Consider the following 44,867-nt stretch of genomic DNA (forward strand, 5'->3'; position numbering starts at 1 on the left):
CGCGTGGATGAACGGATCGAAGCGGGGATGGGCGGGGTACAAGGTCGCGGACTCGGTGACGACGCACCAGGCGTTCGGTGTCGGTGTCTACGCCTTCAACCAGGCGGATCCGAGCATCGTGACGGACAACGCGTTCGAGGCACCGAACCGGTCGGGTGTGCGGTTCACGCACCTGGTCGCGGTGTCGCTGGGTGGTGTGGGCACGATCGCCAACGTCATCAACGGCACGGGCGGAGTCGCGAACGCCGCCAACCAGGTGCGGTACCTGGTGGCCTATCCGTGAGCGTGATCGGCGTGCTCTCCCGGGACGTCGTTCCCGGCGAGAGCACGCCCGCTCTGGCGGGCATCGCCGAAGAGGCGCACAGGACCGGCAGCGGGCTGGTCCTGTGCGCCGACCTGGGCTTCGCGGGCGTGGAACGCCTGGGCATGAGCGGCTGCGTGCTGCTGGACCGGGTGGTCGACGACCACGACCTGGCGTTCCTCGCCGACCACGCGATCCCGTTCGTGTCGATCGGCCGGCGGGAACGTCCCGGCGGGCTCGTCCCGTACGTGGACATCGACTACGCCGCGGGTGTGCGCGGACTCGTCGCGCGCACCGCGGCGCTCGGGCACAGGAACATCGTCTACATAGGACTTCCCTTCGGCGCTGCCTCCGTGGAGCGCCGGCGTGGTTTCCACACCGCGGTGACGACCCTGGGCTTGCACGGCGTCCACGTTCCGGCCGCGTGGCTGGACCAGCTGCTGCGCACCGGCGTGACAGCGGTGATCACGGAACACCCCGACGACGCGGTCGCACTCATCGGTGCGGCGCGACGCCGGGGTCTTTCCGTGCCGGAGCACCTTTCCGTGCTGACGCTCGACATGCCGGAGCACGACGGTCTGGAGATCACCGGTATGCGCGTGCCGAGGTGGGAGACGGGCTGCCGCGCCGTTCAGCTGCTCTCCAGCCCGCCGTGGGACGTGCCGCAGGAGCTGTTCGCGTGCGAGTTCGTCGCGGGAACGACCCTGGCACGCCCTTCCGGGCAGAGCTGAGACGACACCGGATCATCCGGTCAGGCGGTGGTTGCCGAGCTGGACGGTCATGCCGGGGTCGCGGTGGTCGAAGAACAGCGAGGCGCCGGTGTCCAGAGCGGCGATGCGGGCCATCTCGTCGGCGGTGAGGGCGAAGTCGAAGACGTCGATGTTCTCGGCCATCCGGTCGGCGCGCACGGACTTGGGGATCACGACCACGTCGCGCTGGACCAGCCAGCGCAGCACCACCTGCGCGACCGACTTGCCGTGCGCCCCGCCGATCCCGCTGAGCACCGGGTGGGTGAACAGGTCGTTGCGGCCCTCGGCGAACGGTCCCCACGACTCGATCTGGACGCCGCGTTCGCGCATGAGGTCCTGGTCGGCGGCGCGCTGGTAGAACGGGTGGGTCTCGATCTGGTTGACCGCGGGCGTGATCTCGTTGTGCTCGACCAGGTCGGCGAGCCGGTCGGGGTGGAAGTTGGACACGCCGATGGCCTTGGCGCGTCCTTCGCGGTGGATGTCCTGCATGGCGCGCCACTGACCGTGGACGTCGCGGTAGGGCTGGTGCATCAGGTACAGGTCGACGTGGTCCAGGCCGAGCTTGCGCAGCGAGGTGTCGAAGGCGCGCTTGGTGTTGGCCTCGGCGGGGTTGTCCTGGACCCACAGCTTGGTCGCGACGAACAGCTCCTCGCGCGGGATGCCGCTGCTCTTGATCGCGCGTCCGACGGCTTCCTCGTTGCCGTAGGCGGCGGCGGTGTCGAGCGAGCGGTACCCGGCGGCGAGGGCGTCGCTGACGGCTTTCTCCGTCTGCTCCGGCGGGATCTGGTAGACGCCGAAACCGAGGATCGGCATCTCGACGCCGTTGTTGAGGGTGACGTTGTGCATGGGGTGGTCCTTTCGTCGTGCGGCTGGGCTCGCGGGCGCGGTCACCGCTGTGGGGAGCAGGAGAGCCGGGTGATGTCAGCGCGAACGGCCGGGTCACCGGCGCCGTCGAGAGCTCCCGGCGCGTCGGGCCGCACCGCCGCGGTGTCGGTGAGCAGGCTGCGGACGAGGACTTCCGCGACCTGGTCGCGCCCGATGCCGGTGTCGCCCTGCGCTGGTCACTCCGACGACCGGGGCGTCCGGTTGTCACCGCGCGGTGTACTCCTCGTCGGTGACGTGGTCGCCCCACTCGGACTCCTGACCGGCCGCCGGGGCTTCCCACATGGCGAGGTGGGTCATGAAGTGGTCAGGGGCGGCGCCGTGCCAGTGCCATTCGCCCGGTGGGGTGTAGATGGTGTCGCCGGGGTGGATCTCGACGACCTCGCCGCCACGGGACTGGACCAGGCCGACGCCCTCGGTGACGTGCAGGGTCTGGCCGACGGCGTGGCAGTGCCAGGCGGTGCGGGCGCCGGGGGCGAACCGGACGGTGTTCACCCGCATGCGCGACGGTTCCTCGCCCTTGGCGATGACGTCGAACCACACGTCGCCGGTGAACATCTCGGCCGGGCCCTTGGCGCTGGGCTGCCGGGGCAGGATCTCCATGTCGCTTCCCATCGGTGTCAGCGGTCGATCATCCGCATCTGCTGCTCATTGTGGCGGTCGCCGGTGGGCGTGGTGAGGTCGTCCAGCGCGGTGGGTGGTGCGGATCGACTCGGCGTCGTCGCTGCCGGCCCCGGTGTAGCCGAAGGACATGCCCATCGCGCCCAGGCCGATGCGGGAGACCGCCAGGTCGCCCAGCTTGACGTGCTTTACCGTCGTGTCTTCCCGCTCAGAAGCGGATGAGGGTCTTGAGCGCCTCGCGGCGGTCCATGGCGCGGTACCCCTCGGGCGTCTGCTCCAGGTCGATGGTGAGGTCGAAGACCTTGCCGGGGTCGACGGTGCCGTCCAGGACGGCGGGGAGCAGCTCGTCGATGTAGGCGCGCACCGGCGCGGGACCACCCGTCAGGGTGATGTTGGGCCCGAACAGGCTGCCGAAGCCGACCGGCGCCTCCTCGTACTGCGGCACGCCCACCCGGCTGATCACACCACCGGGCCGGACGACGCCCACGGCCATCTCGTAGGCGCTCATGTGCCCGACCGCCTCCAGCACCGCGTGGGTGCCTTCGCCGCCGGTCAGCTCGCGGACCTTCTCGATGCCCTCCTTGCCGCGCTCGGCCACCACGTCGGTGGCACCGAACTCGCGGCCCAGGTCGGTGCGGTCCTGGTGCCGTCCCATGAGGACGATCCGCTCGGCGCCCAACTGCTTCGCGGACAACACCGCGAGCAGCCCCACCGCGCCGTCACCGATCACCGTCACCGTCGTGCGCGCGTTGACGCGTGCCTGCTTCGCGGCGTGGTAGCCGGTGCCATACACGTCGGCCAGCGTCAGCAGCGACGGCAGCAACGCCGAGTCCTCCTCGACGCCGGGCAGCTCGACCAGCGTGCCGGACGCCTGCGGCACCCGGATGGCCTCGGCCTGCGCACCGCCGACCTCGGGCGCACCCCAGAACCCGCCGTTGCGGCAGGACGTGTGCAGACCCTCGCGGCAGAACGCGCACGTGTTGTCAGAGTAGGCGAACGGCGACACGACCAGGTCACCGCGTTTGAGCCCGGTCACCTCCGAGCCGAGTTCCTCGACCACGCCGAGGAACTCGTGGCCCATCGGCGTGCCCTGCTCGGACGCGGGCATGGAGTGGTACGGGTGCAGGTCGCTACCGCACACGCACGACCGCACGACTCGCACGATCGCGTCGGTGGGCTGCCGCAGCACCGGGTCCGGCGCGTCCTCGACGCGCACGTCGCCCGCTCCGTACATGAACGTGGCTCGCATGAATTCCTTTCATAGCGGAGGTTTTCGTCGGGGCCGCCCAATCGATGTCGGTACCCCGGGCACCTCCGATGAAACTCCCCGTCGTGCGCGCCTGGAAGGGTCTCCCTTTACAGGTAATGACAGAACCCCTCAATCGGGTTTACGCGTCCGTGAGTGGGGCACGGTGACGAGGGCGTGCATCGCGTACCGCTGGTCCAGCTGTGCAGCGCTGCTGTCTCAGCGCGCAACGCCGATGTCGCCGCCTCCGACGAGCGGTCACGCTGACCGCATGAGCAGGTTGAGCCCCGAGCAGATCGCGCGACACGCCCGCGCCGCCGGATTCGACGGCCAGGGCCTCACGATCGCGGTCGCCGTCGCCCTCGCGGAGTCCGGCGGGGATCCCCGCGCGCACAACAGCAAGCCGCCGGACGACTCCTACGGTCTCTGGCAGATCAACATGCTGGGCGCCATGGGACCCGAGCGGCGCGGGCGGTACGGGCTCGACTCGAACCGCGAGCTGTTCGATCCCCGCGTCAACGCGAAGGTGGCGAACTCGCTGTCCGGTGACGGCAAGTCGTGGACGCCGTGGTCGACCTACACCAGTGGTGCGTACCGCAAGTACCTCGACGTCGCGCGCCGGGCGGCACGGGGCACGACCGGCAGCGCGCCACCGCGGCGGGGCGGTGAGTCCGGACGCGACGGGTTCGCGGTGAGCCCCGGTGCGCTGGACCGCTACGTCCGGCAGGGCAGGGACATCGCGGACGACCTCGCGTCGATCGGCAGCAGGCACGTGCGGCAGGTCCGGGAGATCGCCGACGACAGCTTCGGGCGGATCGGCAAGGAGACCGGGTTCGCCTCGGCGCTGGAGACGTTCGGGGCCGCGTTGCACCGGCAGGTCGACGGGGTCGGCCGCAACGCGGACCGGCTGGCGCGGTCGACCGAGCGCCTGGCACGGGCTTACCGCGCGCAGGACGACGCGATCGCCGACGACCTCGGGCGAGGATGACGTGGACACACGGGCGATGGCGCTCCAGTTCGCCAGGAGGATGGTCGGGCACCGCAACGCGTTGGCGGGCAAGGCCGACGACGCGATGCGCGCGCAGTTCGCGTTGCACCAGGCCGGCAGTGCGCTGGAGGACCAGCAGGACGCCGTGCGCCAGGCCGCCGCGAAGGCGCTCGGTCAGTGGGAGGGTGCGACGTCGGAGCAGTTCGAACGGCGCTCCGACCGGCTGGCCAAGCAGATCCGGGTGACGGCGTCCGTCAGCGCGGAGGCCGAGAAGGTGGTGGCGGGGGTGAGCAGTGCGCTGGTCACCGGTCACACGGCCGCGCAACGGCTGATCGACGAGTACGTCACCAAAGCCGCGGCATTGCTCGACGCCGGTGTCGCGAGTGGATCGCGGGCCGCGCTGATGAAGGCGGTGGCCGCCGCGGCCGATCTCGAGCCGCGGTACACCCAGGAGTCGGTGCGGAACGTGCGGCTGGTCAAGGCCGAGCTGGCCGAGGCGAAGCGGAAGCTCCGGTCGCTGGAAAGGGAGTTCGAGGACGACGGGATCGCCGACCCCCGCGTGGCGCGGAGCGGCGGTGGTGGCGTGACCAAGCCGTCCGGGGCGAAGGCGGGCAAGATCGTCTCCGCCGCCCGCGGTGAGATCGGCACGCGGGAGAGCCCGCCGGGCAGCAACCGGAACCCTTACGGGCCAACGACCTACTGGTGCTCGTCGTTCGCCACGGCGATGTGGCGCAAGGCCGGTGTGGACATCCCCGTTCTGCCGTTCACCGGTGACGTCTACCGCTGGGGACAGCGGCACGGCAAGGCCTACGGGAACGGCGATCTGAAGCAGAACGTGCGGCCCGGCGACGTGCTGCTGTTCGGCACCGGCCCGCAGAGCCCGGCGACCAGCAAGCACATCGGCATCGTCGAGAAGGTCGACGGCGACACGGTCACGCTGATCGAGGGCAACTCCGGCGACCAGGTGCGCCGCAACACCCACCAGCTCAGCAGAACGAAGTTCTACGGAGGAGTGCACCCGTGATCACCGGACACGCGCACCACACCACGGGCATCGCCGTCGAGGTCGGCGTGGGCGGCGGGATGCGCGCCATCACGCTGACCGAACGGTCGATGCGGCTCGGCCGCGCCGCGCTGGCGGACGAGATCCTCACCCTGGTGCGGATCGCGACCGCGCGGGCGAACGAGCGGGCCAGGCACGTCCTCGGCGACGAGCACCTGGAGGCGCTCGGCATCCGCGCCGACGCCGAGCTCACCGAGGAGATCGAGTCCACCACACCGGAAAGCTGGATGGTCCGATGACGCACGAGCCGCCGACCATCGACGAAATGCTGGCGGAGGACGAAGAACGCGGACCGCTCGAAGCGCGCGCGGCGCTGGACGCGATCACCCGCACCGCGCGTGAGGACGACGTGGTGGTGACGGTCGACCTGCACGGCAAGCTGATCGGGCTCGAGCTCGGCCAGCGCGCGATGGCGTCGCGGCCCGCCGCGCTGGCGGCCCGCCTGAGCCGGCTCACCGCCGTCGCCGCCGAGGCCGCGCTGGCCGCGGGCGCGGAGGTGCTGGCAGCGGTGCTGGACGAACCGGTCGCGGCGGGCATGACGACCGGTCCGGCGGCAAGTGTGACCCCGGTGCAGGGCCATGAGCCGATCGGACGGTCGGACAGGTGGCCTGCTCGGTGAAGATGGCGCGGTAGAGGGGCTCGTCGGCCGTCGAGATCCCGACGGTCACGAGCAGGTGCCGGGAACTCGTCGTCAGACCACCCGCCGATCGACGAGCGCGTCCACGTGCGGCTCGGCGGTCCCGCAGGCCGCGCATCGGTGCGGGCCACGCCCCGGGCCTGTCCTACCAGGCGTCGGCCACCATGTCGGCGATGCGCCGGGTGATCCAGGCCAGGTCGGCGGGGACCACCCGGACCCACTGCTCGTCGCGGACGTCCTCGGTCGTGATGACGTACCGGCCCGCCTCCGTGTCCGACCAGGTGAGCACCGGCGACCGCCCCCGGCTGCCGGTCACGGCCAGCTGTCCGGCGCCGAGCCGGCCCGCCTCCGCGATGGTGATCAGCGGGCGCATCGCGCTGCCGCGCACACCCGCGTCGGCCAGCGCTCGTTCCAGGGCGTCGTAGCCGTTCTCCGCGTATCCCCGCAGCGCGGCCGAATACGCCGGCCGCGGCAGCCGCACCTGCTCACCGGGTCCGGCAGGGCGATCACCGAGCACCTTCGCCACGGCTCGCACCAGGTCGTCGCCCGAGATGGGTTCGAGGGCCAGTTCCTCGTTGTTGAGCACCGCGAGCACGCCCCGGCTGCCCCGCACCGCGGCCAGCACCCGCCACGGCTGTTCGCCGAACACCAACGCGTCGAGCGACACCGTGTGGTGGTGGAGCATCCCGAGCAGTTCCTCCAGCTCGGGAACGACGTCGTCCTGGTCGTCGACCAGACCGGCGCTCGCCAGCGTCGCGGCCGCCTCGGCGCCCAGCCGGTCCCGGTCGGCCTCCGTGGCGCCGTGGGACGGCACGTCGAGCGCCGGGGGCGGGTCACCGAAGCCGAGGTCCTCCCACACCAGGTCGAACTCCAGGTGCGACAGGACTATCGCGCCGGTCGCGGGTGAACGCCGTGCCATCAGTACTCCCGTGGTTAATCTTGTCCGCGTGCGGCACGACGCGGAAGTAGCGAGCGGTGTGCTGGTCGTGCGTGCTTCCGGTGCGGCAGCGGCGAAGGCCGCCCTGACCGGCTCGCCGTCCGGACGGACACCCAGGTCCATCCAGCTGTTGATGCGGTGCCCGGTGCACCGCTCGCTGCCGGAGGACACCCACGTGTTCGGCGACTGCTCGCTGCACGTGCTGCCCGTCGGCGCCGTCCTGCTGACCGTGCCGGAATCCAGGCTGTCGACGGGGTTCAGCGAACTGCACCCGCTGATGTTCCAGCCCGTCGAGGTGAGCGCCGGCCTGCGCACCGCGTTCTCCGGTGCGGTGGGCCACGCCATCGCCGCGCGTGACGTGCTGGACCCCGTCGGCGTGGCCCACCACCTGGTCGGACTGGCGGAGCTCGTGCTGCGCAGCGCGTTGCGGGAGAAGCTGCGGCGTGCCGACATCGCCACCGAACACCGGCGCGCCGCGCTCGAGCACATCCGCGCGCACCTCGGCGAGCCGTCCCTGACGCCGGGCCAGGTGGCCAAGGCGCTGAACATCTCGCTCCGCCGCCTGTACCAGGTGTTCGAGGGAGAGCAGAACGTCGCCGAGCGCATCAGGACGTTGCGCATCGACCGCGCGAAAGCGCTGCTGGCGGACCCGGCGAAAGCCGCCCGCGGCGTCGCCGAGATCTCCCGCGACTGCGGGTTCGTCAGTGCGACGCACTTCTCCCGTGCCTTTCGCGCGCTGGTCGGGCAGCCGCCGTCCGAGTACCGCCGCCACGCCCTGCCGAGGTGAACTCCACGCCGTTGACGAACCGCCCGGCGATGCCCGCCAGCTCCAGCCATCCGCGCCCGGTGGGGGAGTGCAGGGTGAACACGGCGATCCTCGGGTGCGCGGGATCGGGCACGACGATCTGGAGCTGCGCCCCGACACCGTCCGCCGGTATGCGCTCGACGATCACCACGGGATAGCCGTTGCCGGTCCTGCCGCTGGTCATCTCCTTGATGCCGGGACCGCCGGCGTCGGCGAGGTGGAAGCACAGCTCCTCGGCGGCCTCCGGTGTCAGCGCGCGCTCCACCGCGACCAGACCGGCCACCAGGACCGCCGGGTCGGCGTCGGGGTGCTCGACGAGCGCCACGACACCGGCGTCGTGGCGCTGGGCCAGCTCGGCGGCCTGCGTCGCCGCGACCTCCAGCCCGGGATCGCGCGCCCTGTCCGGGCCGCGCATCTGCCGCAGCAACGACAACAGCTCGGCGGACGTCGTCTCGACCGAGCCCACGGAAACCGGGATGACGCCCCGTACCGGCGTGAGTCTCACCGCTCACCGAGTGCCGAGGCGAAGGCAGCCGCCCCACCGGCGGGGGCGCTGGAGGTACGTGGTGTGGAGAGCAGCGTCCCGGCCAGTGCGCTGCCCAACGCCGAGTAGTCGTTCAAGGCGCGGACGACGCCACCGAACATCTCCTCGCGGCTCGGCACCTGTCCGGCCGCTTCGACCCCACCGGTGACGAGCCGCCGCAACCGCTCCGCGACCCGCCGCGCGGCGCTGCGGTGGTCGGCTTCCAGCTCTCGCGCGCCTGCCAGCACGCCGTCGAGCTCGCGGCGCAGCTCGTCCAGCCGCGCCGAGGCCGCCACGTGCTCCGGCCCGCCCCGGAAGGACGCCAGGACCACGGCGTTGTCCGCGTCCTCGATCGCGCGCCGCAGTTCGCGCGCGCGTCCGTCGAGCTCTTCCGCCCTGCGCTGGTTCGCCAGCACCGTCCCCGCCCAGTCGTCCAACGTGTCCGCGGCCGCGCCCGTGGTGCGTCGCGCCGTCTCGAGCTCCTCGCGCATGTCCACCAGCCGCGCCGCGAACGCCTCCGCCGCGGCGCCTTCCCACCCGGCGGGCGGTCCCGGGACGTCCACCTGGTTGCGGCACCGCTCGCTCGCCGCGGCGACGGCGCGCGCGTCACCCGGCGCCGGGTCGAAACCGAGGCCCCGGTAGTCACTCATGGCGCAGCTCGTCGGCGTCGAGGTAGGCCGCACCGGCCGACCGGAGCTCGCCCGCGGCCTCCGCGAGATCGTCGCGCAGCGAGGTCATCCTGGCCGCCCACGACCGCATCAGCTCGTCGGCGGCCGCCGTGACACCCGGACCCAGATCCCCGCCCGGACCCTCGCCGAGCGCGGCGGCCACCGCGTCGACCTCACTCGCCGTGTCGTCCAGCCGCTCCGCCGTCACGCGCACGGCGGCGACGTCGACGACGTACCCGTCGCTCATCCGCCCAGCACGGGCGGCGCACCCGGTGGGATGTCGTCCAGGAGGTCCATCTTCTCCGCGTACCGGTTGGGGTGGTGCCGGTCCTCGTCCCTGCCGGCACCGGACGGCGGCGGCGTCATGCCGTAGCCCGGCGCACCGGGCACGCCTGCCGTGCCGCGACCGCTCAGGCCCGCCGCCGTGCCGCGCCCTGCCTGCTGGCCGAGCACCCCGGTGGCGCCACCCGGTATCCCCGGTCCGGTGCTGCCCGGCGTGCCCGACGAGACGCCGCCGGACATCCCCGGCGTGGCAGCGTGGACGCCGCCAGGTCCGCCGAAAGTCGTTGAGCCGTAAGAGGATCCCGCGCCGGCGGGACCGAAGGCGGCAACCGCGGTGGTGTCGGTGTTGTCCGGTCCCGGCGGTCGAACATCCGGCACAGGGACCGGCTCCGGCGGCTGCGGCGTCGGTGTCGGCCCGGGTCGCGGCGGGGGAACGGGTCGCTCCGTCGTCGGCGGCGGGGCGGCCGGACCCGGCTGCTGCGCGGTCGGTGGTGCCGTGTCGAACACCGGAAGCGTGCCGCGGGTGTTCCTGCTCTCGTTCTCGTAGACCTGCATGACGGCCACCGCCTCCGCCTTGGCGTTGCGCGCCTCGGTCTTGGTCGGCATGTGGTCGTCGGTCAGCTGCTCGAGCAGGTTCAGGCCCTGCGGTCCGTCGACCACCTTGACGTCGTACCCCTCCCTGAAGTGCCGCTCGGCCCAGTAGTGGACGGGCTCGGGCAGCCGCCTCTTGGTCTCCTGGAGCACCGTCGTGTAGGTCTGGAGCCCGTCGGCGACCCTCTCCGCGGAGTCACCGACCGTCTCACCCCACGACGTCAGCGCCGACGCCGCCTGGGCGGCCAGCTCCGCGGACGGACCGAGCCACGACGACATGAGCCTGTTGACGACGTCCTGCACGGAGCGGGAGGTGCTGCGCAGCTGAGGCGCGAGGTCCTGCCACTGGCCGCTGCGCACGGACATCCCCGGCAGGTCCGCCGAGTGCACCATGTCCCACATCTGCTGGTGCGTGTACGCCTCCCAGCGGATGGTCCCGGAGTCGAAGGCGTCCTCGTGCAGGTTCGCGCGGCGTTGCCTGCTGAGCCTCTTCTGCTGGCTGACCTGCTTCGCGGTCGGCCGGTGCTCCTCGGAGAAGTAGCCCTTGTCCCGCCTGCTCATGCCTGCCCCTTGAATGCCGCGGCAGTGTTCTCGTCAACGGCCACGTGCGTCTTCTTGACGTTCTCCAGCGCGTCGATCACCAGGTCGAGCTGCCGCACGTACGACTGCAACGCGGCACGGACGCCACCCTCGACGTCCCTGGCCCGCAGACCGAACGCCCTGCGCATGTGAACAGCGACCGGCCCCTTGCCGTCGGGCAGCGGCGCGGCCAGAACGGCGCTGTCCGCCAGGTGCCCCGCCAGTTCGTCGCGGCGCCGGTAAAGGTGCCGGATCGCCTGGTCGAAGTCGGCGGGGTCGACCTCGATGCGGTCAGCGCCGGTCGTCGGAACGCCCACCAGCCCGACGCCGGTCACCGACCCGACGACCTCCGCGACGCGCCCGCCCCGCAGTGACTCCTTCAGGCGCTCGGCCTCGTCCATGCTGTCCACCCTGACCACGGGCGCACACTCCCTCGCTTCGACGGCTCGCGAACATACTGGCCGGACGTGACCGTGAGTGCCAGGACCCGGTGCACGGACGGTCATGAAGGGTGCGTCCCTGGGCAAGGCCGGCCCTCCGCCGGATGAGACGGCCGACGCTCGCCTTCAGTTCCCGGCATCCAGGGGGCGGGACGACGGCCGAGACTGGTAGCCAGACCGCTCTACCGGGCCCGACGTGGTCAGCGAGGCCGGGTGTTCGACGGCCCCGACCACCCACGGCCGGCTGGCCCGCAGAACGCGCCGAGATCACCGCGGCACCCCTGCGCGTCACCCCTGCGCGCCACGACCGGAGGACCTGGCCGGCCTGCAGCGGACGAAGTGGTGGTAGCTCAGCCGCAGGGCAGTGAGCGCCGACATCATGCCCGGGACTCCCGTTCCCGGCCGGAAAACGGCCGGTTCGGTTATTCGACGGGTACGACATGAGCATGATCGCCCCAGTGCGAGGCGTTCCCAGCAAAATCGACTGTGCATCGGATTCGGCTTTGATCGACCAATGTGCGATTCAGTTTCCAAGCATCAATCAACGCAGGTGATGTTTCTCTTCTGGATTTCGCTGTGTGTGCACGGAATTCGGTGTGGATGGCCTGGGCGCGGCCGGGAGGAGGCAGGCGTAGCGCAGGGGAGCAGGTGTTGCCGTCGTTGCCGGGGCTTCCGGTCACTACCGTGCCGGTCTGGGTCACGCCGGCGCTCACGACGCAGCTGACGGGCGGAAATACGCGAGCGACGCGCAGGAGGCCTGTCAGAACAGGCTGTGTGGAGACCCGTGCATGTGAAAACCCCGGCTCGTGTTCTGCGTCCACGATCATCGAGGAGCACGCCACGTCACCGAGGTCCTGGGTTAGCGAGACGCAATCTACCCCTTCGATCATGTAATCCGTCAACGCAGTCCTCAAATGGCCCTTTTCATGCCCCGTGTTTGTGTCGACGTCCAAGACGGCCGGCCGGAACGGCCGCTCGATCCCGATCCGCCCGGGAAATGCGGTGAGTCACGCCGGCGTTGCCCGATGGTCTGGTCGCTTGCTCGTTCATGCGGATTCCTGAGCTGGACGAACACTCAGAGGCGCACTGGATGTCCCCCGTTCGGATGTTCGTGGGGGCCGACCACGACCTGGACGCGTGATATTTGGTCACGAACCCGAGATAGCGGTGAGTCATTGTTAGCGTGCGGAGAGCGATGTTCTGGACCTGGAGGACCCGATGAAACGTTTTGTCTCCACGATGTTGGGCACGCTCGCCGCCACCGCTCTCCTCGTCTCGGTGAGCCTTCCCGCGCAGGCCGCGACGGGCCGGGTGGCGGTGTTCTCGAGCGAGATCACGCCGGTCGCGATCTACGACGATCCCAGCGGTTGCTTCAAACTCCCGCCCGACGCGCACGTGCTGGTCAACCTGACCGACTCCGATGTCGTGGTGCACGGCGACCCGCTCTGCCTGACTCCAGGGCTGGTCGTCGAACCGGAGCACGGCTCGCACGTCGCCGCCGGCAGCGGTTCGTTCTCCGTCAAGGAGTGATCCCGTGTGACGAGCTGGAAAGGACATGCGTGTCTGTCGATCTTGTCGTGGTCGGTGTCGGCTACGTCGGGCTGCCACTGGCCGCGGAAGCCGTCGCCGCCGGGTTGTCGGTGATCGGGTACGACACCTCACCGGAGGTGACCGCCGCGGTGGCGGAGGGCCGCTCGCACGTGCTCGACGTGTCGGCGGCTCAGTTGCGGGACATGAAGGCCAGTGGCTTCACCGTCACCTCCGACCCGTCGGTGCTGAGCGGTGCCGAGACGATCGCGATCTGCGTGCCGACCGGGCTCGACGCCGGGGGCGGGCCGGACCTGGCGGCCGTGCGCGCCGCGGCCACGACCATCGCCGAGCACCTGCGGCCCGGCACCCTGGTGGTGCTGGAGTCGACCAGCTATCCGGGGACCACCGACGAGGTCGTCCGGCCGATTCTGGAACAGCACGGGCTGGTCGCGGGCGAGGACTTCCCGCTCGCCTACTCGCCCGAGCGGATCGACCCCGGCAACCCGCGGTTCGGCCTGCGCAACACCCCGAAGGTCGTCAGCGGCCACACCCCGTTGTGCGCCAAGCACTGCGCCACGTTCTACGGGCGGTTCGTCGACACGGTGGTGGTGGCGCGCGGCACTCGTGAGGCGGAGATGGCCAAGCTGCTGGAGAACACCTACCGGTACGTGAACATCGCGCTGGTCAACGAGATCACGATGTTCTGCGACACCATCGGCGTGGACGTGTGGGACGTGCTGCACTGCGCGGCGTCCAAGCCTTTCGGGTTCGCGCCGTTCGTGCCCGGCCCCGGTGCCGGCGGGCACTGCATCCCGGTCGACCCGAAGTACCTGCTGGACAAGGCCGAACGGGAAGGCACCCGGCTGGGTGTCGTGCACGCCGCACGGCGGGTGGACGACCAGATGCCGTCCTATGTGGTCGAACGGGTGACGAGAATGCTTGCCGAGCAGGGAGAACCTCTGCGGGGAAAGAAGATCCTGCTGCTCGGCCTCACCTACAAGGCGGACGTGCCGGACACCCGTGAGTCCGCCGCGGTGCGGATCGCGCTGCGCCTGCGTGAGCTCGGCGCGATCGTGAGCTACCACGACCCGGTGGCCGGTGTTGTGCCCGGCCTCGGTCCGGCCGTGCCGGATCTCGGCGCCGCCCTGCGGACCGCGGACGCCGCCGTGCTGCTCGTCGCTCACCGCGACTACGACCTCGGCCGGCTGGCGAGGACCGCCCGGCTGTTCTTCGACGTGACGGGCCGCGTTCCCGGAGAGGAGGTCGTGCGCCTGTAAGTGCGCCCGCCGCAGGGGGTTGCCTGCCGGGGTGAGGCCCGGCGGGCGGACATCAGTTCTTCCGAACTTCTGTGACAAGGAGAGTGCCCGAATGACCGCTGCAACAACCGCCACGGCCAAGAACGACCGGCTCAAGAAGCGTTTCGAGAAGTGGGACGTCAACCACAACGGCCGGATCGAGAAGTCCGACTACGAGGCGGAGGCCCGCCGGATCATCGACGCGTTCGGCGAGGACCACGCGTCGCCGCAGGCGCGCGCCCTGATCGACTCGTTCACGAGCATGTTCGAGTACCTGGCGACCAAGGCGGGCGTCGGGCCGAACGGCGCGATGTCCGAGGAGCAGTTCATCGAGGTGGCCGAGTCGCAGATCTTCCAGGACGGCGACTCGGGGTTCAACCGGGTCGTGCGTCCCACGATCGCGGCGATCGTCGGGATGTGCGACACCGACGGGGACGGTGAGGTGAGCCCGCAGGAGTTCGGCAAGTGGCTGGACGCCGTCGGTGTCGAGTCTTCCGCCGCCGCCGACGCGTTCCGGAAGATCGATGCCAACGGCAACGGCAAACTGACCGTCGACGAGCTCGTGTTCGCTGTGCGCGACTACCACATGGGCAAGCTGGACGTGCCGCTGCTCGGCCGCTGACCCTGGTGACGGCACAGGCCCCGGGCGATCCGCCCGGGGCCTGTGCTCGTCGAGGTCAGTCCGGCTGCGTGAAGCGCACGCCCAGCTCGGGTTTCAGGCCGAGGTCGGGCCCGGTGCGCGGCTGCGGCACGTGGATGAGGATGTTGTAGTGGTTGGGGAAGTGGCATCCGTCGAACCCGAGCACCGTGCCCACGCGAACCCCGCCGATCCACACCTCGTCACCGCGGTCGATCACGCCCGCGCACCCGATCTCGGCGAACCCGAGGAAGCCGACCCTGTCGATCCGCGCGCCGGGCGTGGTGTCGTCGTGGTCGGTGGTGACCAGTTCGTGCACCTCGCCTTCGCGCACGCACCGGCTGGCGAACGGTTCCAGGCTCATCCCGCGGTCGTCGCGCTGGTGCACCAGCACCTTCACGACGGTCGCGGTGATCTCCCGTTTCGGCCCGTCCTCACGCATGCGTCTCCCTCCGGTATGCCTCGTCCACGACGGACAGAGCGGCCAGGCCGCCGTCGGACCACGCCGGCCCCGACCGCACCGCCTCCGCGAACTCGCGCAGCACGCCTTCGTACTCGTGCCGGAGCGACTCCTTGAACTCCCGGTAGCCGGCCAGCATGTCCGCGTGGAGCACCGACCCGTCGCCCAGCCGGACCCCGACGTCCTTCACCTCACCGGGGAACGACCAGTCGAGCCGCACGGTCGCGCGGTCGAGCACCAGCACCGCCTGCCGGTCGACGCCGGCGTCGTCCCGGTCGATCCGCACGCCGCGCAGCGCCACCGGCCCGAGGAAGAGCCGGACGAGGTCGAGCGCGTTCGGGCCATTGTCCGCGACGCAGCCACCGCCGCAGCGCGCCGCGTCGAGGTACCAGCGGTCGTGACCGACGTGTTCCTCGATCTTTTCGAGGTACCGCACCGTCACCGACTCGATGTCGGCGTCGCCGATCCTCTCGCGCAACGCGAGCACGTTGCTGTTGTAGCGGCGGTGGAAGGCGGTGAACAACGCGACCTGCCGCCTGGCCGCGAGGCCGGCCAGGGCGCGGCCGTCGGCCAGGGTGGTGGCCAGCGGTTTCTCCACGCACACCGGCAGTCCGGCGTCGAGCACGTCCCGGCACACGACGGCGTGCACGTCGTTCGGCGCGGTGACGACGACCGCGTCCAGTCCGCCCGCGGCGAGCATCTCGCGGTGGTCGCGGTAGCCGGGGACCCCGTGACCGGCCAGCGCCGCGGGGTCGCGGTCGCAGACGGCGGCGAGCGTGAAGTCCGGTGACCTCTCCAGCGCGGCCAGGTAGAAACGGGAGATCACACCGAGTCCGACGATGCCGAGCCGCATCACGCGTGCACTCCCGTCGTCACCGATCGCAGTTCCTCGAACAACGCGCGCGGCACGGGCACACCGTGCTCCCGGAACCGCGCTGCCCGTTCGCCCTCGTGCCAGCCGGGGTAGGACACCGGGGCGGCCGGGTCGAGCGCTGGCCAGCCGCGCACCGCGGCGAAGAGCGACGCCGCGTCGGCGGCGAACCCCGTGCGCAGCAGGTCCGGCGCGATCGCGACCGCCAGGACGCCGATGTCGTCGTCCCGGTCGCCGTCGGCGGACAACGCCCCGAGCGCCGCGCCGGGCACCAGCGCGGCGAGCACCTCGACCAGCAGGCCCAGGCCGAAACCCTTGTAGGCACCGGTTTCCGGATCGCCGCCCAGCCACAGCAGGTGGGCGTCGCCCCGGTCGAACGCCGCCGGGTCGGTCACCGGCGTGCCGTCGGAGGCGGCGAGCCAGCCCGGCGGGATCCGCTCGTCCGCACGGGCCGCGGCGCGCACCCGGCCGGTCGGCACGACGGTGGTGCTCATGTCCAGCACGAACGGGTGCGCGTCGCCCGCCGGACACGCCAGAGCGAGCGGGTTCGTGCCGAGCATCGGGGCGGCGCCGCCGGGCGGCCGGGCGATGCGCTGGCCGCCGCAGTTCGACGCGATCAGGCCGATCATGCCGTGCGGCACTGCACGGGCGGCGTGGTGGCCCGCACAGCCGATGTGCGTGGCGCCGCGCAACGACACCATCGCGATGCCGTGCCGGGAGGCCCTGGCACACGCCAGTTCCATGGCCTGGCTCGCCGACCACAGCCCGAGCGTGCGCCGGGCGTCGACGAGCACGCACGCGCCGAGATCGGTCTGGGTCACCATGTCCGCCGTGGGGTCCGTGCGGCCGTCGTCGAACAGCGGGAGGTACAACCGGGTCAGGTTGACCAGGCCGTGCGACGTCATGCCGGTCAGCTCGCCGTGGCACAGCGCCTCGGCGGCGATCGTCGCCCGGTCGGCGGGCATCCCCCTTCCCGTGAACACATCGGCCACTGTGGACAGCAGGGTCCGATAGGGCACCAGAACCGTCATGCTCCTCCATTCCTGGTGAACCGCAGGACGATGTCGCGCACGACGTCGCTGAACCTGTCGAGCTCGTCGACGCCGGCGAACTCACCGCGGGCGTGCGCGTTGTTGGCGCCGAGCGAACCCGGCCCGAGCACTGTCGTCCGGGTGCCCGGCACGCCGGCGAGCCAGATCGCGTCGCAGGTGAAGGCCGGTTCGCCGGCGGGCCACCGCGGCACGATCGCGTCGAGCAGCGGGATGTCCTGTGCAGGCAGGGCGGGCAGCCCGCGCTTCGCCCACCGCAGGCTGGTGATCGCCGCGGCGTCGGCGGCGGTGCGGTGGAAGAAGGGCACGTCGCGGAAGCGGTCGGAGAACTCGGCGAGACCGGTCCGCAGGCCTGTCTCCATCGCAGCGCTCATGGTCCGCGCCGACTCCGTGCAGTCGTACGCCATGTTGAACAGCAGTTCGCCGCTGCCGTAGACGCGGTTGTGCAGCTGACCGGTGTGCAGGCCCGCCACACAGACCTGGCCGCGCGGCGCGAGTCCAGCGGCGAGGTGCTGGGCGAGGAAGCCGAGCAGCACGGTGGCGTTGTGGCCCCGGTGCGGCTCGTCGTCGATCGCGTCGTCGCCGTCGACCCGCACGCTCGCCGTCATGGCCGCGGTACAGCGCGGCAGGTGCCGCAGTCCGGTCGGCTCGCAGAAGACGTTGAGCTCGCCGTGGAACCCGGCTTCGACGAGCGGCCGGGTGCCGAACGTGCCCATGGCCCCGCCCTCCTCGCCGGACACGGCCTGGATCAGCACCCCGGCGTCGCGGCCGACCGACGGGTCCGCCGCGACCGCCGCCCGGATCCCGGCCAGCATCGCCACGGCGGGACCTTTGGCGTCGATCGCGCCGCGCCCGTGGAACCTGGTGCCGTCGAAGCCCTCCGGCTCGAACGGCGCCACGGTGTCGAGGTGCACGTTGAACATCACCGCGGGGTGAGCGGGCCCGAGCCGGAGCACCAGGCTCGGCTGGCAGGCGAGGAACTCCGGCCCCACGTCGTGGAGGACCGACGGCACGTCCTGACGGCGAAGGACCGACGGATCGGGTGCGGCGAGGTGCGCGACGCGGAAGCCGACGTCGGCCGCCGCCGAGGCGAACACGTCCATCGCCTCCCACAGGTGGACCTCGGCCGTCGTCTCCAGCGGACCGGCGGTCGGCAGGCCGAGCAGGCGGAGCAGCAGGTCGCGGTCCGGTCCGATCACCGGAGGAGGTCCGCCATCGCCCGGCCCGCCGCGAGGAACGACGCCACCGCATCGGCGGCCGGCTCACCAGGCTCGTGCGGCCGCAGGGCGAGGTGCGGTTCCAGCGACCAGGCGCCCTGGTAGCCGTTCGCCCGCAACAGCTTCACGCAGTCCGCCACCCGCGCGACGCCCTCGCCGGGGATCGTGAACCCGCGCGTGTCCGCGTCCTTGACGTGCACGTGCTCGACGTGGCTGACGATGTCGCCGAGCAGGTCGAAGCCGTCGTAGCCGTGCGCGACGCCGTTCCCGGTGTCGAACAACAGCTTCAGCGCCGGACTCGCGACCTCGTCGAGCAGCTCGAGCATCCGCGCGGCGCCCGTACCCGCCCAGCCCGAGCAGTTCTCGTGCAGCAGCACCACGCCGGCGGCTTCGGCCCTGCGGGCGAGCGTCTTGATCCGGGTGACCACCGCGGCGCGCCACTCCTGGTCGCTCAGGCCGTCGTTGGGGTACGACATGATCCGGACGTACCGGGTGCCGAGCGACCGGGCCCGCCGGGCGAGCACGTCGAGCTCGGCGAGGTCCTGCTCGAAGTCCGCGGTGATCGGACGGGCCCAGTTGCCGATCCGCGAGTCCAGGCAGATCACCCGCACCCCGTTGTCCGCCAACGCCGTCGCCGCCGCGGCGAACCGGTCGTCGGTGAGGTCGGCGACGGCCCGCCGGTCGATCGTGCGCAGCTCGATCGCGGACCAGCCCAGCTCTTCGAGCACCTCGATCTGGGTGGTGAGGTCGTGCGCCGCCTCGTCGGCGATACCGGCCAGGACGAGCTCAACCGGCATTGTGCGCCACCGCCGCGTAGCCGGTTCCCGCGCGGGCCGCGGGCACCACCGGCTCCGCGCAGATGTTCTTGGCCACCGAGAGCAGCTGCACGACCTCGGCGGCGAAGTTGAACCCGCGCGTCTGCTCGCCGCCGACCCGGAACTTGCGGTAGGCCTGGATCATCCACTCGGTCAGCGAGTCGTCGCGGAGCACCAGGTGCTTCCCGCGGCCGTTCGCCCGCACGGTCAGCTGCGAGTGGTCGTCGTCATCGCTCACCGCGAAGTGCCCGACCGCGCTGCCGTGCGCGAAGTCGACGGTGACCCGCCGCTCCCGCACAGGGGAGGTGAGGTCGGAGCTGATCTCCGTGCGCACGCCCGAGATGTGCCGGAGACCGACGTCCGCGCCGCCCATCCGGGGGCTGAACTGCCCGTCGACCTCGAGGTCGGATCCCGCCGCGTGGGTGACCCGTGCGGCACCGGCCAGCCGCAACGCGAGCGCGACGCCGTGCGGCAGCTCGACGTCGAACGCCGTCGGGTGGCCCGGCGCCGCGAGCGAACGGCGGAACCGCGGCTTGTTCTGCACGATGGTGATCGACTTAGGCGCGCCGAGCAGGCCGGAGCGGGTCAGCTCGATCAGCCGCCAGGTGAGCGTGCTGGTGAGCCACGGCTCGACGACCTCGATGTGCAGCCGGTGCTTGCGCCGCACCCTGATGATCCGCGCGAGGTCGTCGGCGTCGGACGCGAGCGGCTTCTCCACGATCATGTTGCGGAAACCGAGCTCGGCCAGCTCGGTGATCACCGCGTGCCGCTGGGCCGGCGGTGTGCAGACGTGCACCACCGTGCCGGCGGGGTCGAGCCCGGAGGCCGCCGAGCCGATGCTCGCGGTGGTGACGAGACCGGGCCGGTCGGGCGGCCTCCGGCACGGGTCGCACGCCACGACGTCCTGACCACCGAAGAGCTGCGGCTCGCGCGCCCGTGCCTTCGCGAGCACCGGGAGGTGCAGACCTGCTCCGGCGCGGCCGAGTCCCACCACGAGTGACTGCACGGTTGAGCCCCATCTTCGAACTAGGAATTCAGGCCGAATTCGACGTTAGCGGCAGCGGTGCCGGAGGTGTCAACGCCCGCCACTCCTTCTTGACCAGGAAGAGTGAACCGGATCGGCGTCCCGATCAGCTGCCCTACTCTCGGAAACGGTCATTCACCCCCGGAGGTGGGTACGCTGTCGGTCCCTTTCCACACGCAATCGGCCACATTCGCGGAACTGTGGCCCACGACCCGGCGACACATTGTCGACGTGATCGAGAACGGCAAATACTCGCACGGCCACAAGGTCGCCCAGCTGGAATCCGCGCTGGCCGCCTACACCGGCGCCCGGTTCGTCATCGGGGTCAACAGCGGCACGGACGCGCTGGTGCTGCTGTTGCGGGCCGCCGGTCTGCGGCCGGGGGACGAGGTGGTCGTTCCGGCCTTCTCGTTCGTCGCGTCCGCGTCCTCGGTCGTGCTCGCCGGCGGCCGCCCGGTCTTCGCCGACATCGAGCCCGACGGGTACGGCATCGCCCCCGCCTCGGTGGCCGCCGTCGCCGGCGAACGCACCAGGTTCGTCATGCCGGTACACCTGTTCTCGCAGCTCGTGGAGGTCGATGCGCTGCTCGGCGTCGCACGGCGGCTGGGCCTCACAGTGGTCGAGGACAGCGCGGAGGCGATCGGGATGCGCCACCGCGGCACCCATGCCGGCCTGCTCGGAGCAGGCGGCGTGCTGTCGTTCTTCCCGACGAAGACGCTGGGCGCGATCGGGGACGCCGGCGCGGTGCTCACCGACGATCCGCACATCGCCGGCGTGGTCGACGCCCTGCGCCACCACGGCCGGTTCGGCCGCACGATCGACAACTTCCCCGGCATCTCCACCGAGACCGGGATGCCGGGGATGAACAGCAAGATGGACGACATCCAGGCCGCGGTGCTGCTCGCGAAGCTCACCCGCCTGGAGGCGGACATCGCCCGCCGTGCGCAGCTCGCCGCGCATTACACGGAGTCGCTCGCGGGAGTGCCCGGCGTGCGCAAACTGCCCGCGGCGCGCCCAGGCGGCGTGTTCTACGTCTACGTGATCGAAGCCGAGGCGCGCGACGAACTGGCCGCACACCTCTCGGCGCGGGGAGTGCAAACCGAAGTCTATTACCCGGTACCTCTACACCTGCAGCCTTGTTTCCGCTACCTGGGACATCGTTCCGGTGATTTCCCGAATGCCGAGGCGGCGTGCCGCCACACCATCGCACTGCCTCTCTATCCGGACATGTCCGCAACGGACGTCGAAAAGGTCTGCGGCTCAATTCGCGACTTCTACCGAGGACGGTCATGACCCTGCCCTTCTTCCCGCCCGACCTCTTCGACGGCGAGCAGGACGCGTTGCTGGGCATCGTCGAGGACATCGGTCTGGCGCCGGAGCAGAAGTTCATCCTCGGCGCGCACACCGCCCGGTTCGAGGAGGTGGTCCGCGACTCGGTGGGCGCCGCCGACGCGATCGCCTGCGGCAGCGGCACCGCGGCGCTGTCACTGGTGCTGCGCGCCATGGACGTGGGCCCCGGCGACGAGGTGATCGTGCCCGCGTTCGGGTGCGCACCGCTCGCCGCCGCTCCGGTGCTGCTCGGGGCCACCCCGGTCTTCGCAGACGTCGACCCGTGGACGATGGTCGCCGATCCTGGCGAGATCGCCCGGCTGATCACCCCGCGCACCAAGGTGATCATGCCCGCGCACATGTTCTCGGTGATGGCCGACATGCCCGCGATCCGTGCGATCGCGGACAGCGCGGGCGTCCGGCTGCTGGAGGACTCCGCCGTCGCGCAGGGTGGTGTGCTCGGCGGCACGCCCGCAGGTATGTGGGGCGACGCGGGCGTCTATTCGTTCGTGCAGGTCAAGACGTTCGGCATGCCGGGGGAGGGCGGCATGGTCGTCACCTCGGATCCCGAACTCGGCGCCGTGGTGCGGATGCTGCGCAACCACGGCCAGGACGGCGGGACGCGGTTCGTGCACCACCGCATCGGCTGCAACAGCCGGTTCGACGAGATCATGGCGGCGTTCCAGCTGCACCGGTTCGCCACGCTCCCGCAACGGCTCGAACGCCGCGCCCGCATCGGTGAGTACTACACCGAACGCTTCAGCGACCTGGCCGGCTGCGGGGTGGTCGCTCCGCCGCCCGCAAGCGACGGCCGTTGCCACTACGTCTACTCGTTGCTCGTCGAACGCCGGACCGAGTTGCGCGATCACCTTGCCGCACAAGGCATCGGCTCGCACGTCTACTACCCGGCGGCACTTCCGCGCCAACCCGCGTTCGCCCCGTACGCCCGTGGCGGCGCCTGGCCCGCGGCCGAGCTGGCCGCGCGCCGCGCGCTGGCCGTCCCCATCTACCCGCATCTGACCGATGCGCAGGTGGAACACATCGCGGACGCGGTGTGCCGATTCGCCAAGGAGTCCTGATGAAGGTCCAGGCAACGCAGGTTCCCGCACCCGACGAGATCGCGGATGAGTGGCGCAGGCGGGCCGGCCGCCCGGGCCTGACCCGCGTCATGCGTGCGTCGCAACCGGCTGAGCTCGCCGAAGGCACGACCACCCGGACCCGTCAGCTCGTCACGCACCACCTGCGTTCGCTCGGCCCGATCGGCTCCGCGCTGGAGATCGGCTGCGGCATGGGCAGGATCACCCCGGTCATCGCCGCGCAGGCCGCAGCCGTCACCGCGATCGACATGACGCCGCGCATGCTCGAGCTTGCCCGCGTGGCCTGCGCCCACCTGCCGGGCGTCGAGTTCCGGCAGACCGCCGTGCAGAGACTTCCTTGGCGTGACAAGAGGTTCGACGTCGCGGTCTGCGTATGGGTGCTGATGCACGTGCTGGACGAGGACGAGATCGCCAGGGCGTGCCGCGCGATCGCGGGCGCGGCGCGGCACCTGGTGCTCGTGGAGTACGAGCACGCGGACATCCCGGTCGGCCGGTACTCGCGGCTGCGCGACCTCGACGACTACCTCGCCCTGCTGCCGGGCTCCAGGCTGGTCGAACGGCACGAGCTGACCTACGGCGGCGACCGCTCGTTCGCCGCGCTGATCGCGTTGGAGGACCGGCGATGACAGCGTTCGCAGTGGCCACGCGTGCGCGTGGCACCGCCTACTTCCGGCTCGCGAAGCTCGACATCCTCGACTACTACCTCGGCGTGGTCGTGGTGTGGACGCTGCTCGTCCCCGCGCTGCGGTTCGACGCGGGTGTGCTCGCCACCACCGGGGTGTTCCTGCTGGGCGAGGTGTTCGTGATCGCCGCGATGGTGGCGCTCGACGACCTCACCGGCTACCGCGACGGCAGCGACGTCACCAACTACTCGCCCGACGCCCCTGCCCGCAGGCTGTGCCGCAAACCGCTGGTGGCGGGCACGCTGACCGAGGAGCAGGTGCTGCGGTTCGGCTGGGTCACCGGGGTGATCGGCGCGCTGCTGTGGCTCGCCGCCATCGCGATCGCACCACACACTCCGTTGTGGACCATCGTGTTGATCGCCGTCACGTACTTCTTCTCGATTCAGTACTCGTGGGGCGTGAAGCTCAGCTACCACGGCTTCCAGGAGTTCTTCATCGCCGGTCTCGGCTGGGCGCTGGTGCTCGCGCCGTACGGCCTCGCCACCGGCCGGATCGACGGCTTCGTGCTGGCCCAGGCGCTGCTGTTCGGGCTGGGGCCGCTGCTGTTCGGCGTGTACTCCAACACCAACGACGTGGCGGGGGACCGGTCGGTCGGCAGGCCCACCGTCGCGGCGCTGACCTCACCGCGCGGCAACATGTTCTTCGTCATCGCGGTGTCGGCGGCGGAGGTCGCGCTGATCGCGGCAGTGCCCGTGCTGGACGGTCCGTGGTGGTTCCCGCTCGCACTGTTGCCGACGATCGTGCTGCGGGTCCGGCAGGTGTGGATCGGGTTCGCCCAGCACGACATCCTGCGGGCCAGGATGCTCGGCATCCGCATCCACCGGATCACCGTGCTGGCACTGGTCGTCGTGAACCTGGTGGTCTTCACGTGACCGATCTGGACGTTGCCGTCATCGGCGCCGGCGTCGCCGGGCTGACCACCGCGTTCCGGCTGCGGGCCTCGGGGCGGGAGGTGCGCGTGTTCGAGGCGGCCGACGTCGTGGGCGGCCGGATGACGACGGTGCGCGAGGACGGCTTCCTCGTCGACACCGGCGCCGAGCAGATCCCGGAGACCGGCTACCCGGAGACGTGGAGGCTGCTGGAAGAGCTCGGCATCGACCGCGGCGAGGTGCCCAGGATCGGGCGGGGCATCGCGATGTGGCGCGGCCGGGCACGGCCGGGAGTCGCGAGCACACGCGGCCTGCTCAGCGGTGCGGGACTGTCCGTGCGGGCCCGGCTGGAGCTGCTGCGGTTGCTGCGCGGGCGGTTCGACCTGGAACGCCCGGAAGACTCGTCGCACGCCACGGTCGCACAGGCGTGCCGGGGAAACCTGCTCGACTACCTGTGCCAGCCGGTCGTGTCGGGGTTCTTCGGCTGGGACCCCGCACGGTCCGCCATCGCACCGTTCCTGGCGCTGCTCACCTCGATCGGTCCGGCGTCGACCTGGCGGACCTACCGCGACGGCATGGACACGCTCGCCCGCGCGCTCGCCTCGAAGGTGGACGTCACCACATCGGCTCCGGTCGACCGGGTGGTCGACGACGGTTCCTCTGCCAGGATTTCCTTGGGTGGCAACGAGATCAGTGCCCGCTCGGTCGTGCTGGCCGTGCCCGCCCCGGTGGTTCGTCTCGTGCACCCGGAGCACGGATCGGAGTTCATCGACGCGTGTTCGTTCTCCTCCGTGGTGAAGGCGCACCTGTTGCTCGACCGTCCGCTGGGCCGTCGTGACTACGCGGTGGTCGTCCCGACCGCCGAGAGCGGCACGGTGTCCACGATCATGTTCGACCACCTCAAGCACCCCGGCCGCGCGCCGGAGAACCGTGGCCTGGTCACGGTCATGGCCCATCCGTCGGTCGCGGGGGAGTTGATGGGAGCACCCGACGTGGAGGTGGTGGAGCGACTCGTCGACGCCGCCGAGCGCCTGGTGCCCGGACTCCGCGCGGCGACCGGCAGGGCGATCGTGCGGCGGTTCCGGCACGCGCTGCCCGAGGCGACACCGCGGGCCCTCGCGTTGCGGTCGGGGTTCGAGGCGGGGCTGGGCGGTGTCGTCGACTACGCCGGTGACTGGGTGTTCCTGAGCCCGTGCAGCGAGGCCGCCGTGCGGTCCGGTCTGCGCGCGGCGCATCGCCTGGCCAGGAGGGAGGAACGGGTGTGAAGCCGCACGACATGGGCACGTTGTTCGACGAGTGCGCCGGCGCGGCGACGATCGTGCGCCTGGACCGGCCGTTCGACATCGCACCCGGCAGGGGCGACACGTACACCGTCGCGCAGCTCGCCGATCTGGTGCTCGACGCCGCGGGATGGTTGTTCGAAGCGGGTGTGCGGCCCGGTGACCGGGTCGCCGTCGTCAAGCGCAACCACTGGGACTACGACCTGCTGGCGTGCGCGGCGGTGCGGCTCGGCGCGGTGCCCGCGTTGCTGTCCGGCCACCTGCCGGACGACACGCTGGAGACCCTGGTGAAGCGCCTCGACCCGGCGCTGGTCGTCACCGACAGGGAGGTGAGCGCCCCGCGCGTGCTGCGGATCGACGAGTTCACCGCGTCCCGGCCACCCCCGCCCCACCGCCGGCACGACGACGATCCGTTGATCATCAACCACACGTCCGGCACCACCGGTGTGCCCAAGCTCGTCGTGCACACCACCCGGACGATCATCGACCGGCTCGCTCGACCGGAGTCGGTGCGCTGGCCGGTCATCGGCACCCGTCGCGACGACGTGATGGGCAACGCCAGCTCGTACGCGCACGGCCGCACGTTCTGCTGGACCGCGTCGGCGTTGTGCCTCGCGCCGCGCGAGATCGTGCTGCTCAGCGACGCGTCCTCGGCGGCACGGGTGTTCGGCGAGCATCCGCCGACCGTGCTGGAGGCGCTGCCGTCGGCCTACGTGCGCTGGCGGCCGCTCGCCGCCGGGCCGGACAACCCGTTCCACGCGGTCCGCCGGTTCGTCAGCACCTACGACGCGATGCACCCGCCGGTGATCAGGACGATGCTGGGGGCGTCGCGCCACAAGCGTCCACTGTGGATGCAGGGCTGGGGGCAGACCGAGACCGGTCCGCTGTCGTTCCGTTTCCTCACCCGGCGCACGGCGCACACGACCCGCGACCTCGGCAGGCCGATGCCGGGAATGGCAAGGCTGCGCGTCGTCGACCCGCAGACGCTGGAGCCGGTGCCGCGCGGCACTCCAGGACTCGTGTTCGCCCGCACCCGCGCCCGGTGCGCGGGCTACGTCGGCGAGCAGGACCGCTGGGACGCCAAGGCGGACGGGCCGTGGTGGAACACCGGCGACCTCGGCGTCGTGAGCCGCACCGGTGTGGTGACGCTGCTGGACCGCGAGGTGGACACGGTGAAAGGACTCAGCTGCCTCGCCGTGGAGGACGCCGTCGAGGACCGGCTGCCCGGCGTGCAGGAGTGCGTCCTGCTCGCCGCGTCCGGGAAGGACCCGATTCCCGTGGTGGTGACCGACACCGAGCTGGACCTCGCCGAATGGCGGCGCGCGGTCGCCGGCCTGCCGCCGCTGGCCGAGCCCGTGGTGCTGCGGTGGGACGAGGTGCCGCGGACGGGAACCGGCAAGGTGCGACGACTCGAACTGCTGGCGCGGCTGGTGGGCGCCGCCGACACGAACGGCTCAGGGAGGTGGACGTGACCACGACCTACGTCTTCGACAACCACAGCGTGCACGCGACCGAACAGCACCGGTGCCTCAGCGAGGCCTACGACCCGGTCACGCTGGCACGGCTGGCGGAAACCGGTGTCGGCCCTGGCTGGCGCTGCCTGGAGGTCGGCGCCGGCGGCAGCAGCGTCGCGCACTGGCTCGCCGCCCGCACCGGCTCGGTGCTCGCCACCGACATCAAGCCGGAGCACATCGCACCGGCGCACGGGCTCACGGTCCTGCAGCACGACGTTGTGCACGACCCGTTGCCGGACAACGAGTTCGACCTCATCCACGCGCGGCTCGTGTTGCAGCACATCCCGCAACGCGAGGCCGTGCTGCGCAAGCTGGTGCGTGCGTTGAAGCCCGGCGGCTGGTTGCAGATCGACGAGTTCGACATCTCCTACGGCCCGGTGCTGCTCGCGCCGGACGAACGGGCGGCCGAGCTCTACGAGACGTTCCTCGCCGCCAAGGAACGGACGTTCCGCGCCGCGGGCGGGGACGGCACGTGGGGCAGGCGGGCCGCGGCGTCGATGGTGGCGGCGGGGCTCGTCGACGTCGACCCGGTGCCCGCGCTGGTCCCGTGGCGCGCGGGATCGCCAGGTGTGCGGTTGCTGGTGCACCACACGCATCACCTGCGGGACAGGCTGATCGCGGCCGGCATGACCGACCAGCAGCTCACCGCGGTGCGCGCGGTGATGGCGGACCCGCGGTTCCGCGCCTCGTCCTGCGTCGTCTACTCGGTGCACGGGAGGCGGCCCGCGTGACGCTCTCGCTCGACGCGGTGTCCGTGGCCGGGCCGGTCGACCTGCCGCTGGCAGGGGAGCGGGACGTGCAGGCCGCGTGCGGGATCATGCACGTGCACGGCCGCCGGTTCGGCAGGCCGACACCTCTCGGTCTCGACTACGCCTCGATCGTCGCGGCCGAACTGGCGGAGCTGGGCGTGGAGGCGCTGAGGTTCGCCCAGACACGCGGGATCCCGTTGCACGCGGTGTCGACCTCGCTGGCGCAGGCCGCCCTGCTCGCCGTCGCGCAGTACCTCGCGGCGGCGACGGCGGACGACCCGGCTGAACCGCTTTCCCCCGGCGGGCCACCGTTCCACTCCGCCGAGGGGATCGCGTTCGAGGTCGAGGCGCTGGATCCAGCGGTGTGGCAACGGTTCTGGGCCGCGTTCGGCGCGGACGGCCACGCGGTGTCCCGGGGGTGGCGGCCGTTCCTGCACCGGTTCGCGACGGCGACCTGTCCGCTGCCCCGGTTGGCCGAGGTGCTCGCCGCGCACCCGATGGCGCGCATCGCCGACATCGCCCATCGCACCGGTATGACGCTGGTGCGGGTGTCTGACCGGCCGGTGGAGCACCTGCCCGCCTTCGTGCTGAGCGGTGAGAGCGACGGTCACCGGCGTGGACGACCGGTGGAGCTGCTCCCGTTGTCCGGGCTGGTGGTGCTCGAGTCGTGCCGCCGGGTGCAGGGGCCGCTGGCCGGGCACCTGTTGCGCCTGCTCGGTGCGACCGTGGTGAGGATCGAGCCGCCCGGCGGTGACCCGTCGCGCTGGGTGCCGCCGATGGCCGGTGACACGTCGGCCCGGTTCCACGCGCTCAACCACGGCAAGGACGTGGTCGAGATCGACCTGGGCACTCCCGGCGGACGGGAGGAGGCACTCGAGCTCGCGACGACCGCGGACGTGTTCCTGCACAACTGGGCGCCGGGCAAGGCGGAGCGGTGGTCGTTGCGGCCCGCCGATCTCGCCAGGGCACGACCGGGGATCGTGTACGCGCACGCGTCTGGCTGGGGCGCCGAACTCGGCCTGAACCCGCCGCTGGGAACGGACTTCGTCGTGCAGGCCCACACCGGGGTCCCGCCCTCGCTGATGACGATCGTCGACGTGTTCGGGGGAGTGGTGAGCGCGCACGGGATCGTGGCCGCGCTGACCCGCGGCGCCACGGGGGTCGACTCGTCGCTGCTGTCCGCGGCCAGCAGGATGAACGCCCGGTCGCGGCGCCGATGCACCGAACCGCTGACCGTGCCGGTGTGTGACGACCTGGCCGCACTCGCCGCGGACCCTCGCTTCGCCCGTGCCCTAGTCCGGGACGGCTGTGCCCTGGTCCGCTCGCCCTGGGAGTTCACGTCATGACGTGGGTGTCCGCCACCGGGACGGTCGTGCGCGACCTGGTCCCCGCTTCGCTGCGCCGCGACTGGGTCGCCCAGGGGCACTGCCCGGACCGCGACCTGCACTCGCTGTTCCGCGACCGCGTCCGCGAGCATCCGGACCGCACGGCGCTGATCGACGACGAAGGCGAGCTCTCCTACTCCGAGCTGGACCAGCTCGTCCATGCCCTCGCCGCCCGGCTTCCCTACGGCACCAACGACATCATCGGTGTCCAGGAACCCGACGGGCGCGCCGCCGTCATCGCCGAACTGGCGGTGCTCGCCGTCGGCGCGGTGGTGCTACCGCTTCCCGCGGACGCCAGGGCCTTGCTCTCCCGCGCCGGTGCGAGCGCGCTGATCGCCAACGGGACGGTGACCGGAAAGGAGAGCACCGCGAAACACACACGACCGCACCCGGAGGCACCGGCGAAGATCCTGCTGTCGTCCGGCTCGGAGACCGAACCGAAGATGGTCGCCTACTCGCACAACGCGTTCGCCGGCGGGCGGGCCAACTACGTGCGAGCCGTGCACGGCGGCCATCCCGCGCCCCGCGACCTGGTGCTCGTCTCGCTCACCTCGTCGTTCGGCTCGTTCGGAGTGCCGATCACGTTGTGCTGCCTGGGTGGCACCCTGATCCTCACCCGGCGGTTCTCGCCGGACACCGCGCTGCGGCTGATCGCGTCGCACCGCCCGACGCACGTGTTCGCCGTACCGACGATGTGGCGTCGGCTGGCGGACCATCCAACCAGTTGCGACGTCTCCAGCCTGGTAGCGCTGGTGTCGAGCGGCGACGCGCTGCTACCGGCAACCCTGGCCGCGTGCCGCGCACGTTTCGGCGTCGACGTGATCACCGTCTACGGCTCGTCGGACGGCGTGAACTGCCACACGACCAACCCGGAGAACGGCGTGGGCGTCCCGGACCCCGCGGTGTGCGACATCCGAATCGTCAACGGCGAAATCTGCGCGCGCGGCCCGATGACACCCCTGTGCTACGTCGGCGCGCCCGAACTGGACGCCCGCCACCGGCTGGACGGCGGCTGGGTGCGCACCGGCGACCGCGGCCACTTCGACGGCACGGGCCGCCTGCACGTCACCGGCAGGGCAAAACGCGTGGTGATCCGCGGCGGCTACACGATCAGCCCCGCCGAGGTGGAGCTGGCGATCGGCGGGCACCCGTCGGTCAGCGAGGTCGCCTGCGTGCCCGTGCCGGACACCGAGATGGGCGAACGGCTCTGTGCCGTCGTGACCACCCGCAATGGACAGAACCTCGACCTCCCCGGCCTCACCGCGTTCCTGTCCGCGCAGGGTCTGGCCAAGCCCAAACTGCCCGAGTTCCTGCTCACCGTGCCAGACCTCCCGGTGGGTCGCACCGGCAAGGTCTGCCACCGCACCCTGGCACGCGTCGCCGCCGACCGATGTGGAGCAACCGCATGACCGGACCGAGCTACACCGCGTTGAGCGCGCTGGCGAAGACCGTGGACGACAACGCGGTTCTCCCAGCCGGCCTGAGGGAGCTGGTGAAGCTGCGGTGCTCGCAGCTCAACGGGTGCAAGTTCTGCATCCGGCTGCACTCGGCACAGTCGGGCGAAACCGAGGAACGGCTGGAGAACCTGGCGTCGTGGCGCACCCACCCGGACTTCACCGGCCGCGAGCGCGCGGCGTTCGCACTCGCCGAGGCCGTGACGCTGGTGCACGACGGCCAGGTGCCACAGCCCGTGCTGGACGACGCACGCCGCGAGTTCGGCGAGGAGGGCGTCACCGACCTGCTGTGGACCGCGATCGTGGTCAACGCCTTCAACCGGCTGGCGATCAGCACCCGCCTGGGATGACGGAGGTACGTCAAGTTCCCGGCTGCATGCCACGATGGTCGAGCTGACTTTCGGGACGATGTGGACGGTGACGTGCCTGGGGGGCGGTTCTCCTCACCCGTGGAACGGGATCTGCGCGCCGCCGGCTGGCACCCCGGCCGGGCCGTGGACGTCACCGGCTGGCGGCAGCTGCTGGAGGCCGGCGACGAGCTTCGCATGCACCGGGCCGCAGCGGAGTTCCTTGCCGAGTTCGGCGGGCTGAACGTGGAGATCGACGGTCCGGGCCTCACGGCCGCGCGTGAGCCGTTCGAACTCGACCCCGAGCTCTGCGTCGGTGAGGAGGACCGCTTCGCCGAATGGGGCGCGGACCTGGGGTGTTCGTTGTTTCCGCTCGGTGGCTCGATCGGGGGCGTTTCTGCCTGGGGATCTCCGAGGTGGGGGGAGATCTTCCTGGTGGAGGCCGGGGTGGGCAGCTTCGGAATCGGTGACGCGGCGCTGGAGAACCTCGTTCTCGGTGTGATGCCGAGTGAGCGCTTCCAGGAACGGTGCGTTCGCTGGCGTCCGCCTGTCGGTGGCTAAGTCGCGGACGGATTCTGCCGCCGCCGCCAGGCCCACAGCGCAGAAACGGCGAGGCCCAAGCCGACCGCGCTGACGATCACCACGACAGGTTCGACACTCGGCTCAGAGTCGAACCGCGGGGAGTAACGCTGCATGCACGCTTCACCTGTCATCCCGTCAGGGCACTCGAACAGGATCACCATGCCGCGCTCGGACGACGTGGTCGCCGGGGGCGCGGCTGGCCGGGTCAGAAAAATGATCAGCCCAGCCACGCAGAGAAAGAACCCGAGCAAACCCGCGGATCGCATCAAGTCGCGCGACACACCGTCTCCGATCGTCTCCGAGCACCGTAGCGGAGCCGATCATCGGCTGGTGCCTGCTCGGTAGCTGCCTCGCCGGTACTGGTGTGCGCTTGGCAGTGTTGCCGTGCACCGCGGCACTCCGCCTCCGCGTCGGTCGGAGGATGCTCGGTGGTCGAGCGCGGACAAGGCGTGGCTGCTGTCGGCTGGCAGCTGGTGGCTCGGGATATCGCGCGCCGAACGTCGTGGTGCGCCTGTTCCGCCGCCGCGCGTTGCTCAGGGGATGGCGTACGCCGACGAAGTACGTTCTCGGTCACACGTTCGCGGTAACCACTGTCGTGAGGGATCGTCTCCACACAGGAGACCGAAAGAACGCAATGCGACGTTTGGTATCTCGCGCCGAATTCATGTCGCCTCCCGCGCCTTTGTTCTTGATCTTGCCGCGTTTCGCAGATCGGCGCTACCGGTCTATGCGTGCCCGTATGGGCAAACATTGGTGCCTCTGCCCGAGACATCGTGTTGGTGGGCGTCGTCGGCTGGGAGGATGGGCGGGGCCGAGAGGAGGTGTTTCGATGCGAGCCGAGGCCGTCAGGCCGGCTGCGGTGACTCCTCAGCCTGACCGACTCCGACGGGACCGGACCGTCGCCCGGACACCGGCGCCCTCACTGCTCCTGCTCCAGTCCGAGGCCGGCAACCGGGCGGTCAGCCGGTTGATCGGAGCCGGCAACGGGTCGGTCGCCAGTGTGCAGCGATGCAACGGTGAGGTCCACCAAGGATGTCCGTGCGCCGACGGTGAGCAGGCGGACACCCCGGTGCAGCGGGCAGCTACCACCGAGGTGGAGGACGCCACGGCGGCGCGTGAGAGGTCATCGGGCTTGCTGCGCCGCGGCTCGCGTGGCGAAGGCGTCGCGGACGTCCAGACTCTCCTCAACTCGGTCCGCGCCACCCCATCGCTCACGGTGGACGGCGCTTTCGGCACACGGACCGAAACCGCCGTGCGATTCTTCCAAGGCGCGCACCGCCTTGTCGTGGACGGCATCGTCGGGGGAGAGTCACGAGCGATGCTCGAACGCGAGAGCGCGCTGCACGGTGGCGGCGGTCGGCTGGAGGCCGGCCCCTGCCACACGTCGAAAGTTCCCGGCCCTGACGACGCGTTCTCGTCGGCGGCGTCGCAACCTGAGGTCGCTGCCGGCCAGGACACGGCGGCTGGCGCCATCATCGCCGTTGCCATCGCCGACGCGGGCGCACCCCCGACGCCCGCTCCACCGGCGCCCGATCTCGTGGTCCAACTGACGAGCGACGACGTGTCGGACGGGTTGGCATCAGCACACGCCGGTGGGGCTGCGGTGGTGAAGGTCGCGAGCCCTGACGCGTTGAGGGACTTGCTTGCGGCGAAGAAGAACATCGGCCGGCTGACCATCGTGTCGCACGCACGCACCGACGGTCAGATCCAGTTCGCCATCGGCACCTCGATCTTCTCGGTACCGCTGAGCGACCTGGCCGCGAAGGTGCGGAAGAGCGCGAACGTGCGAGAGATCGTGTTCCTGGGCTGCACCGTCGGAAACGACCCTGGTGGCCTCGACGACATGAAGCGCGCTCTCGACGCCAAAGCGTCCGAAGGCGTCGATTGTCACATCGTCACGAAGAAGATCGGCCCACTCACCGCGGAGGGTGCACCCGTTGACACTGAAGACAAGTTCCAGAAACTGAGCCCGAAAGCCAAAGCGGTGTACGCCAAGTCCCTTCGTGAAGCGGCCGTGCAGAACCGGGGGAACTGTCTCGTCCAACTGCAGGCAGGGCAAACCCTGGCCGTCCTCTCCGACGACCAGCTCCGGGCCATCGCGATGCGGCAGAAGGGCGCGCTCTTCGTCCAGTTCACCGAGGAGGACGGCACCTGCTGGAAAGACCTGAAGTTCGGCGGACCAGGCCGCTGCCACCGGGTGCAAGCGAAGTGACGACCCCGTGGTGGCGGAAATGGCAGCCGAGGGGATGGACCGGGACACCGTCCACCCGGAACGGTGGTGCTCCGCCGACGGCCTGCCGTACAGCCACAGCCTCGACCGCCCGGACCGCGAAACCGAGCCGGCGGATCTCGAGCTCATCGAACGGGCGCACGTGCCGACGTCGGGTAAATCGCGAGCGGACCGTGTGCGTGGTCGTTACGATTCGCGCACCTCATGGAGTAGATCAGTGGTAGATCACCCCGCTCGGGACGGGGAGGGCGCGGGTTCGATTCCCGCCTCCATGTCCGATCAACCGGGGAGTTCACCGTGTCCGACGAGATCCGCACCGCTTCGCCGGAGTACGCGACCGGCCAGCTGGCGCGGGCGTTGGCCGCGGCGATCTCCGCTGGCACCGAGGCCGACCGGGAGCGGGCGCTGCGGAAGTGGCGGCGCTGGGAGGACGTCGTCGGCGGGATGGCCGACGGCACGCTCGCGGTCGGTTCCCGCACCCCGGTCGCCGACACCCCGGCATGGGTGACGCTCGAGGTCGCGCACGGTGGCTTCGCGACCGGCCGGTACCTGGCCGAGGTGCCGCTGTCCGAGGAGGAGACCGCCCGCGCCGCTTCCCTCCCGGACGGGGTTCCCGGCGGCAACGAGCGGGAACGGCTCAACCTGTGGTACCTCGGCGACGCCGGTCAGGCCGAGCTCCTGGACGCGGTTCGCGGCGGGCGTTTCCGGGTCGAGGTGCCGGAGGACGCGGCGCTGCCCGTCGTGGCGTTGCTCCTGGACAGGGGTTTTCCGGAGCAAGCTCTCGACCTGGTCGCCGAACTGCGGCCGTTGATGCACCGGCTGCGGTTGACGCCGCGCTTCGAACCGGTTGCCCGGCCGTCGGGCTCCGCTGTTCGCGTGGCCTCGGTGCAGGATGCCGTGGCGTCCCTGCGTGCTGTGCGGGTGCCTGCTCAGATCGTGAAGATGCGCGCGACGCTGACGGCGTGGGATCCGCTGTACGACCGGCTGGTGGCGTTGTGGTGCCGCACCGTCGACGGTGAGCTGCCGCGGCTCGACGAGAACGGGGCCGTGCACGGCGGCTGGCCGTGCCGGACGTGGCCCGCGGACTGGGCATCGGCCAGGGCGCGGTGGCTCGTGGACTTCGCCGACCTGTGCCGCACCGTCGCGCCCTCGGCAAGGCAGACCAACCCGAAGAACAACTTCGCGAGGCTGCACCGTGCGCTGAAGTCCTGCGGTCACGGCAGCGACGCGCTCACCGCGCGGGAGGTCGGCTGGATCCGCCGTGCCATCGCGAACACGGTGAGCCGCCGGGGTGCTCCGGAGACGGAACAACGCGGCGCGTGGCACGCAACGCACGTGGCGGCCGTCATGGCGCCGACGAACGCCGCGCTGGCCGGGGTGCTCGCGGGCAGGCTCGACCGGTTCCCGGCCGACGGCGGTCTGCCGTCGCTCGACATCGCGACGGCCGCGGTGTCCGAAGCCGAGGCGAGCGCTGAGATTCCTTGCGGCGCAACGATGCCGGACTGTCTGGTGCACAAGGCGACGCGAGCGCTCGAAGCGCCCGCGGACGAGTTGGTGCGCCTCGGCGTGATCACTTCAGGCGAAACGCTGGCGGTCGTGCTGCCGCAGCTCACCTCGCAGCTGCTCAGCGCGTCGATCGACGACCCGGTCGTGGCGGGGCTGCACGAGCAGACCTACACGGCCTTCCGGCGCCGCCGCGGCCTGCTGCTGCTCAACCTCGAGCACCAGGTCCGGTTCACCGAGCTGCCGTGGGTCCAGGCGCTCGCGCCCTGCAGGTCACCCAAGCCGGACAACGCCACAGCCGCGCATCAGGCCCTGCGGCAGATCACGATGCTGGCGCTCACCGCGTTCCCGCACGCACTCCTGCCGAACCCGCTGGTGACCGAGATCAGGGCGCTGGCGAAGCAAGCGGGGCTGGAGCTGCCGCTCGTGGAGGAGGTGGCCGCGGACATCTTCATGGGCACGTTCACCACCAAGTGGCGCGACGCCGCCGTGGTGGCGGGCCGTCTGCTGGCAGGCACGCTCTACGCGAACTACTACGACCTGCCCGCGGACTGGTCCGAGCCCCAGCGCACAGTTCTGCGCTGGGGCAAGCGAACCGCCGCGGACTTCACGGCGCTGTGCCGCCGGCGCGCGGGCACGACCGGCGGCTCCGTCGCGGCCAACGGCATGCTGCTGGAACAGAGCCAGATCCTGACCACGCACAACCTCGCCGTGCTGGTCGATGCCCTGGATCTGACCGATGAGCTGCGTGAACGCGCGCCGGAACTGGCGTGGCGCACGTTCAGCTGGATCGCGCGCAGGCACGCCCAGCGGGCCGACCACCTGCACGCGGCGCTGATCACGGTGAAGAACACCGCGTACGCGTGGCGCCAGGCCTTGTTCCTGCTCAGCTTCTGCGACCCCGCTGTGCAGCTGTCACACGCGGAGCGGTTGAGGGTCGAGTTCTTCGGCACTCGGCTCGCACCCGCCGCGGAAGGGCTGCTGCGGGTGCTCGACGGTGGTCGTTTCACACCGGCGGGAACGATGCGCCGCGGTGATGGCAGGCGCTTCCTCGGCTGGGCGCAGGGGACGAACCCGTTCCTGGGTCCGGTCAGCGGCGAACGTCACTGAGAACGACCCTCACCAGGCCGGCCAGTGGCGCAGCGCGGCGTCGGCCAGTTCCTGGAGTTCTTCGCGGCTGACGCCGCTTGCCGCCTCCACGGCGATGCCCGCCTGCAAGGTGTGGACGTAGCGCGCGAGCAGCCCGGGGTTCGTGTCCGGTGGAAGGTCGCCCTCGTCGACGGCGCGCTGGAACCGGTCGCGGATGCGCGCGTGCCCCTTGTTGCGCCAGTCGACGAGCAGGGCGCGGATCTGGCGTCCGGCCTCGCCGGTGGCCAGAGCACCCTGCACACCAAGGCATCCGTGCGGCCGCTCCGGGCACGTGGTGGTGCGCACGGTGCCGGTCAGCAGTGCGGTGGCGACGCCGAGCGCGGTCGGTTCGGCCAGGGCTGGAACGACGTAGGCGCTGGGGCCTTCGTCGTAGCGCTCCAAGGCTTTGCGGAACAGCTGCTCCTTGTTGCCGAAGGTCGCGTACATGCTGGCCGTCGAGATGCCCATCGCGCCGGTCAGGTTCGTCAGGCTGGCGCCTTCGTACCCCTGCTCCCAGAAGACCAGCAGGGCGCGGTCGAGCGCTTCGTCGGCGTTGAAGCCTCGTGGGCGTCCGGTCGCGCGTTGTCGTGTCGTCTCCACGTGGACCAGCCTACGCGTTTTGGAGCGATCAATTCAGAACGTGGTACGGTCGAGTTCTGGACCGATCGATCCATAACCGCGTCGAGTGGCGCGAGGAAGGGGCACGAGGTGTCCGACAGCGAGTTGCGCGAGTTCTACCTGCGCTACATCAACGATCTCAACGCGCACAGGTTCGACCGGATGGACCGGTTCATCGACGAGCGGACCACGTTGAACGGGGAGCCGGCCACCCGCGACGACCTCCTCGCGGTGCAGAAGGCCGACGTGGACGCGGTTCCGGACCTCCACTGGGAGCTGGAGGAGCTGCTCTTCGACGGGGACCGCCTCGCCGCGCGCCTGGTCAACACCGGCACCCCGGTGAAGGAGTGGCTGGGCGTCACGCCCACCGGCGCGTCGTTCGAGATCACCGAGTACGCCATCTACCAGGTCCGGGATGGACGGTTCGTGCACATGACCGCCCTGCACGACGCCGGCGAGCTTCGCCGGCAGCTCACCCGCTGACCCCACTCACCACGACACAGCCGAGGGCGAACACATGACCACCACACTCATCACCGGCGCCAACAAGGGCATCGGCTTCGAAACGGCCAAGCAGCTCGTGGAGCTGGGCCACACCGTCTACATCGGAGCGCGCGACACCGAGCGGGGCGAGAAGGCCGCGGCCGACATCGGTGCCCGGTTCGTCCAGCTCGACGTGACCGACGACGCCTCGGTGAGCAGCGCGCTCGCGAGGATCGGTTCGGACGAGGGCAGCCTCGGCGTCCTGGTGAACAACGCGGGCATCCTCGCCAACGAGGCCCTCGACGGTCCCGCGGCCCTGCGGGCCTTCGACGTCAACGCGGTCGGGTTCGTGCGCGTGACGGAGGCGGCGCTTCCCCTGCTGCGGAAGTCCGCGAATCCCACCGTCGTCACGGTGTCGAGCAGCATGGGCTCGTTCTGGGCCGTCACCAACCCCGACCGCGCCGAGTACCGGATGCCGCTCGCGCTCTACGCCGCGTCCAAGGCGGCGGCGACCATGCTGACCGTCCAGTACGCCAAGGCGAACCCGGGCATCAAGTTCAACGCGGTCGAGCCCGGCACGACCGCCACCGACATGACCGCGGCCTTCGGGATCGGGCGGTCGGCGCAGGACAGCGCGAAGGTCGTGGTGCGGCTGGCGACCCTCGGCGTGGACGGTCCCACGGGGACGTTGCAGGACGAGAGCGGCGTTCTCGCCTGGTGACGACTGAGCATCCGGCTACAACACCGGTTGCCGGTCGAGGAACTCGGGGGGAAGGTCGTGATCGACGTCAAGAACTACCTGGCCAGGCGAGACGGGAACGTTCCACGAACGTCACCTGCTCCGTGTCCCGAGCGACAGGGTGCCCTGCCGTGTTCCGGCCGGCGCGCCTGACCGGAAGGCGCTGGTCGTCTCGGGCGACGTCCTCGAAGCCGTGGAGCTCGTGCACAACCTGCGGCGCGCGGAGCAGGTCATCAGCTGAGTCCTCGGTGTGCTGACACGGGTCCTGACATCGGTGTCGTCGCCGGTGTCAGGACCGTGACAGTCGTGTGTCCGGCCTGCGAGCGAATGTGGTCACAACAACCACGAAGGCCAGCCACCAGGGAGACACGACATGTCCACGTTCACCACGCCGAACCCGATCACCGCCACGCTGACCACCGCGGGCGCCCGTGTGCGGATCATCGCCGGCGAGAAGCCCGAGACGGTGGTCAGGGTCGAGCCCGTCGACAGCGCGAGCTCCAAGGACGTGAAGGTCGCCGAGAAGACCGAGGTCGACTTCGCCGCCGGCGTGCTGGCGGTCAAGACGACCAAGTCGGGTGACCAGAACGGCTCCGTCGTCATCACCGTCGAACTGCCGGCCGGATCCGGCCTGGTCCTGAACACGGCGTGGACGGAGGTGCGGGCCGACGGTGTGCTCGGCGACTGCGAGGTCAACATCGGGTCGGGGAATGTCGAACTCGACCGCGTCGCCGCGTTGCGGGGCAACCTCGGCGCGGGTGGGCTCGCGGTCGGGCACGTCGCCGGACCCGCCGTGATCGAGGGCAGCTCGGCCGGTGTGCGGATCGGCGAGGTCGAGGGTGTCGTCCGGTACCGGGGCACGTCGGGGAAGGTCTGGATCGGCCACGCCCGCTCCGACGTCGACCTGGGCGGCTCGAACGGCAGCTTCGACATCGGCCGGGCCGACGGCAGCGTCGTCGCCAAGGCGGCCGGCTGTCCCATCCGGATCGGACGGGTCACGCGCGGCCAGGTGGAGGCGACGAACGCCTCCGGTGGCATCGAGATCGGGGTCAGCGACGGCACCTCCGCCGAGGTCGACGCGAAGAGCACCAAGGGTGTGGTGCGCAGCTCTCTGCCCGCACAGGCCGACGGCGACTCCCTCACGGTCTACGCCCGGACGCGGCTCGACGACATCGTCATCCACCCCGCGGCGGCCTGAGTTCCGGCGTCAGCGATCCGCCAGCCGTCAGTGGCAGGATCGGCCAGGTGCAGATCGGGATTCTGGGACCTTTCGAGGTTCGCGCGGACGACGGCACCCTCGCGGACGTGCCAGGCGCACGGTTGCGAGGGCTGTTGGTCGCACTCGCGCTCAACCCCGGCCACGTGGTCCCGAAGGCGACGCTCGTCGACTGGATCTGGGGCGAGCACCCGCCTGCCGACGCGGTGAACGCCCTGCAGCGCTTGGTTTCCCGGTTGCGCAAGGCGCTTCCGCGCGCGGTGGTCGAGGGGCTGACGGACGGCTACCGCCTGGCGGTGGATCCCGACTCGGTCGACGCGGTGCGGTTCGAACGGCTGGGGAGCCAGGCCCGCAACGACCAGGGACCGTTGCGTGCACAGCGGTTGCGGGAGGCTCTCGCGTTGTGGCGCGGTCCCGCTTTGCAGGACATCGGCCTGCAGGACAGTGAAGCGTTCGACGCGGCGGCCACCCGCCTCGACGGGGTGCGCCTGGCAACGATCGAAGAGCGGTTCGACGCCGAGATCGGTCTCGGTCACGGTGCCGGCCTGGTCACCGAGCTGACCGACCTGGTGGCCGCGCATCCGGTGCGGGAGAAGCTTGTCGCCGCACTGATGCGCGCTCTCGTCGCGGCCGGCCGCAACAGCGAGGCGCTGCTGGCGTACCAGCGAACGAGGGAGGCGCTTGCCGACGAGCTGGGCGTGGACCCTTCACCGGAGCTGTCCGCGTTGCACGTCGCCCTGCTGCGCGGCGAGATGGGGCAGCGGAAGGAGAACCGCAAAACCAACCTGCGCGCCGAGCTGACGAGCTACGTCGGCAAGGACGCCGATCTGGCCGCCGTCCGCGGCCTCGTCTCCGACCACCGGCTCACCACCCTCACCGGCCCGGGTGGCTCCGGAAAGACCAGGCTGGCGACGGAAAGCGCGCGTACGCTGCTCGGCGACCTGCCGGACGGGGTCTGGCTGGTGGAGTTAGCGGCGATCGGCACGGACGCGGACGTGGCCCAGGCCGCGTTGTCCGGGCTCGGCCTGCGGGACGCGCTTCTCGGTGAGGCGTCGAACCTGGAGCCGGTGGACCGGCTCGTCACCGCGGTCCGCGACCGGGAGATGCTGCTGGTCCTGGACAACTGCGAGCACGTGGTCGAGTCCGCGGCCGCGCTCGCCCACCGGCTGCTCGGGGAGTGTCCGCGGTTGCGGATCCTCGCGACGAGCCGGGAACCGCTCGGCATCACCGGGGAGGCGTTGTGGTCCGTCGAACCGCTCGCCCTGCCGGAGGCCGTTCAGCTGCTGAAGGACAGAACGTTCGCGGTGCGCAAGGACCTCGCCGGTGACACCCGGACGATGGAACGCGTCTGCAGGGTGCTGGACGGGATGCCGCTCGCGATCGAACTGGCCGCGGCCCGGTTGCGCACCATGTCGATCGAGCAGCTCGCCGACCGCTTGGACGACAGGTTCCGGCTGCTCACCGGTGGCAGCCGCACCGCGCTGCCCCGGCACCGCACGTTGCGCGCGATGGTCGACTGGAGCTGGGAACTGCTCACCGACGCCGAACGGGTGGTGCTGCGCAGGCTGTCGGTGTTCGCGGGAGGGGCGAGCCTGGAGGCGGCCGAGCGGGTCTGCGCGGGCGATGCCGTCGAGGAGCACGAGGTTCTCGACCTGCTCACCGCGTTGACCGAGAAGTCGTTGCTGGTCTCCGCCGACGACGGCGCACCGCGCTACCGGATGCTCGGCACGATCAAGGAGTACGCCGCCCAGCGGCTCGCCGAGGCGGGGGAGTCGATGCCGGCGCGGCAGGCCCACCTGACCTGCTTCACCGAGCTCGCCGAGACGGCGGATCCGCATCTGCGCCGCAGCGAGCAACTGGAGTGGCTCGCCATCCTCAGGACGGAGCACGACAACATCACCTCCGCGATGCGGGGCGCGCTCGCGGCGGGTGAGGCGCACGCGGCGATGCGGCTCGCCGCGGCCGCGGGCTGGTACTGGTGGCTCATCGGCCGCAAGGCCGAGGGCATGGAGCTGATCACCGCGGCCATCGGCACCCCCGGCGAGGTCCCCGACCGGATCCGCGCGGTGGTGTACGCCCTCACCTCGATGTTCGTCACCTCCGGACCGTCCGACGTGCTGGAAGCCGCGGAGTGGGTCCACAAGGCCTACGAGTTCGGCGAAAGCGGCCGGCACCACCACCCGGCGCTGAGGCTGGTCGTCCCGCTGGAACGGGTCCTGCGGGAGCCGGACGCCGTCCTGCCCGCGTGGGAGTCGTTGCTGCACGACGAGGACCCCTGGGTACGGGCACTGTCCCGGCTCCACATCGGCAAGATGCGGATCATGCTCGGCCACGGCGGAGACCTGGAGGCCTGCTTCGAGGAGGCGCTCGTCGGGTTCCGGGTGCTCGGCGAACGGTTCGGGATCTCCTTCGCGCAGACCGAACTGGCGGACCGCCTCGCCCTGCGCGGCGAGTTCATCGAGGCGTGCGAGCACTTCGACCAGGCGATCGCGGTCGTCACCGAACTCGGTGCTGTCGACGACGTCATCCAGATGCGCGCACGGCAAGCACGGCTGTACTGGCTCATGGGGGACAAGGACGCCGGCGCGGCGGCCATGGCGGAGGCAGCAAGCCGTGCGGAAGGGGTCACCTGGCCGGGCACGTTGTCCGCCCTGGCCTTCGCGAAGGCCGAGCTCGCCCGGTGGAACGGGAACGCCGAGGACGCGTTCGACCAGTTCGCCGTCGCGGCGAAGTTGCTGGGTGACGAAGCGGAGCGGCCGCACATCCGCGCGGCGGTGCACGACCTGCACGGCTACTTCGCCGACGATCTCGGCGAGGCGCGCGAGCACCGGGCGGCGGCCTGCCGGGCAGCGGCCGAGATGGGACACGCACCGATGATCGCGCAGATGATCGTCGGTGTCGCGGACCTGGCGTTGCGTCGAGGGCAGCACGAGCAGGCCGCGCTGCTGCTGGCGGCGAGTGCGACCGTGCTCGGCCTGGTGAACCGGTGCAACCCCGACGTGTCCCGGATCGAGCAGGCGGTGCGAAGCCATCTCGGTGACGCCGCCTTCGACGAGGCGGCTCACGCGGGTGCGTCGACGGCCTGGGACGAGCTGGTCGCGACGACGCTGGCGTCCTGACACCGCTTCCCGGCCGTGTCAGCGCGGTGACAGTGCCGCGTCCGGGCTCTCGGTGATCGTGGTGACACCACACCACCACGAGGGGAAATGCGATGAGCCAGACGGTCTCCGTGCCACAGGGCCTGCCGATGGACCGCGACGCGGGCCCGTTCGACCCGCCCAGCCGGATCACCGGGTTGCGCGAGGCCCGGCCGGTCAGCCCCATGCTCTTCCCCGACGGGCACGAGGGCTGGCTGATCACCGGGTACGACGTGGTGCGGCAGGTCATGGCGGACACCAGGTTCAGCAACCGCCAGGACCTCGGCGTGATCCACGTGCCCTACGAGACGCCCGGCATGCCCGTGGCGGCCGAACCGTCCCCGCAGACCCCGGGCCTGTTCATCAGCATGGACCCGCCGGATCACACCCGGTTGCGCCGCAAGCTCACCGGCGCGTTCACGGTCAAGCGGATGAAGCAGCTCGAAGAGGGCATCATCGCGATCACCGAGCAGCAGCTGGACGAGCTGGCGAAGCTCACCCCGCCGGTCGACCTGGTGCGGGAGTTCGCGCTCCCGGTGCCGTCGCTGGTGATTTGCGAACTGCTCGGCGTCCCCTACGCGGACCGCGAGACCTTCCAGGAGAACTCGTCGAAGTTCATGGTGAGGGACGTGACGCTCGAGGACAAGATGGCCGCGATCGGCGCCATGTTCGGCTACCTCGCCCAACTGGTGACGGCCAAGCGCGCCGACCCCGGCGAGGACATCCTCTCGGACCTGGCCCGCGACGAGGACCTCACCATCGAGGAACTGTCCGGCATGGCCTTCCTGCTGTTGCTGGCAGGTCACGAGACCACCGCGAACATGCTGGCGCTGGGCACGTTCGCGCTCCTGGAACACCCTGAGCAGCTCGCGGAACTGCGCGGGAACCCGGACCTGCTGCCCGACGCCGTCGAGGAGCTGATGCGCTACCTGTCCGTCGCGGACATCTTCTTCCGCTACGCCACGGAGGACATCGAGCTCGGCGGCGAGACGATCCCCGCCGGCGCGACCGTCGTCGTCTCGCTGCTGGCCGCCAACCGCGACCCGCGGCGGTTCGAGAACCCCGACGTCCTGGACGTGCACCGCAAGGTCCGCGGCCAGGTCGCGTTCGGGCACGGCATCCACCAGTGCCTCGGCCAGCAGCTGGCCCGCATCGAGATGCGCGCGGGGTTCGAAGGACTGCTGCGCCGCTTCCCGGACCTCCGGCTCGCCATCCCGGCCGACGAGGTGAAGCTGCGGACGAACATGCACATCTACGGCGTCCACGGGCTTCCGGTCACCTGGGCCTGAACCATCATCGGCTCAGGAGAGAACCAACTCCTTTCGCCGGCCAGCTGACAGGTGAAGGGCAGTAGGTCGACCGGTCCGGCGCGTCAGGCCGGTCGTGGCATCCTTGCCACGGATCGCGGTTCGAGGGGACCGCCTGGCGAAAGGACACAGGTGGACTCGTCGAAGGTCGGTGGGCACGCCCGCGAGGTGCTGACCGCCGCGAAGGCGTTCGGTGCCGAGGCGGCAGAGGTGCGCGCGGAACCGGACCGGTTGCGCGCGCTCGCCGCCGCGAAGTACCAGGCGGTCCACGACTCGCTGGTGGCAGAACAGCTCCGTGCCATGCCGGTGGACAAGCTGCGGGACACGAAGGCGAACCTGCGGCTGAGCACGCTGAAGGACGCCGGGTACCGGACCGTCGCCGACATCGCCGGGGCGCGCCCGGAACAGCTCGACGGCGTGCCCGGAGTCGGCCGGCAGTCCGCCGAGCAGATCGTGCGGATCGCCCGCGCCGTGGCCGACGGCGTCGCGCGCGACACGACCGTCCGGCTGAACCCGGACCGCGCTGACCGCGTCCAGACCGAGCTGCTGCAGCTGATGTCCAAGCTGCGCAGGGCGAACCAGCTCGTCGGTCCCCTGCGCGAGCCGCTCGAGGACGTGCTGGGCAGGGTCGACGCCGACGTGCGCGCCGCGTCCCGTGCCTGGAGCCGGGTGCGGATGTTCTTCTCGCTGCGGAAGAACCGGCAGGCCGCCATCGAGTCGCTCGACCGGCTCGACGCCCTGCTGGCCAGCCGTGACGTGACGGCGTTGCGCGCGGTGGGCACGCAGCTGCGCGTTCCGGACCTGGACCACCGCGCGCTGTGGCGCGACTACGAGCTCGACGCGGCCGCCTACAACACGCTCCTCGCCGACCTCGCCGGTGCGGACGCGGTACCGGATCGCAGTGCCGCCAACGGTTTCGTCCCTGCCGACATCGAGCACGAGGTCGACGCGACCACACTGGACACCAGCCTGCTGAAGGTGTCGCTGCGCGGCTACCAGGTGTTCGG

45 protein-coding genes, 1 tRNA gene and 1 pseudogene are annotated in these 44,867 nt (G+C 70.9%); 30 read left to right on the forward strand and 17 right to left on the reverse strand.

The annotated features are described in order from the left end of the window. Together VM306_RS26040 and VM306_RS26045 are read left to right on the forward strand one after the other, a co-directional pair. Positions 1–283 (forward strand): annotated as a pseudogene (locus VM306_RS26040) (coagulation factor 5/8 type domain-containing protein); the annotation flags it as partial. Further along, positions 280–1,032, forward strand: a complete 753-nt coding sequence (locus tag VM306_RS26045; RefSeq protein WP_325519645.1) for a LacI family DNA-binding transcriptional regulator — start codon at positions 280–282, stop codon at positions 1,030–1,032. The pseudogene VM306_RS26040 and the gene VM306_RS26045, both read left to right, overlap by 4 nt. A gap of 12 nt (positions 1,033–1,044) precedes the next feature. On the opposite strand, the gene VM306_RS26050 is transcribed toward VM306_RS26045, so the two are convergent. The 3 genes from VM306_RS26050 to VM306_RS26060 form a co-directional block, all read right to left on the reverse strand. Continuing rightward, positions 1,045–1,896: an aldo/keto reductase gene (locus VM306_RS26050; RefSeq protein WP_325519647.1), complete on the reverse strand. Its 852-nt coding sequence runs from the start codon at positions 1,894–1,896 to the stop codon at positions 1,045–1,047. Positions 1,897–2,139: 243 nt separating this feature from the next. Then, positions 2,140–2,535, reverse strand: coding sequence for a (R)-mandelonitrile lyase (locus VM306_RS26055; RefSeq protein WP_325519649.1), 396 nt, complete (start codon positions 2,533–2,535; stop codon positions 2,140–2,142). 226 nt (positions 2,536–2,761) lie between these two features. Beyond that, a complete protein-coding gene (locus VM306_RS26060; protein WP_325519651.1) occupies positions 2,762–3,802 on the reverse strand; it encodes a zinc-dependent alcohol dehydrogenase family protein in 1,041 nt (346 codons plus the stop codon). Positions 3,803–4,070: 268 nt separating this feature from the next. On the opposite strand from VM306_RS26060, the gene VM306_RS26065 reads away from it, so the two are divergent. From VM306_RS26065 to VM306_RS26080, 4 genes are read left to right on the forward strand one after another with little or no spacing between them, the layout of a single operon-like run. Beyond that, complete coding sequence (locus tag VM306_RS26065; protein WP_325519653.1) at positions 4,071–4,787, forward strand: transglycosylase SLT domain-containing protein; 717 nt, start codon at positions 4,071–4,073, stop codon at positions 4,785–4,787. A 1-nt stretch (position 4,788) separates the two neighbouring features. Further along, positions 4,789–5,811 (forward strand): CHAP domain-containing protein, encoded by a 1,023-nt coding sequence (locus VM306_RS26070; RefSeq protein WP_325519655.1) that lies wholly within the window; start codon positions 4,789–4,791, stop codon positions 5,809–5,811. After that, a complete protein-coding gene (locus VM306_RS26075) occupies positions 5,808–6,089 on the forward strand; it encodes a YbaB/EbfC family DNA-binding protein (RefSeq protein WP_325519657.1) in 282 nt (93 codons plus the stop codon). Before VM306_RS26070 ends, VM306_RS26075 begins: the two co-directional genes overlap by 4 nt. After that, positions 6,086–6,469 carry a hypothetical protein gene (locus tag VM306_RS26080; protein ID WP_325519659.1) on the forward strand — a complete coding sequence of 128 codons (384 nt, stop codon included), beginning with the start codon at positions 6,086–6,088 and terminating at the stop codon, positions 6,467–6,469. The genes VM306_RS26075 and VM306_RS26080 overlap by 4 nt, the downstream gene beginning before the upstream one ends. Before the next feature lie 163 nt (positions 6,470–6,632). On the opposite strand, the gene VM306_RS26085 is transcribed toward VM306_RS26080, so the two are convergent. Beyond that, positions 6,633–7,406 (reverse strand): ESX secretion-associated protein EspG, encoded by a 774-nt coding sequence (locus VM306_RS26085; protein WP_325519661.1) that lies wholly within the window; start codon positions 7,404–7,406, stop codon positions 6,633–6,635. 28 nt (positions 7,407–7,434) lie between these two features. Between VM306_RS26085 and VM306_RS26090 the strand changes: the two genes are divergently transcribed. Continuing rightward, a complete protein-coding gene (locus VM306_RS26090) occupies positions 7,435–8,211 on the forward strand; it encodes a helix-turn-helix domain-containing protein (protein WP_325519663.1) in 777 nt (258 codons plus the stop codon). Here the strand turns inward: VM306_RS26090 and VM306_RS26095 are convergent. The 5 genes from VM306_RS26095 to VM306_RS26115 are packed head-to-tail and all read right to left on the reverse strand — an operon-like array spanning position 8,126 to position 11,273. After that, positions 8,126–8,695, reverse strand: a complete 570-nt coding sequence (locus VM306_RS26095; RefSeq protein ID WP_325519665.1) for a hypothetical protein — start codon at positions 8,693–8,695, stop codon at positions 8,126–8,128. The genes VM306_RS26090 and VM306_RS26095 overlap by 86 nt on opposite strands. 35 nt (positions 8,696–8,730) lie before the next feature. Then, positions 8,731–9,402, reverse strand: coding sequence for a hypothetical protein (locus VM306_RS26100; protein ID WP_325519667.1), 672 nt, complete (start codon positions 9,400–9,402; stop codon positions 8,731–8,733). Continuing rightward, entirely contained in the window at positions 9,395–9,667 is a 273-nt protein-coding gene (locus tag VM306_RS26105) for a hypothetical protein (RefSeq protein ID WP_325519669.1), read from the reverse strand. Before VM306_RS26105 ends, VM306_RS26100 begins: the two co-directional genes overlap by 8 nt. Beyond that, a complete protein-coding gene (locus VM306_RS26110) occupies positions 9,664–10,854 on the reverse strand; it encodes a PPE domain-containing protein (protein WP_325519671.1) in 1,191 nt (396 codons plus the stop codon). Before VM306_RS26110 ends, VM306_RS26105 begins: the two co-directional genes overlap by 4 nt. Then, positions 10,851–11,273, reverse strand: coding sequence for a hypothetical protein (locus tag VM306_RS26115; RefSeq protein ID WP_325519673.1), 423 nt, complete (start codon positions 11,271–11,273; stop codon positions 10,851–10,853). Before VM306_RS26115 ends, VM306_RS26110 begins: the two co-directional genes overlap by 4 nt. A gap of 1,257 nt (positions 11,274–12,530) precedes the next feature. On the opposite strand from VM306_RS26115, the gene VM306_RS26120 reads away from it, so the two are divergent. The 3 genes from VM306_RS26120 to VM306_RS26130 all read left to right on the forward strand — a co-directional run bounded on the left by VM306_RS26120 (position 12,531) and on the right by VM306_RS26130 (position 14,759). Next, positions 12,531–12,842 (forward strand): hypothetical protein, encoded by a 312-nt coding sequence (locus VM306_RS26120; RefSeq protein ID WP_325519675.1) that lies wholly within the window; start codon positions 12,531–12,533, stop codon positions 12,840–12,842. A 29-nt stretch (positions 12,843–12,871) separates the two neighbouring features. Next, the gene (locus VM306_RS26125; protein ID WP_325519677.1) at positions 12,872–14,119 is read left to right on the forward strand and encodes a nucleotide sugar dehydrogenase; all 1,248 of its coding nucleotides are present in this window, start codon (positions 12,872–12,874) and stop codon (positions 14,117–14,119) included. Between the two features lie 91 nt (positions 14,120–14,210). Beyond that, complete coding sequence (locus tag VM306_RS26130; protein WP_325519679.1) at positions 14,211–14,759, forward strand: EF-hand domain-containing protein; 549 nt, start codon at positions 14,211–14,213, stop codon at positions 14,757–14,759. A gap of 55 nt (positions 14,760–14,814) precedes the next feature. Here the strand turns inward: VM306_RS26130 and VM306_RS26135 are convergent, their stop codons facing one another. Genes VM306_RS26135 through VM306_RS26160 form a run of 6 tightly spaced genes read right to left on the reverse strand, consistent with a single transcriptional unit; the run spans position 14,815 to position 20,192 of the window. Continuing rightward, positions 14,815–15,216 carry a DUF6917 domain-containing protein gene (locus tag VM306_RS26135; RefSeq protein ID WP_325519681.1) on the reverse strand — a complete coding sequence of 134 codons (402 nt, stop codon included), beginning with the start codon at positions 15,214–15,216 and terminating at the stop codon, positions 14,815–14,817. Then, positions 15,209–16,087: a Gfo/Idh/MocA family oxidoreductase gene (locus VM306_RS26140; RefSeq protein ID WP_325519731.1), complete on the reverse strand. Its 879-nt coding sequence runs from the start codon at positions 16,085–16,087 to the stop codon at positions 15,209–15,211. The genes VM306_RS26135 and VM306_RS26140 overlap by 8 nt, the downstream gene beginning before the upstream one ends. After that, positions 16,087–17,136 (reverse strand): Ldh family oxidoreductase, encoded by a 1,050-nt coding sequence (locus VM306_RS26145; RefSeq protein WP_325519683.1) that lies wholly within the window; start codon positions 17,134–17,136, stop codon positions 16,087–16,089. The genes VM306_RS26140 and VM306_RS26145 overlap by 1 nt, the downstream gene beginning before the upstream one ends. Then, the gene (locus VM306_RS26150; protein WP_325519685.1) at positions 17,133–18,353 is read right to left on the reverse strand and encodes a M20/M25/M40 family metallo-hydrolase; all 1,221 of its coding nucleotides are present in this window, start codon (positions 18,351–18,353) and stop codon (positions 17,133–17,135) included. Before VM306_RS26150 ends, VM306_RS26145 begins: the two co-directional genes overlap by 4 nt. Continuing rightward, complete coding sequence (locus VM306_RS26155) at positions 18,350–19,168, reverse strand: sugar phosphate isomerase/epimerase family protein (RefSeq protein ID WP_325519687.1); 819 nt, start codon at positions 19,166–19,168, stop codon at positions 18,350–18,352. Before VM306_RS26155 ends, VM306_RS26150 begins: the two co-directional genes overlap by 4 nt. Continuing rightward, positions 19,158–20,192 carry a Gfo/Idh/MocA family oxidoreductase gene (locus tag VM306_RS26160; RefSeq protein WP_325519689.1) on the reverse strand — a complete coding sequence of 345 codons (1,035 nt, stop codon included), beginning with the start codon at positions 20,190–20,192 and terminating at the stop codon, positions 19,158–19,160. The genes VM306_RS26155 and VM306_RS26160 overlap by 11 nt, the downstream gene beginning before the upstream one ends. A 102-nt stretch (positions 20,193–20,294) precedes the next feature. Between VM306_RS26160 and VM306_RS26165 the strand changes: the two genes are divergently transcribed. From VM306_RS26165 to VM306_RS26215, 11 genes are all read left to right on the forward strand, one after another. After that, positions 20,295–21,503, forward strand: a complete 1,209-nt coding sequence (locus tag VM306_RS26165) for a DegT/DnrJ/EryC1/StrS family aminotransferase (RefSeq protein WP_325519691.1) — start codon at positions 20,295–20,297, stop codon at positions 21,501–21,503. Continuing rightward, a complete protein-coding gene (locus VM306_RS26170; protein ID WP_325519693.1) occupies positions 21,500–22,618 on the forward strand; it encodes a DegT/DnrJ/EryC1/StrS family aminotransferase in 1,119 nt (372 codons plus the stop codon). Before VM306_RS26165 ends, VM306_RS26170 begins: the two co-directional genes overlap by 4 nt. Then, positions 22,618–23,262 carry a class I SAM-dependent methyltransferase gene (locus VM306_RS26175; protein ID WP_325519695.1) on the forward strand — a complete coding sequence of 215 codons (645 nt, stop codon included), beginning with the start codon at positions 22,618–22,620 and terminating at the stop codon, positions 23,260–23,262. Before VM306_RS26170 ends, VM306_RS26175 begins: the two co-directional genes overlap by 1 nt. Next, on the forward strand, positions 23,259–24,191 hold the full coding sequence (locus tag VM306_RS26180; RefSeq protein WP_325519697.1) for a UbiA family prenyltransferase: 933 nt from the start codon (positions 23,259–23,261) through the stop codon (positions 24,189–24,191). The genes VM306_RS26175 and VM306_RS26180 overlap by 4 nt, the downstream gene beginning before the upstream one ends. Beyond that, the gene (locus VM306_RS26185; protein ID WP_325519699.1) at positions 24,188–25,453 is read left to right on the forward strand and encodes an NAD(P)/FAD-dependent oxidoreductase; all 1,266 of its coding nucleotides are present in this window, start codon (positions 24,188–24,190) and stop codon (positions 25,451–25,453) included. Before VM306_RS26180 ends, VM306_RS26185 begins: the two co-directional genes overlap by 4 nt. A gap of 11 nt (positions 25,454–25,464) precedes the next feature. Next, positions 25,465–26,940: a class I adenylate-forming enzyme family protein gene (locus VM306_RS26190; protein ID WP_325519733.1), complete on the forward strand. Its 1,476-nt coding sequence runs from the start codon at positions 25,465–25,467 to the stop codon at positions 26,938–26,940. Then, entirely contained in the window at positions 26,931–27,713 is a 783-nt protein-coding gene (locus VM306_RS26195; RefSeq protein ID WP_325519700.1) for a class I SAM-dependent methyltransferase, read from the forward strand. Before VM306_RS26190 ends, VM306_RS26195 begins: the two co-directional genes overlap by 10 nt. Next, positions 27,710–29,077 carry a CoA transferase gene (locus VM306_RS26200; RefSeq protein WP_325519702.1) on the forward strand — a complete coding sequence of 456 codons (1,368 nt, stop codon included), beginning with the start codon at positions 27,710–27,712 and terminating at the stop codon, positions 29,075–29,077. Before VM306_RS26195 ends, VM306_RS26200 begins: the two co-directional genes overlap by 4 nt. Next, complete coding sequence (locus VM306_RS26205) at positions 29,074–30,525, forward strand: class I adenylate-forming enzyme family protein (RefSeq protein WP_325519705.1); 1,452 nt, start codon at positions 29,074–29,076, stop codon at positions 30,523–30,525. The genes VM306_RS26200 and VM306_RS26205 overlap by 4 nt, the downstream gene beginning before the upstream one ends. Then, positions 30,522–30,920: a carboxymuconolactone decarboxylase family protein gene (locus VM306_RS26210; protein ID WP_325519707.1), complete on the forward strand. Its 399-nt coding sequence runs from the start codon at positions 30,522–30,524 to the stop codon at positions 30,918–30,920. Before VM306_RS26205 ends, VM306_RS26210 begins: the two co-directional genes overlap by 4 nt. Positions 30,921–30,992: 72 nt before the next feature. Then, positions 30,993–31,478: an SUKH-3 domain-containing protein gene (locus VM306_RS26215; protein WP_325519709.1), complete on the forward strand. Its 486-nt coding sequence runs from the start codon at positions 30,993–30,995 to the stop codon at positions 31,476–31,478. On the opposite strand, the gene VM306_RS26220 is transcribed toward VM306_RS26215, so the two are convergent. After that, a complete protein-coding gene (locus tag VM306_RS26220; RefSeq protein ID WP_325519711.1) occupies positions 31,475–31,780 on the reverse strand; it encodes a hypothetical protein in 306 nt (101 codons plus the stop codon). The genes VM306_RS26215 and VM306_RS26220 overlap by 4 nt on opposite strands. Before the next feature lie 788 nt (positions 31,781–32,568). Between VM306_RS26220 and VM306_RS26225 the strand changes: the two genes are divergently transcribed. The 3 genes from VM306_RS26225 (at position 32,569) to VM306_RS26235 (ending at position 36,342) form a co-directional block, all read left to right on the forward strand. Further along, a complete protein-coding gene (locus VM306_RS26225; protein ID WP_325519713.1) occupies positions 32,569–33,711 on the forward strand; it encodes a peptidoglycan-binding domain-containing protein in 1,143 nt (380 codons plus the stop codon). A gap of 221 nt (positions 33,712–33,932) precedes the next feature. After that, positions 33,933–34,004 (forward strand) — tRNA-Pro (locus VM306_RS26230). Between the two features lie 22 nt (positions 34,005–34,026). After that, a complete protein-coding gene (locus VM306_RS26235; protein ID WP_325519715.1) occupies positions 34,027–36,342 on the forward strand; it encodes a hypothetical protein in 2,316 nt (771 codons plus the stop codon). 9 nt (positions 36,343–36,351) lie between these two features. Here VM306_RS26235 and VM306_RS26240 read toward each other — a convergent pair whose 3' ends face one another. After that, the gene (locus VM306_RS26240; RefSeq protein WP_325519717.1) at positions 36,352–36,960 is read right to left on the reverse strand and encodes a TetR/AcrR family transcriptional regulator; all 609 of its coding nucleotides are present in this window, start codon (positions 36,958–36,960) and stop codon (positions 36,352–36,354) included. Between the two features lie 108 nt (positions 36,961–37,068). On the opposite strand from VM306_RS26240, the gene VM306_RS26245 reads away from it, so the two are divergent. The 6 genes from VM306_RS26245 to VM306_RS26270 form a co-directional block, all read left to right on the forward strand. Further along, entirely contained in the window at positions 37,069–37,461 is a 393-nt protein-coding gene (locus VM306_RS26245) for an ester cyclase (protein WP_325519719.1), read from the forward strand. A gap of 34 nt (positions 37,462–37,495) precedes the next feature. Beyond that, positions 37,496–38,182: an SDR family NAD(P)-dependent oxidoreductase gene (locus tag VM306_RS26250; RefSeq protein WP_325519721.1), complete on the forward strand. Its 687-nt coding sequence runs from the start codon at positions 37,496–37,498 to the stop codon at positions 38,180–38,182. 391 nt (positions 38,183–38,573) lie between these two features. Beyond that, positions 38,574–39,398, forward strand: a complete 825-nt coding sequence (locus tag VM306_RS26255) for a DUF4097 family beta strand repeat-containing protein (protein WP_325519723.1) — start codon at positions 38,574–38,576, stop codon at positions 39,396–39,398. A 47-nt stretch (positions 39,399–39,445) separates the two neighbouring features. Next, the gene (locus tag VM306_RS26260; RefSeq protein WP_325519725.1) at positions 39,446–42,535 is read left to right on the forward strand and encodes a BTAD domain-containing putative transcriptional regulator; all 3,090 of its coding nucleotides are present in this window, start codon (positions 39,446–39,448) and stop codon (positions 42,533–42,535) included. A 92-nt stretch (positions 42,536–42,627) separates the two neighbouring features. Beyond that, on the forward strand, positions 42,628–43,842 hold the full coding sequence (locus VM306_RS26265; RefSeq protein ID WP_325519727.1) for a cytochrome P450: 1,215 nt from the start codon (positions 42,628–42,630) through the stop codon (positions 43,840–43,842). A 150-nt stretch (positions 43,843–43,992) separates the two neighbouring features. Beyond that, positions 43,993–44,867: helix-hairpin-helix domain-containing protein (locus VM306_RS26270; RefSeq protein ID WP_325519729.1), on the forward strand; the 875-nt coding region annotated here is incomplete at its 3' end.

It is taken from the genome of Lentzea sp. (assembly GCF_035525475.1).
Taxonomy (GTDB): Bacteria; Actinomycetota; Actinomycetes; order Mycobacteriales; family Pseudonocardiaceae; genus Lentzea.

Bases quoted from the DNA above. Each gene is read 5' to 3' on its own strand.
- VM306_RS26120 (WP_325519675.1), top strand. From the start codon at position 12,531: ATGAAACGTTTTGTCTCCACGATGTTGGGCACGCTCGCCGCCACCGCT.
- VM306_RS26080 (WP_325519659.1), top strand. From the start codon at position 6,086: ATGACGCACGAGCCGCCGACCATCGACGAAATGCTGGCGGAGGACGAA.
- VM306_RS26180 (WP_325519697.1), top strand. From the start codon at position 23,259: ATGACAGCGTTCGCAGTGGCCACGCGTGCGCGTGGCACCGCCTACTTC.
- VM306_RS26135 (WP_325519681.1), bottom strand. From the start codon at position 15,216: ATGCGTGAGGACGGGCCGAAACGGGAGATCACCGCGACCGTCGTGAAG.
- VM306_RS26105 (WP_325519669.1), bottom strand. From the start codon at position 9,667: ATGAGCGACGGGTACGTCGTCGACGTCGCCGCCGTGCGCGTGACGGCG.
- VM306_RS26155 (WP_325519687.1), bottom strand. From the start codon at position 19,168: ATGCCGGTTGAGCTCGTCCTGGCCGGTATCGCCGACGAGGCGGCGCAC.
- VM306_RS26250 (WP_325519721.1), top strand. From the start codon at position 37,496: ATGACCACCACACTCATCACCGGCGCCAACAAGGGCATCGGCTTCGAA.
- VM306_RS26130 (WP_325519679.1), top strand. From the start codon at position 14,211: ATGACCGCTGCAACAACCGCCACGGCCAAGAACGACCGGCTCAAGAAG.
- VM306_RS26110 (WP_325519671.1), bottom strand. From the start codon at position 10,854: ATGAGCAGGCGGGACAAGGGCTACTTCTCCGAGGAGCACCGGCCGACC.
- VM306_RS26170 (WP_325519693.1), top strand. From the start codon at position 21,500: ATGACCCTGCCCTTCTTCCCGCCCGACCTCTTCGACGGCGAGCAGGAC.
- VM306_RS26065 (WP_325519653.1), top strand. From the start codon at position 4,071: ATGAGCAGGTTGAGCCCCGAGCAGATCGCGCGACACGCCCGCGCCGCC.
- VM306_RS26140 (WP_325519731.1), bottom strand. From the start codon at position 16,087: ATGCGGCTCGGCATCGTCGGACTCGGTGTGATCTCCCGTTTCTACCTG.
- VM306_RS26060 (WP_325519651.1), bottom strand. From the start codon at position 3,802: ATGCGAGCCACGTTCATGTACGGAGCGGGCGACGTGCGCGTCGAGGAC.
- VM306_RS26175 (WP_325519695.1), top strand. From the start codon at position 22,618: ATGAAGGTCCAGGCAACGCAGGTTCCCGCACCCGACGAGATCGCGGAT.
- VM306_RS26210 (WP_325519707.1), top strand. From the start codon at position 30,522: ATGACCGGACCGAGCTACACCGCGTTGAGCGCGCTGGCGAAGACCGTG.
- VM306_RS26265 (WP_325519727.1), top strand. From the start codon at position 42,628: ATGAGCCAGACGGTCTCCGTGCCACAGGGCCTGCCGATGGACCGCGAC.
- VM306_RS26085 (WP_325519661.1), bottom strand. From the start codon at position 7,406: ATGGCACGGCGTTCACCCGCGACCGGCGCGATAGTCCTGTCGCACCTG.
- VM306_RS26115 (WP_325519673.1), bottom strand. From the start codon at position 11,273: ATGGACGAGGCCGAGCGCCTGAAGGAGTCACTGCGGGGCGGGCGCGTC.
- VM306_RS26055 (WP_325519649.1), bottom strand. From the start codon at position 2,535: ATGGAGATCCTGCCCCGGCAGCCCAGCGCCAAGGGCCCGGCCGAGATG.
- VM306_RS26255 (WP_325519723.1), top strand. From the start codon at position 38,574: ATGTCCACGTTCACCACGCCGAACCCGATCACCGCCACGCTGACCACC.
- VM306_RS26205 (WP_325519705.1), top strand. From the start codon at position 29,074: ATGACGTGGGTGTCCGCCACCGGGACGGTCGTGCGCGACCTGGTCCCC.
- VM306_RS26145 (WP_325519683.1), bottom strand. From the start codon at position 17,136: ATGACGGTTCTGGTGCCCTATCGGACCCTGCTGTCCACAGTGGCCGAT.
- VM306_RS26190 (WP_325519733.1), top strand. From the start codon at position 25,465: ATGGGCACGTTGTTCGACGAGTGCGCCGGCGCGGCGACGATCGTGCGC.
- VM306_RS26050 (WP_325519647.1), bottom strand. From the start codon at position 1,896: ATGCACAACGTCACCCTCAACAACGGCGTCGAGATGCCGATCCTCGGT.
- VM306_RS26100 (WP_325519667.1), bottom strand. From the start codon at position 9,402: ATGAGTGACTACCGGGGCCTCGGTTTCGACCCGGCGCCGGGTGACGCG.